Annotated in this window: 52 protein-coding genes, 1 tRNA gene and 1 pseudogene (1 of these 54 running past the window's edge); 7 read left to right on the top strand and 47 right to left on the bottom strand. The window is 64.6% G+C overall.

What is annotated here, in order from left to right:
• From fliN to uvrB, 28 genes and pseudogenes are all read right to left on the bottom strand, one after another.
• Nucleotides 1-178 carry the 5' end (the start) of a flagellar motor switch protein FliN gene (gene fliN / locus QZ471_RS01885; RefSeq protein ID WP_295460628.1) on the bottom strand. It extends 287 nt beyond the left edge of the window, so the window shows 178 of its 465 coding nt (coding positions 1-178); its start codon is at nt 176-178; its stop codon lies beyond the left edge, outside the window.
• A gap of 56 nt (nt 179-234) precedes the next feature.
• On the bottom strand, nt 235-1,206 hold the full coding sequence (fliM, locus tag QZ471_RS01880; protein WP_295460627.1) for a flagellar motor switch protein FliM: 972 nt from the start codon (nt 1,204-1,206) through the stop codon (nt 235-237).
• Nucleotides 1,207-1,214: 8 nt separating this feature from the next.
• Nucleotides 1,215-1,736: a flagellar basal body-associated protein FliL gene (gene fliL / locus QZ471_RS01875; protein ID WP_295460626.1), complete on the bottom strand. Its 522-nt coding sequence runs from the start codon at nt 1,734-1,736 to the stop codon at nt 1,215-1,217.
• A gap of 121 nt (nt 1,737-1,857) precedes the next feature.
• Nucleotides 1,858-3,267 (bottom strand): flagellar hook-length control protein FliK, encoded by a 1,410-nt coding sequence (locus QZ471_RS01870; protein ID WP_295460625.1) that lies wholly within the window; start codon nt 3,265-3,267, stop codon nt 1,858-1,860.
• A gap of 77 nt (nt 3,268-3,344) precedes the next feature.
• Nucleotides 3,345-3,701 carry an Hpt domain-containing protein gene (locus QZ471_RS01865; protein WP_295460624.1) on the bottom strand — a complete coding sequence of 119 codons (357 nt, stop codon included), beginning with the start codon at nt 3,699-3,701 and terminating at the stop codon, nt 3,345-3,347.
• 44 nt (nt 3,702-3,745) lie between these two features.
• Nucleotides 3,746-4,189 carry a flagellar export protein FliJ gene (fliJ, locus tag QZ471_RS01860; protein WP_295460623.1) on the bottom strand — a complete coding sequence of 148 codons (444 nt, stop codon included), beginning with the start codon at nt 4,187-4,189 and terminating at the stop codon, nt 3,746-3,748.
• A 6-nt stretch (nt 4,190-4,195) separates the two neighbouring features.
• Nucleotides 4,196-5,542, bottom strand: coding sequence for a flagellar protein export ATPase FliI (gene fliI / locus QZ471_RS01855; protein ID WP_295460622.1), 1,347 nt, complete (start codon nt 5,540-5,542; stop codon nt 4,196-4,198).
• Nucleotides 5,532-6,308, bottom strand: a complete 777-nt coding sequence (gene fliH / locus QZ471_RS01850; protein WP_295460621.1) for a flagellar assembly protein FliH — start codon at nt 6,306-6,308, stop codon at nt 5,532-5,534. The genes fliI and fliH overlap by 11 nt, the downstream gene beginning before the upstream one ends.
• 67 nt (nt 6,309-6,375) lie before the next feature.
• Nucleotides 6,376-7,386, bottom strand: coding sequence for a flagellar motor switch protein FliG (fliG, locus tag QZ471_RS01845; RefSeq protein WP_295460620.1), 1,011 nt, complete (start codon nt 7,384-7,386; stop codon nt 6,376-6,378).
• The gene (fliF, locus tag QZ471_RS01840) at nt 7,373-9,181 is read right to left on the bottom strand and encodes a flagellar basal-body MS-ring/collar protein FliF (RefSeq protein ID WP_295460619.1); all 1,809 of its coding nucleotides are present in this window, start codon (nt 9,179-9,181) and stop codon (nt 7,373-7,375) included. Before fliF ends, fliG begins: the two co-directional genes overlap by 14 nt.
• 14 nt (nt 9,182-9,195) lie before the next feature.
• Nucleotides 9,196-9,534, bottom strand: coding sequence for a flagellar hook-basal body complex protein FliE (gene fliE / locus QZ471_RS01835; protein WP_295460618.1), 339 nt, complete (start codon nt 9,532-9,534; stop codon nt 9,196-9,198).
• A 143-nt stretch (nt 9,535-9,677) separates the two neighbouring features.
• Nucleotides 9,678-9,980 carry a ComEA family DNA-binding protein gene (locus QZ471_RS01830; RefSeq protein ID WP_295460617.1) on the bottom strand — a complete coding sequence of 101 codons (303 nt, stop codon included), beginning with the start codon at nt 9,978-9,980 and terminating at the stop codon, nt 9,678-9,680.
• A gap of 59 nt (nt 9,981-10,039) precedes the next feature.
• Nucleotides 10,040-10,954, bottom strand: a complete 915-nt coding sequence (gene rfbD / locus QZ471_RS01825; protein WP_295460616.1) for a dTDP-4-dehydrorhamnose reductase — start codon at nt 10,952-10,954, stop codon at nt 10,040-10,042.
• Nucleotides 10,951-11,487 carry a dTDP-4-dehydrorhamnose 3,5-epimerase gene (gene rfbC, locus QZ471_RS01820; RefSeq protein WP_295460615.1) on the bottom strand — a complete coding sequence of 179 codons (537 nt, stop codon included), beginning with the start codon at nt 11,485-11,487 and terminating at the stop codon, nt 10,951-10,953. Before rfbC ends, rfbD begins: the two co-directional genes overlap by 4 nt.
• Nucleotides 11,487-12,368 (bottom strand): glucose-1-phosphate thymidylyltransferase RfbA, encoded by an 882-nt coding sequence (gene rfbA, locus QZ471_RS01815; RefSeq protein ID WP_295460614.1) that lies wholly within the window; start codon nt 12,366-12,368, stop codon nt 11,487-11,489. The genes rfbC and rfbA overlap by 1 nt, the downstream gene beginning before the upstream one ends.
• Nucleotides 12,369-12,440: 72 nt before the next feature.
• Nucleotides 12,441-13,505, bottom strand: coding sequence for a dTDP-glucose 4,6-dehydratase (gene rfbB / locus QZ471_RS01810; RefSeq protein ID WP_295460613.1), 1,065 nt, complete (start codon nt 13,503-13,505; stop codon nt 12,441-12,443).
• 218 nt (nt 13,506-13,723) lie between these two features.
• Entirely contained in the window at nt 13,724-15,706 is a 1,983-nt protein-coding gene (locus QZ471_RS01805) for a nucleoside-diphosphate sugar epimerase/dehydratase (protein ID WP_295460611.1), read from the bottom strand.
• A gap of 10 nt (nt 15,707-15,716) precedes the next feature.
• Complete coding sequence (locus QZ471_RS01800; RefSeq protein ID WP_295460610.1) at nt 15,717-16,766, bottom strand: glycosyltransferase family 4 protein; 1,050 nt, start codon at nt 16,764-16,766, stop codon at nt 15,717-15,719.
• Entirely contained in the window at nt 16,760-17,731 is a 972-nt protein-coding gene (locus QZ471_RS01795; RefSeq protein WP_295460677.1) for an NAD-dependent epimerase/dehydratase family protein, read from the bottom strand. The genes QZ471_RS01800 and QZ471_RS01795 overlap by 7 nt, the downstream gene beginning before the upstream one ends.
• A gap of 138 nt (nt 17,732-17,869) precedes the next feature.
• Nucleotides 17,870-18,091 (bottom strand): hypothetical protein, encoded by a 222-nt coding sequence (locus QZ471_RS01790; RefSeq protein WP_295460609.1) that lies wholly within the window; start codon nt 18,089-18,091, stop codon nt 17,870-17,872.
• A 244-nt stretch (nt 18,092-18,335) separates the two neighbouring features.
• Complete coding sequence (ihfB, locus tag QZ471_RS01785; RefSeq protein WP_059226840.1) at nt 18,336-18,623, bottom strand: integration host factor subunit beta; 288 nt, start codon at nt 18,621-18,623, stop codon at nt 18,336-18,338.
• Between the two features lie 186 nt (nt 18,624-18,809).
• Nucleotides 18,810-20,489, bottom strand: coding sequence for a 30S ribosomal protein S1 (rpsA, locus tag QZ471_RS01780; protein ID WP_059227970.1), 1,680 nt, complete (start codon nt 20,487-20,489; stop codon nt 18,810-18,812).
• A gap of 140 nt (nt 20,490-20,629) precedes the next feature.
• Nucleotides 20,630-21,316 carry a (d)CMP kinase gene (cmk, locus tag QZ471_RS01775; RefSeq protein WP_295460607.1) on the bottom strand — a complete coding sequence of 229 codons (687 nt, stop codon included), beginning with the start codon at nt 21,314-21,316 and terminating at the stop codon, nt 20,630-20,632.
• A gap of 53 nt (nt 21,317-21,369) precedes the next feature.
• A pseudogene (locus QZ471_RS01770) lies at nt 21,370-22,239 on the bottom strand (prephenate dehydrogenase/arogenate dehydrogenase family protein); the annotation flags it as partial.
• A 13-nt stretch (nt 22,240-22,252) separates the two neighbouring features.
• Nucleotides 22,253-23,365 carry a histidinol-phosphate transaminase gene (hisC, locus tag QZ471_RS01765; RefSeq protein WP_295460606.1) on the bottom strand — a complete coding sequence of 371 codons (1,113 nt, stop codon included), beginning with the start codon at nt 23,363-23,365 and terminating at the stop codon, nt 22,253-22,255.
• A 114-nt stretch (nt 23,366-23,479) separates the two neighbouring features.
• Nucleotides 23,480-24,091, bottom strand: a complete 612-nt coding sequence (locus QZ471_RS01760; protein WP_295460605.1) for a YitT family protein — start codon at nt 24,089-24,091, stop codon at nt 23,480-23,482.
• 59 nt (nt 24,092-24,150) lie between these two features.
• Nucleotides 24,151-25,632: a glutamate--tRNA ligase gene (gene gltX / locus QZ471_RS01755; protein ID WP_295460604.1), complete on the bottom strand. Its 1,482-nt coding sequence runs from the start codon at nt 25,630-25,632 to the stop codon at nt 24,151-24,153.
• 78 nt (nt 25,633-25,710) lie between these two features.
• On the bottom strand, nt 25,711-27,720 hold the full coding sequence (gene uvrB / locus QZ471_RS01750) for an excinuclease ABC subunit UvrB (protein WP_295460603.1): 2,010 nt from the start codon (nt 27,718-27,720) through the stop codon (nt 25,711-25,713).
• A gap of 247 nt (nt 27,721-27,967) precedes the next feature.
• Between uvrB and QZ471_RS01745 the strand changes: the two genes are divergently transcribed.
• Both QZ471_RS01745 and QZ471_RS01740 read left to right on the top strand, forming a co-directional pair.
• Nucleotides 27,968-29,170, top strand: a complete 1,203-nt coding sequence (locus QZ471_RS01745) for an amino acid aminotransferase (RefSeq protein WP_295460601.1) — start codon at nt 27,968-27,970, stop codon at nt 29,168-29,170.
• 83 nt (nt 29,171-29,253) lie between these two features.
• Nucleotides 29,254-29,329, top strand: a tRNA-Asn gene (locus tag QZ471_RS01740).
• An 89-nt stretch (nt 29,330-29,418) separates the two neighbouring features.
• Here the strand turns inward: QZ471_RS01740 and QZ471_RS01735 are convergent.
• Nucleotides 29,419-29,793: a response regulator gene (locus QZ471_RS01735; protein WP_295460600.1), complete on the bottom strand. Its 375-nt coding sequence runs from the start codon at nt 29,791-29,793 to the stop codon at nt 29,419-29,421.
• Nucleotides 29,794-30,090: 297 nt separating this feature from the next.
• On the opposite strand from QZ471_RS01735, the gene QZ471_RS01730 reads away from it, so the two are divergent.
• From QZ471_RS01730 to QZ471_RS01720, 3 genes are all read left to right on the top strand, one after another.
• Entirely contained in the window at nt 30,091-31,068 is a 978-nt protein-coding gene (locus tag QZ471_RS01730; protein WP_295460599.1) for a DUF4118 domain-containing protein, read from the top strand.
• A 76-nt stretch (nt 31,069-31,144) separates the two neighbouring features.
• The gene (locus QZ471_RS01725; RefSeq protein ID WP_295460598.1) at nt 31,145-31,483 is read left to right on the top strand and encodes a zinc ribbon domain-containing protein YjdM; all 339 of its coding nucleotides are present in this window, start codon (nt 31,145-31,147) and stop codon (nt 31,481-31,483) included.
• Nucleotides 31,484-31,557: 74 nt separating this feature from the next.
• Nucleotides 31,558-32,100, top strand: a complete 543-nt coding sequence (locus tag QZ471_RS01720) for an invasion associated locus B family protein (protein WP_059226830.1) — start codon at nt 31,558-31,560, stop codon at nt 32,098-32,100.
• A gap of 6 nt (nt 32,101-32,106) precedes the next feature.
• On the opposite strand, the gene QZ471_RS01715 is transcribed toward QZ471_RS01720, so the two are convergent.
• The 4 genes from QZ471_RS01715 to QZ471_RS01700 all read right to left on the bottom strand — a co-directional run bounded on the left by QZ471_RS01715 (nt 32,107) and on the right by QZ471_RS01700 (nt 36,948).
• A complete protein-coding gene (locus QZ471_RS01715; protein ID WP_295460597.1) occupies nt 32,107-33,165 on the bottom strand; it encodes a Gfo/Idh/MocA family oxidoreductase in 1,059 nt (352 codons plus the stop codon).
• Nucleotides 33,166-33,227: 62 nt separating this feature from the next.
• Nucleotides 33,228-33,962: a hypothetical protein gene (locus tag QZ471_RS01710; RefSeq protein WP_295460595.1), complete on the bottom strand. Its 735-nt coding sequence runs from the start codon at nt 33,960-33,962 to the stop codon at nt 33,228-33,230.
• Between the two features lie 90 nt (nt 33,963-34,052).
• Nucleotides 34,053-35,546: a CoA-acylating methylmalonate-semialdehyde dehydrogenase gene (locus tag QZ471_RS01705; RefSeq protein WP_295460594.1), complete on the bottom strand. Its 1,494-nt coding sequence runs from the start codon at nt 35,544-35,546 to the stop codon at nt 34,053-34,055.
• 55 nt (nt 35,547-35,601) lie between these two features.
• On the bottom strand, nt 35,602-36,948 hold the full coding sequence (locus QZ471_RS01700; protein ID WP_295460593.1) for an aspartate aminotransferase family protein: 1,347 nt from the start codon (nt 36,946-36,948) through the stop codon (nt 35,602-35,604).
• Nucleotides 36,949-37,049: 101 nt separating this feature from the next.
• Here QZ471_RS01700 and QZ471_RS01695 point away from each other — a divergent pair, with 101 nt between their 5' ends.
• Nucleotides 37,050-37,964: a LysR family transcriptional regulator gene (locus tag QZ471_RS01695; protein ID WP_295460592.1), complete on the top strand. Its 915-nt coding sequence runs from the start codon at nt 37,050-37,052 to the stop codon at nt 37,962-37,964.
• Here the strand turns inward: QZ471_RS01695 and QZ471_RS01690 are convergent.
• Entirely contained in the window at nt 37,961-38,689 is a 729-nt protein-coding gene (locus QZ471_RS01690; RefSeq protein ID WP_295460591.1) for an SDR family oxidoreductase, read from the bottom strand. The genes QZ471_RS01695 and QZ471_RS01690 overlap by 4 nt on opposite strands.
• Before the next feature lie 146 nt (nt 38,690-38,835).
• Between QZ471_RS01690 and QZ471_RS01685 the strand changes: the two genes are divergently transcribed.
• Entirely contained in the window at nt 38,836-39,738 is a 903-nt protein-coding gene (locus QZ471_RS01685; protein ID WP_295460590.1) for a LysR family transcriptional regulator, read from the top strand.
• 146 nt (nt 39,739-39,884) lie between these two features.
• Here the strand turns inward: QZ471_RS01685 and QZ471_RS01680 are convergent, their stop codons facing one another.
• The 13 genes from QZ471_RS01680 to QZ471_RS01620 form a co-directional block, all read right to left on the bottom strand.
• Complete coding sequence (locus tag QZ471_RS01680) at nt 39,885-40,703, bottom strand: HAD family hydrolase (RefSeq protein WP_295460589.1); 819 nt, start codon at nt 40,701-40,703, stop codon at nt 39,885-39,887.
• Nucleotides 40,685-42,241, bottom strand: a complete 1,557-nt coding sequence (gene zwf, locus QZ471_RS01675; RefSeq protein ID WP_295460587.1) for a glucose-6-phosphate dehydrogenase — start codon at nt 42,239-42,241, stop codon at nt 40,685-40,687. Before zwf ends, QZ471_RS01680 begins: the two co-directional genes overlap by 19 nt.
• 83 nt (nt 42,242-42,324) lie before the next feature.
• A complete protein-coding gene (gnd, locus tag QZ471_RS01670; RefSeq protein ID WP_295460586.1) occupies nt 42,325-43,302 on the bottom strand; it encodes a phosphogluconate dehydrogenase (NAD(+)-dependent, decarboxylating) in 978 nt (325 codons plus the stop codon).
• An 18-nt stretch (nt 43,303-43,320) separates the two neighbouring features.
• On the bottom strand, nt 43,321-46,140 hold the full coding sequence (locus QZ471_RS01665; protein WP_295460585.1) for a bifunctional transaldolase/phosoglucose isomerase: 2,820 nt from the start codon (nt 46,138-46,140) through the stop codon (nt 43,321-43,323).
• Complete coding sequence (gene tkt / locus QZ471_RS01660) at nt 46,137-48,221, bottom strand: transketolase (protein ID WP_295460584.1); 2,085 nt, start codon at nt 48,219-48,221, stop codon at nt 46,137-46,139. Before tkt ends, QZ471_RS01665 begins: the two co-directional genes overlap by 4 nt.
• 244 nt (nt 48,222-48,465) lie before the next feature.
• Nucleotides 48,466-49,851, bottom strand: a complete 1,386-nt coding sequence (locus QZ471_RS01655; RefSeq protein WP_295460583.1) for a sigma-54 dependent transcriptional regulator — start codon at nt 49,849-49,851, stop codon at nt 48,466-48,468.
• Nucleotides 49,848-51,002 carry an ATP-binding protein gene (locus tag QZ471_RS01650; RefSeq protein ID WP_295460582.1) on the bottom strand — a complete coding sequence of 385 codons (1,155 nt, stop codon included), beginning with the start codon at nt 51,000-51,002 and terminating at the stop codon, nt 49,848-49,850. The genes QZ471_RS01655 and QZ471_RS01650 overlap by 4 nt, the downstream gene beginning before the upstream one ends.
• A gap of 233 nt (nt 51,003-51,235) precedes the next feature.
• The gene (locus QZ471_RS01645; protein WP_295460581.1) at nt 51,236-52,714 is read right to left on the bottom strand and encodes a sigma-54 dependent transcriptional regulator; all 1,479 of its coding nucleotides are present in this window, start codon (nt 52,712-52,714) and stop codon (nt 51,236-51,238) included.
• A gap of 163 nt (nt 52,715-52,877) precedes the next feature.
• Nucleotides 52,878-53,189, bottom strand: a complete 312-nt coding sequence (locus QZ471_RS01640; protein WP_295460579.1) for a flagellar protein FliT — start codon at nt 53,187-53,189, stop codon at nt 52,878-52,880.
• A gap of 14 nt (nt 53,190-53,203) precedes the next feature.
• Nucleotides 53,204-53,584: a flagellar export chaperone FliS gene (fliS, locus tag QZ471_RS01635; protein ID WP_059226813.1), complete on the bottom strand. Its 381-nt coding sequence runs from the start codon at nt 53,582-53,584 to the stop codon at nt 53,204-53,206.
• A gap of 94 nt (nt 53,585-53,678) precedes the next feature.
• Nucleotides 53,679-55,151, bottom strand: coding sequence for a flagellar filament capping protein FliD (gene fliD / locus QZ471_RS01630; protein WP_295460578.1), 1,473 nt, complete (start codon nt 55,149-55,151; stop codon nt 53,679-53,681).
• Nucleotides 55,152-55,221: 70 nt separating this feature from the next.
• Entirely contained in the window at nt 55,222-55,593 is a 372-nt protein-coding gene (locus tag QZ471_RS01625; protein WP_295460577.1) for a flagellar protein FlaG, read from the bottom strand.
• Nucleotides 55,594-55,665: 72 nt separating this feature from the next.
• Nucleotides 55,666-55,955 (bottom strand): flagellin (locus tag QZ471_RS01620; RefSeq protein ID WP_295460576.1); only part of this gene is annotated, 290 nt, incomplete at its 5' end.

The following is a 55,955-nucleotide window of genomic DNA, read 5'->3' as shown; positions in this document are numbered from 1 at the left end:
CGCTGCTCTGGCCGAATTCCTCGACCGGCGCCTTGGGTGGCTTGGGCGCCTCGGGCGCGGCCGGTGAGGTGCCCTGGGCCATCAGGGCATCGATATCGTCCTGGCTCGCATCGCCGGCTTCGGCCAGCGCCGCGGCCCACTCGTCCGCCAGGGCTTGTTCTTCGGGGTTGTCTGCCATCGTTCGTGTCTCGTGCAACGCCGGGCCGCGGCCCGGACGGGAAAAACGGGTATCGCTCAGCGGCTACGGCTGACCGGTTCGAGAATCTGCAGGGCCAGGTTGCCCTTGCGCGCGCCCATCTTGACCTTGAAGGTGGGCATGCCGTTGGCTCTCATGAGCATCTCTTCGGGCATCTCCACCGGGATCACGTCGCCGGGCTGCATATTGAGAATATCGCGGAGTTTGAGTTGGCGCCGGACAACCGTCGCCTCCAGCGGCACGCGCACGTCCAGCAGGTCCTCGCGTAGCGCCTTGACCCAGCGCTCGTCCTGGTCGTCCACGTCGGACTGGAAACCAGCGTCGAGCATCTCGCGGATCGGCTCGATCATCGAATAGGGCATGGTCACGTGCAACTCGCCGCCGCCGCCATCCAGCTCGATGTTGAAGGTGCTCACCACCACCACTTCGCTGGGGCTGACGATGTTGGCCAGCGCCGGGTTGACCTCCGAGTTCATGTACTCGAACTGGCAGTCGAGCATGGCACCCCAGGCTTCCTTGAGATCGACGAAGCACTGGTCCAGTACCATGCGCACCACCCGCAGCTCGGTGGGGGTGAATTCGCGGCCTTCGATCTTGGCATGGCGGCCGTCGCCACCAAAGAAGTTGTCCACCAGCTTGAACACCAGCCGGGCGTCGAGGATGAACAGCGCGGTACCACGCAGCGGCTTCATCTTGACCATGTTCAGGCTGGTCGGCACGTACAGCGAATGGATGTACTCGCCGAACTTGGTGACCTGCACGCCGCCCACGGAGACGTCCGCGGAGCGGCGCAGCAGGTTGAACATGCTGACCCGGGTATAACGGGCGAAGCGCTCGTTGATCATCTCCAGGGTCGGCATGCGACCACGGACGATGCGATCCTGGCTGGTGAGGTCGTACCCCTTGATCGCCCCCGGCTCGACGTCGGTCTCGGTCTCGACGATGCCATCGTCGACCCCGTGCAGCAGGGCATCGATTTCATCCTGGGAGAGCAGATCTTGCACGGCCATGGCGTTACCTATTGCAGGACGAGATTGGTGAACAGTACCTGTTCGATAACGGTCTGGCCGGTCAGTTTCTTCGCCAGCTCCTGAACCTTGCTGGTCGCCTGCTGGCGCAACATCTCCTTGCCCACCGGCGTGACCAGACTAGCGAAGTCCTGGCCGGAAAACAGCATGACCAGTTGGTTGCGCACCTGCGGCAGTTGCGCCTTGAGCGCATCCATCTGCGCCTGGTCGCGTCCCATCAGGGTCACCGTCACCTGCATGTAGCGCTGTCGCCCCTCGGCGTTGTAGTTGACCACGAAGGCCGGCAGCAACGGCTGGTAGATCGCCGTCAGGTGCACTGGCGCCGCCGGTGCGGCCGCCGCGGCGTGCTCGGGTTCGGCGCTCTTCTTGCCGAGCAGGAACCAGGTCGCCCCCACCGAGGCGCCGATCACCAGCAGCAGGGCCACGACGATGATGATGATGAGTTTGAGTTTGCCCTTGCCCTTACCTTCCGCGGCTGCACCCTCTGCCGCAGGCGCCTGCTTCTTCGCCATATACGCTCGACCGACCCTTGTCTGGAGCACCACCCTTGTCGGGCAGCGCGGCTAACTTATTGATGCGAAGGGGATATAGCAGGTGCAGCCGAGACTGTCACCTGCCGGCCGGTGGCCGCCATCACGCGTAGTAATCGACCAGACTGCGCGCAGCCAGGGTCGCGGAGCCACGGGTTTCGCCGACGCTCGCCAGCGGCTCCTCCTCGCTACCGCTCGCAGCGCCGCCGCGGCCACGGCGGGAACCATCGCTCTGGCCACCCTGTTGCGACTGCTGCCAGGCCTGCCCGGAGGATTGGTCGGAGACGTTCACGTTTGCCAGGTTCATGCCCTGCTGGGCGAAGAGTTCGCGCAGCCGCTGGCTGCCGTTGTCCAGGGCTTCGCGCACGTCCGCATGGGGACTGGCGAAGGTCACCTGGGTCTGGTCCTGGGTCATGTCGATGCGCACCTCCAGCTTACCCAATTGCGCCGGCTCCATCTGGATGTCGGCGGTCTTGAGATTCTGGCTGGACATCCACATGACCTTGTCGACCACGGCCTCGCTGAAATTGCCGGCCTGGGGATTGAGCGCCTGGCCGGGAACGGTGGCGCTGACGGGACGAGCGGTCTGCGCCGGCGTGCTCAGCGATTGCGACAGCGCGGTGAGCTTGTCGGCAAAGGCATCGGCCTTGGTCGGGACCGACGCATCCTTGGCATCCCCCTGTTCCAGCGTCGCGGCCAGGGCCGCCGTGGCTGCCTGGTCCGCACCCGGGAGCGGAGCGGACGGGTCCGGTACCAGGGTGTTGAGTTGCGCCGCCAGGTTGTTGGCGGTGGTTGCCGCCTTGTTGGCGTCCCCCTGCCCCTGCTGCGGAACCTGGCCAAGCAGCTGCGCCAGGCCGTCGTCCTGGGACGCGGTGTCGCCGGGCTTGGCGGCGCCAGGCAGCGTCGCGTTCGCCAGGCCCGCGGTAGGTGTCTGGGCTCCCTGGGCCGTCGCCGCGCCGAGAATGGCCGCCGGATCGAGCCCTTGGGCCGAGGGCGTCGTGGTCGGCGCAGTTGCCGTCGGGGTCGACGTTGCCACCGGAGTCGTCGGGACAGGGGGCGCAACCGGAGTCGGGAATTGACCGGTCATGCCGAGCAGGAACAGCGGGTCCAACTGCGTGGTGCCTGGCTCCTGGCTGTCCTGCTCCTGGGCGACCGGCAAGGTCTTGCCGTCGCCGTCGGCAGCGGTTGCCGGCTGGTCGTCGGTCTTTGCCGCCGGGTCCGTCGGCTTGGCATCGGCGGCGCGGTCATCGTCGGCAGAGCGCTTCGCCCGGTCATCCCCGTCGCGTGCGCGCGCCGGCTCGTTCTTGCGCGTCTGGCTGGTGGACTTGGTGTCGCCGGTATCGCGCGGTTTCTCGCTGCGAGCCGCTTCGCGCGGCTGTTCCTGGGCAAAGACGTCGGCGAAGCGCTCTGGCGCTACGGAGCGATCCTGGACGGTGGGAGTCTTGACCGCGGGCCTGCCAGGGGTGGCGGAGGAAGTCGCGGTATTCAGTAGGAAATCGGGCACGACGGCCATGGAATGCTCCGAATGACGGGTTTTCCGATACGTAGCAAGTTACGCGCCAGCTGGAAACGCCAGCGCTTTGACGAGGCTCAGATCGCGTAGCGCTGACGTTCGACCTTGAAGAGGATGCGGACAATGGCGAACTCGCGCTCGATCGCCGCCAATCCCATGGCCAGCTCGGCGGTCGAGGCACGGCGGCGCGCGCCCTCCTCCACGTCCTTGCAGAGTTGCGCCAGAGGCCCTGCACCCATGTTGCCAGAGCTGCCCTTGAAGCTGTGGGCCAGTTGGCGGACCTGCTCGGCGTCGCCACCGATCACGCTGCGCTTGAGCGCCGCGATACGCTCGTCGCAGTCGACGAGGAAGGTGTCGATGAGTCCGACGTACTCCTCCTCCATGCAGTCGCGCAGGGTGGCGAGCGTGTCCGGATCAAGATGAGTGGAAAGCATCAGGGTCTCACTGAGCGGAGGGCGAGGAGCGCGGGCGGCCCCTGCTATAGATAGGCCGAGCGCGCGCGTTGAGCGTACTCGTCCATCTGTTTCTGTTCGCGCTTGTCTTCCACCAGCCGCTGTTCCTGCCGATAGCGCTCGACCAGCTTGCGCAGGCCCTCCAGACGCGCATAGCGCTCTTGCCACTGGGTGCGGGCCTTGGCCACCACGTCGCGATGCCACTGGGCATTGCGCTCCTGCTGGCCGATGGCTTCTTCCAGCTGGCTGAGAAAGCGTTGATAGCCGATCAGCCACTGACCGGTGACGCCGCGGCTGCCGTTGACCACCAGGCGCTGCTGGTAGTCCTCGCGGTAACGCTGCAACTCACCCAGCTTGAATTCGGCCTGGGCCAGCTGCTGCTGGCACTGCCCCAGGCGCTGGGCCGCGTCGCGCTCCTCACGCTCGCTCATGTCCACCACGGGTGCCAGGCGTTCGGCTCTGCCTTTCATGATCTATCAGCCTCCCAACACAACTTGAAGATTGGCGGCGCTCTGTTCCAGCGATTCGCTTTCGCGCAACCCCTGGCGCAGGAACTGCTGCATGGGGGCGTAGCGCGCGATCGCCAGGTCGGTTTCGGCATTACCTCCGGGCACGTAGGCACCGACGCTGAGCAGGTCCTTGGTCTGCTGGTAGAGCGACCAGAGCTGCTTGACGCGCTGGGCGTTGCGCAGATGCTCGGGACTGACCACCTGGGGCATTACCCGACTGATGGACGCCTCGATGTCGATGGCCGGATAGTGGCCCTCTTCGGCCAGCCGCCGCGACAGCACGAAGTGACCATCCAACACGCCCCGCGCCGAGTCGGCGATGGGGTCCTGCTGGTCGTCGCCTTCCGACAATACAGTATAGAACGCCGTGATCGAACCCCCACCCTTTTCGGCGTTGCCGGCCCGCTCCACCAATCGCGGCAGCTTGGCGAACACCGACGGCGGATAACCCTTGGTGGCCGGCGGCTCGCCGATGGCCAGGGCGATCTCCCGCTGGGCCTGGGCATAGCGGGTCAGGGAATCCATCAGCAGCAGGACGTTCTTGCCCTTGTCGCGAAAGTATTCGGCGATCCGGGTGCAGTACATGGCCGCCCGCAGACGCAGCAGGGGCGCATCGTCCGCCGGCGAGGCCACGACCACCGCGCGCTTGATGCCCTCCTCACCGAGGATGTGCTCGATGAATTCCTTCACCTCGCGGCCCCGTTCGCCGATCAGCCCGACCACGATGATCTCGGCCTTGGTCAGGCGGGTCATCATGCCGAGCAACACGCTCTTGCCGACGCCGGTACCGGCGAACAGACCGAGGCGCTGGCCGCGACCCACCGTCAACAAACCGTTGATGCTGCGAATGCCCACATCGAGGGGCTCGCTGATAGGTTCGCGCTTGAGCGGGTTGATGGTGGGCCCATCCATCGGCACCCAATCCTCGGCGCGCATGCGCCCCTTGCCGTCCAGCGCATTGCCCAGGCCATCCAGCACCCGGCCGAGCATGGACATGCCCATCGGCAGGCGCCCGGTGTCCGGCACGGGTACCACCCGGGCGCCCGGGGCGATGCCCGCCAGGCTGCCCACCGGCATGAGAAAGGTCTTGTCGCCATTGAAGCCCATCACCTCGGCCTCGACCTCCACCGGCTGGTAGCCGCCGCCATTGATCAGGCGGCAGCGACTGCCGACGGCGGCGCGCAAGCCTTCGGCCTCCAGGGTCAGGCCAACCATGCGCAACAGACGGCCTTCGATCACCGGCTGCGGCTCGACCCGGATGGCTTCTTCGTAGCCTCCCAGGCGCCGTTCGAAACTCAAGCGATCAAGACGCATGGGGCGGCTCCTGGATATCTATATGCAGGTCAGGGTCCTGGGGCTGGGTGGCCTGCTGGCGCTGCTGTTCGGCCAGTTGCGTCAGTGCCTGGGTCAGGCGCGTCTCGATACTGGCATCGATGACACTGCTCTCGGTCTCGATCCGGCAGCCACCGGGCATGAGTGCCTCGTCTTCAAGGATGCGCCATTTTTCCTCGTGCCGATCCCGCAGCGCCTTCATCAGGTCGAAATCCTGGGGGCTGACGTGGATGCGGATGTTCTCGGCGCCCATCGGCAGGAGTTTGAGCGAGGTCCGCACCACCTGCGCGAGCTGGCTGGAATCGAGCTTGAGTTCCCGCTGGACGACTTCGCGGACGATGTGACGCACCAGCTGGACCATCCCCGCTTCCAGGGCCTGATCCTGCTCGCCGATGGGATCGAGCAGGTGCGTCATCAGGGTCTCCAGACTGGCCAGCCGGGTCCCCAGGGCGGCCTCGGCTTCCTGACGGGCCTTGAGCTGACCGGCGTGATAGCCATCGCGCTCGCCGGTCACGAAGCCCTCGTTGTAGGCCTCCTGACGGATCGCCTCCAGTTCTTCGAGGGTGATCGGCTGGACCTCCTCGACCGGCACCTCTTCGATCAGGGCCTCCGGTTGCGGTTCGGGCTCAGGTGCGGGAGCAGGCGCCTGCGCAGGCTCGTCGAAGCTATCGAAAGCCGGCAGTCGCCAGACATCGAAGGCTTCCAGGTCCCGCGCCCTGATCAGTTCGCTCGCCGATTCTTTGCTCATCACCTATCCGTCAGAAAACCGCTACTGACAGGGCATTAGCAAAGCACAGGCCAACCCTCGCGAAGGGTCAGACCATTTCCTCGCCACCCTTGCCACCCAGCACGATCTCGCCAGCATCGGCCATGCGCCGGGCGACCGCCAGGACTTCTTTCTGCGCCCCTTCCACCTCGGACAGCCGGACCGGACCCTTGGCTTCCAGATCGTCGCGCAGCAACTCGGCGGCGCGCTTGGACATATTGCGGAAGAACTTTTCCTTGATGCCCTCGTCGGCGCCCTTCAACGCCAGCACCAGCACATCGGAGGACACCTCGCGCAACAAGGCCTGGATACCGCGGTCGTCCACGTCCGAGAGGTTGTCGAAGACGAACATCAGGTCCTCGATCTGCCCCGACAGGTCCTGGTCCGCATCGCGGATAGCATCCATGAGCGGCCCTTCGACCGAGCTATCCAGGTAGTTCATGATGTCAGCCGCGCGCTTGACGCCGCCGAGGGCCGTACGGGTGGTACTGGCGCTGCCGGAGAACTGCTTCTCCAGGATCAGGTTCAGCTCCTTCAGAGCTGCCGGCTGTACGGTGTTCAGCGACGAGACGCGCAGCACGATGTCGAGACGCACCTTGTGGTCGAAGTGGCTGAGCACCTCGGCCGCCTGGTCGGGATCGAGGTAGGCCACCACGATGGCCTGGATCTGCGGGTGCTCGTAGCGGATCACGTCCGCCACCGCCCGCGGCTCCATCCACTTCAGGCTGTCCAGACCGCTGGTATTGCCGCCCAGCAGGATACGGTCGATCAGGCCACTGGCCTTGTCCTCGCCCAGGGCCTGGGTGAGCATCTTGCGGATGTAGCCATCGGCGCCGACGCCCAGGCTGGTCTGGTCGCCAACCACCTCGATGAAGTCGCCCAGCACCCGCTCGACCTGCTCACGGTTAACGTTGCGCATCTGCGCCATCGCCGTGCCGACCTTCTGCACCTCCTTGGGCCCCATGTGCCGGAGGATTTGCGCGGCATCGGCTTCACCCAGCGACAGGAGGAAGATGGCGGCCTTCTCGACCTTGGAAAGTTGCGCGTCATTCGTCGCCATTGATCCAATCCTTCACTACCTGGGCTACACGGCCCGGATCATCGTTGACCAGTTGCTTGATGGCCGTCAGCTGGGCGTCGTAACCCTCGCTCGGGCTCGGCAGCAGCAGCGGAGCCGGGCCACCCAGGCTCACCTTGTCGTCAGCCAAGTCGTCTCCCAGGCCGTCCAGACCACCGGCACCCAGGGCGCCGGCACCACCGGCAGCAGCCAGGGCAGCATCCTTGGCATTGCCACCAGACAGGTTCTTCAGCACCGGCCGCAGTACCCCAAAGACTAGCACCAGGATGAACAGCACACCCAGCGCCTGCTTCACCACACCCCAGAACCAGGGCTGCTGGTAGAAGGGAATGCTCTCAATCTCTTCCGGCTGCACCGGCGCGAAGGGCGCGTTGATCACGCTCACGCTGTCACCGCGGCTGGCGTCGAAGCCTACGGCGTCCTGCACCAGGCGGGTGAAGCGGGCCAGATCCTCGGTGGACCAGGGCGTATGGGTCAGCTTGCCGGCCGCATCGACCTTGACCTGGTCATCCAGCACCACCGCGACGGAAAGCCGACGCAGGCGGCCCTGCTGCTGACGGGTGTAGCTGATGCTGCGGTCCAGCTCGTAGTTGCGGGTGTTCTGCTCGCGCTTGTCGGTCGGGTACGGCAGGGTGGCCGGCAGATTGGTCTTGCTATCGTAGATGTACTGGTCGTTGGCATCCCGCAACGGCTGGCCGGGCGCTATGTAGTTGGCACCGCCTGCACCCTGGGCACTGGCTTTCTCCGGGGTGGAGGACGGTCCGGGCGGCTGGTTCGACAGGGCACCGGGGACCCCCTGGGCGCCGCCGCCGGACGTCTGGCGTTGCTCGCTGTTCTGCTGCTCGCTACGCAGCGCCGGCTGGTCAGGGTTGAACTGCTCGGAGGTCGACTCGACCGCGTTGAAGTCGACGTCGGCCGCCACTTCCGCCTTGAAGCGACCGCTGCCTACCACCGGCTGCATGATGTTCTGCACGCGCTGGGTCAGGGAGCCTTCCATCTTACGGGTGTAGTCCAGCTGCTTGCCGGCGATGGACAGCTCGGACATGTTCTGCTGGTCGGACAGCAACTGGCCTTTCTGGTCGACGATGGTGACCTGAGATTTATCCAGTTCCGGTACGCTGGTGGCGACCAGATTGATGATGGCCATGACCTGGCCGGCGTCCAGGGTACGGCCGGGGTACATTTCCACCAGCACGGACGCGCTCGGCTTGCGCTCGTCGCGGACGAATACCGAACTCTTCGGAATCGCCAGGTGTACCCGGGCAGCCTTGATGCCGTTGAGGCTGGAAATGGTACGAGCCAGTTCGCCTTCGAGGCTGCGCCGATAGTTCGCCGCTTCCATGAACTGGCTGGTGCCCAGCGGCTGTTCCTTGTCCAGCAACTCGAAGCCCACGTTGCCGTCCGAGGGGGTGATACCGGCGGCAGCCATCTTCATGCGGGCACGACCGAGGTCGTCAGCCTTGACCAACAAGGCGCCGGAATTCGGATCGACCTTGTAGCCGATGTCGGCAGCGCCCAGGGCCTGCAGCACCTGGTTGGCGTCCAGACCGGCCATGCTGGTGTACAGCGGCCGATAGTCCGGTTGCTGGGTCCAGAGCACCACGGCGAAACCCAGGGCGACACTGGCGGCCAAGCCGATGAGCAGACCCAGCTGGCGCAGCAGCGGCATCTCGGACAGGTTGTCGAGGAAGCTCAGACCCAGCAGAGGCTTCTTGGGTTTGTCCTCGGCCTCGGGTTTGGCGGTGGGGACGGGGGCGTTGGTAAGAGCGTCAGCCATGGTCTAGACCGTCCTCAAATCGACATTTGCATGATGTCTTGGTACGCCTGCACGAACTTGTTGCGTACCTGGGTCAAGGCCTGCACGGAAACGCTGGCCTTCTGCGAAGCGATCATGACTTGAGTGAGGTCGACCCCGCCCTGCCCCAGTTCGAAGGCCTTGGCCATCTCGCTGGCGGTTTGCTGGGTCTCGGCGACGGAGCCCACGGCCTTGCTGAGCATGTCGGCGAAGCTCGGGCCCTGGACCTGTTCGGTGCTGGTGGGCGCGGCCACGGCTTTCGACCGGGCCATGGCCTCGGTCTGCATGGAACGCATTTCCAGCATCAACCGATTGAACTCGACACCTTGAACCATTGCTCTGCTCCTCCGGTACGGGAAATTGACGCCGTACCCACTCGTGCCAGAGATAGAGCAATGCCTGTGCCAGAACTTAAAATTCCAGCCAAAACAAGGAGTTGAATATTTTCCGAGTAACGTCGATTAAAGTTCGACAGGAATCAGTCGACGGTCAGCAATGCACGATTGCGCTGCAGGAGGCCCTTGCCGATCCCCTTCACCTCGAGCAGCTCGTCCACCGACGCGAAAGCACCGTGGGCCTGACGATAATCGACAATGGCCCGAGCCTTGACCGCCCCGATGCCACTCAAGCGCTGCAGCTCGCCGACATCGGCGACATTGATGTTCAGGGGTGCCGGAAAGGCACTGATGGACGACTTGGCCTGGGTGCCCACAGCAGGCTCGCAGGCATAGACCCAGGACTGCAGTGCGATGAGAAAGACGAAGATCCAGACGCATCTCATAGGGGAACCTCCTTGTTCCACCGTGAAATGCGCAAAGCTTATCGCGCGCCGTCAGGCTGTCAACTGACCAGCGATCCAGCGCGCTCGCGCTCGGTCTTGAGCGCGGCCAGGGTCTGCCGCACGCCCTGACGCCAGTCGCTGGGCGCGACGCCGAACGCGCTCTGCAGCGCGCTCGAATCCAGCATCGAATAGGCGGGCCGCTTGGCCAGGGTGGGAAACTCGGAAGTGGCGATCCCGGTGATGAGGGGCGCACGCTGCAGCATGCCGAGTTCCTGACCGGCATCGATGATGTACCGCGCGAAGTCGCACCAGCTCAGGCCGCTGTCGCCGGCGTAGTGGTAGAGCCCGTAAGCCGCCTGTGTGGGAACGGCCTGGACCTGGCCAGCGATCTCCAGCAGCGCATCGGCGATGTGGCCGGCATAGGTCGGGCAGCCGACTTGGTCGCTCACCACGCGCAGTTCGTCGCGGTCGGCAGCCAGCCGCAGCATGGTCTTGAGGAAATTATTGCAGTGCTCGCTGAAGACCCAGGCCGTGCGCAGGATCACGGCCCGAGGGCAGGCCGAGAGGATGCGATTCTCGCCCTCCAGCTTGGTCATCCCATAGACCCCGGCGGGACTGACCGGGTCGCTCACCTGGTACGGCTGGGTGGCCGTCCCGTCGAACACGTAGTCGGTGGACAGGTGCAGCAGGGCGATACCGGCCGCACCACAGGCCTGTGCCAGGACCGCAGGACCTTCGATGTTGCCGCGCGCGGCGATCTCCGGCTCCTGCTCGGCCTTGTCCACCGCCGTATAGGCCGCCGCATTGATCACGACGTCCGGGTTGAACCGCTCAAGATGGCTGGTCACCGAGCCTTCGTCAGCGATATCCAGAGTGGCACGTCCATGGGCCTCCCATGCCAGTTCTGAACGCTGAAGGCGGTCGGTCAGACAACGTCCGACCTGCCCGTTCGCTCCGGTAACCAGTATCTTCATCTATACAGCTCCGCCAATCGAAGTCCTTGTGCATCTTTGGCGGACAGGATGGGATCCGAGACCCGCCAGTCGATATTTAGATCCGGATCATTCCAGATCAAAGACCCTTCATCAGAGGGATCGTAATAATCTGTGCACTTGTATTCAAAATCGGCGGTTTCAGACAGCACCACGAAGCCGTGGGCGAGACCCGGCGGTATCCAGAGCTGGCGCTTGTTCTCCTCCGAAAGGATCTCGCTCACCACGTTGCCGAAGGTGGGCGAGCCCCGACGGATGTCGACGGCCACGTCCAGTACCTCGCCGCGCACGACACGCACCAGCTTGCCTTGCGGCTTGCTGCGCTGGAAATGCAGGCCACGCAGCACGTTACGCGCCGAACGCGAGTGGTTGTCCTGAACGAACGCCAGCGTGATTCCCGCCTGCTGGGCATAACGCTCGGCCTGGAAGGATTCCAGGAAGAAGCCGCGGTCGTCACCGAAGACCTTGGGCTCGATCAGCTTGACGTCCGGGATCGCGGTGTCGAAGACCTGCATCAGTCCTGCTCCTTGCACAGACGCGCCAGGTACTGGCCATAGCCAGTCTTGCTCAGGGCTTCGGCCTGCAATGCCATCTGCTCGCAGGTGATCCAGCCTTTCTGGAAGGCGATCTCTTCGAGGCAGGCGACCTTCAGACCCTGACGCTTCTCGATGGTCTGGACGAAGTGGCCGGCTTCCAGCAGGGCATCGTGGGTACCGGTATCCAGCCAGGCGAAACCACGACCCAGCAGGGACACGTTCAGCGAGCCGCGGCGCAGGTACTCGTTGTTGACGTCGGTGATTTCCAGTTCGCCACGGGGCGATGGCTTGATGTTGGCGGCGATGTCCAGCACGTCGTTGTCGTAGAAATACAGACCGGTGACGGCATAGTTGGATTTCGGCTTCTTGGGCTTCTCTTCGATGCTCAGGGCCTTGCCCTGGTCATCGAACTCGACCACACCGAAACGCTCGGGATCGGCGACGTAGTAGCCGAAGACGGTGGCGCCCTTCTCCACGCTCGCGGCCTTCAACAGCGTCTCGCTGAAGCGCTGGCCATAGAAGATGTTGTCGCCGAGGACCAGGCAGACGTTGTCATTGCCGACGAATTCACGGCCGATGATGAAGGCCTGGGCCAGACCATCGGGGCTCGGCTGCTCGGCATAGCTCAGTTGCATGCCGAAGTGGCTGCCGTCGCCCAGCATGCGCTGGAAACCGGGCAGGTCGGCTGGCGTCGAGATGATCAGCACTTCCTGAATACCGGCCAGCATCAGCACGGACAGCGGATAGTAGATCATGGGTTTGTCGTAGATCGGCAGCGACTGCTTGGACACGCCCAGGGTAATGGGGTGCAAACGGGTACCGGAGCCACCGGCCAGCAGAATTCCCTTGTATTTGCTCATGGCAATCGTCCTCTGAAAATTGACTGTTGCTGTCGGTCGGACACGCCATGGTGCGTGTCCGAGAACGGATCGTTAAACGGCTTCGCCAAGACGCTCGAGGCGATAGGCACCGGACAGTACCCGCTGCCACCACTCACGATTGTTCAGGTACCAGGTGACGGTCTTGCGCATGCCGGTCTCGAAGGTCTCTTCCGGCGTCCAGCCCAGCTCGCGGCCGATCTTGCTGGCATCGATGGCGTATCTCATGTCGTGACCGGGACGGTCCTTGACGAAGGTGATGAGGTCGCGATAACGCTCCACCCCCGCCGGCTTCTCGGGTGCCAGCTCTTCGAGCAGGTCGCAGATGGTCTCGACGACCTGCAGATTGCGCTTCTCGTTGTGGCCACCGATGTTGTACGTCTCGCCGACCTCACCCTGGGTCACCACGGTATAGAGGGCGCGCGCATGGTCTTCGACGAACAGCCAGTCACGCACCTGGGAACCGTCACCATAGACCGGCAGCGGTTTGCCGTGGATGGCATTGAGGATGACGTGGGGGATCAGCTTCTCGGGGAAGTGATAGGGACCGTAGTTGTTCGAACAGTTGGTCACCAGCACCGGCAGGCCATAGGTCCGGCCCCAGGCGCGCACCAGGTGGTCGCTGCCGGCCTTGCTGGCGGAATAGGGCGAGCTCGGCGCATAGGGCGTGGTCTCGGTAAAGAGGTCGTCCGTGCCGTGCAGATCGCCGTAGACTTCATCGGTGGAGATGTGGTGGAAACGGAAGGCCGCCTTGGCCTCGGGTTCCAGGCCGTTCCAGTAGGCCCGCGTGACTTCCAGCATCACGCCGGTACCGACGACGTTGGTCTGGATGAAGTCGGCAGGCCCCTCGATGGAGCGATCCACATGCGATTCGGCAGCCAGGTGCATCACCACATCGGGCTGGAAGGCGGCGAACACCTTCTGCAGGGCGCCGAAGTCGCAGATATCCACCTGGTGAAACTCATAGCGGTCGGACGCGGAGACCTCTGCTAGCGAATCCACGTTACCGGCGTAGGTCAGCTTGTCGACGTTGGCGACCTTGCACGGGGTTTCGTTGATAAGAAAACGTACTACGGCGGAACCAATGAAACCCGCGCCACCCGTTACCAGTACCTTCATCCTGAATCCTGCCTATATCGATTTGCACATCATCCTGCCCGAACCGGCGCGCAGGACATCGGAGGACGGCGCAGCCATCCCTGGCTCGGGCCGCGACCAACGCCGCACGCCCAAAGACCTGAGTTAAACAGTGGCAGAAAAGGAAAGTTCAGCTCGGCGACGAGAGGGTGCCGCTTCTGTGCTCGGCTTCAAATACGGGATTTGAGACAGCGCCCAGGTCAATCGATGGACCAGTTGGTATGCAACCAGTCGACGATATCGCCTTCCGGTGTGTAACCGGCAACGGTATCGCGCAGCAGTTGGCGCACCCGGACGTAATCGCCGGCGTCGACCGAGCGACTCAACTCGACGAGGGCAGCCCTAAAGGCGTCCCAAGCAAGGAAGTCTTCGCTGGCCCGCATGATCTTGGGATGCGAAGTGGGACTGACGTCGTCGCCGATGAGCAATTCTTCGTAGAGTTTCTCGCCAGGCCGCAGGCCGGTGAATTCGATGGCCACGTCGCCATGGGGATTGGCAGGAGAACGCACGCTGAGGCCCGAGAGCTTGATCATCTGCTCGGCCAGCTCGACGATGCGCACCGGCTCGCCCATGTCCAGAACGAAGACATCGCCCCCCTCGCCCATGGCCCCGGCCTGGATCACCAGTTGCGCCGCTTCGGTGATGGTCATGAAGAAGCGGGTGATCTTGGGGTGGGTCACGGTGACCGGCCCACCCTTGCGGATTTGCGTACGGAACAGCGGAATGACCGAGCCGGACGAGCCCAGGACGTTGCCGAACCTGACCATGGTGAAGCGGGTGCGATTGACCTGGTGAATGCCGTCGGCCTGGCCATGGAGTATGGGCGCCGCTTCACGGCTGAGCGCCTGCAGGACCATCTCGGCCAGGCGCTTGGTACTGCCCATGATGTTGGTCGGCCGCACCGCCTTGTCGGTGGAGATCAGCACGAAGCTGGTCACCCCTGCCTGGATCGCCGCCTGGGCAGCGTTCAGCGTACCCAGCACATTGTTGCCGAATCCCTCGGCAATGTTGTGCTCGACCATGGGCACGTGCTTGTAGGCTGCCGCATGGTACAGGGTCGCCACCTTCCAGTGGCGCATCACCTGCAGCAACAGCGCAGCGTTACGGATGGACCCCAGGACGGGCACCAGGGTGATCGGCAGAGCTTCACGCTGGATATGGGCGTCCAGCTCCCGATGGATGCTGTAAAGATTGAATTCGGCATGATCGAGCAGGATCAGCACCCGCGGCCGCTGCCCGATGATCTGCCGGCACAGCTCGGAACCGATGGAGCCACCCGCCCCCGTCACCATCACCACCTGCTGGCTGATGCAGCGACTGAACAGTTCAGGCCGCGGCGCTACCGGATCACGCCCCAGGAGGTCAGCGATATCCACTTCCTGCAGATCGTCCACCTGCACCTTGCCACAGGCGAGATCGCTGATCCGCGGGACGGTACGGACATGCAAGGGATAGGGCTCGAGCAGACTAAGGACCTCCCGGCGCCGGGCACGGGTGGCGGACGGGATGGCCAGGAGGATTTCCTCGGCACCGGTCTCTTCGATCATCTGCTGGATGTGCTTGGGGGTGTAGACCTTGAGGCCGGCGATGATGCGATTGGCGATGCTCTTGTCATCGTCGATGAAGGCCACCGGCCGCATCGCCCGCCCCATGCGCAGCGCTGCGATCAGCTGATTGCCCGCCGACCCGGCGCCATAGATGGCGACACGGGGCAATTCGTCCGGCTGCTTGATGAAGGGTACGGTGATGGCGCGATACCAGTCACCCAGGAAGTACTGGCGCAGCGCCAGACGCAGACCGCCGATGAGGATCAGGCTGACGATCCAATAGTTGAAGATCATCGAACGCGGCACGATCTCCGGTAGATCGCGATACCAGTAGATGACCACGGACAGCAGCAAGGTCGAAAGCGTCACGGCCTTGGCGATGGCGATCAGCGCATCGTTGCCCAGATAACGCATCACCGCCCGGTACATGCCGATGCGGATGAACAGGGGAATGGCGATGGCAGGCGCGGTGAGAAACAACCAGGCGTGGCCACTGAAGGGCTCGATCATCTGCGCGGAGCCCAGCCGCAGATAGAAGGCGAGCCACAGTGAGATCCAGATCAATAGCAGATCGACCGCGACCTGGATGACTCTCTTGGTACGCCGGTTCAGCTTGACCAGACGGTCACGCAACATAGCAGTGTTCCTACTCCCTGAACCCGGTGGACGGCACAGCCGAAGCTGTCTCATCGGTCCCAGCATTGTATCCAAGGGCCAGACCCAACAGAGGTCCATAGGCAAGCAACAGCCCCAGTATGGCACCTAAATGCCCAGTGCCCACCAGCAAAGCGATGGGCAGCAGCCAGAACAGGTTGATGCCGAGCACCGCCAGGGTCACCGCCCTGTGGCTGCGATGGCGCCGCGAAGCCCATTGGTAGGCGTGGGTGCGGTGGGCCTCGTAGGGTTTCTTGCCACGTATCATACGGCGCAGCAAGGTCCAGGTGGCGTCGACGATGAAGACGCCCAGCAGGATCACCCAAGCCCAAAACAGTGAAAGCTCGACCAGGGCCGCCTGCAGCGACAGCATGCCCAGGACGAGACCGAGAAAGCCGCTGCCAACGTCGCCCATGAAGATCCTCGCGGGCGGGAAATTCCACAACAGGAACCCCGTGACCGCTGCCGCCAGCAGCAAGGGGGCTCCCAGCAACTGCGAATATCCCGCGAGACCATAGAGCAGCGCCATGCCCAGACAGGCGCTCAAGGCCTCCACCGCGGCGATACCGTCGATGCCGTCCATGAAATTATAGAGATTCAATAGCCAGACCAGATAGAAGGCGCCAAGGGCCAGGATCACTGCAATCGGCAAATCCAGGGCCTGCGCCAGGCTTCCGGGCAGTACCCCATACCCACCGAGCCACAGCAAGGCCAGGAAGGCCGCGAGGAAATGCCCGAGTAACCGCCAACCGGCGCCGACATGTCGATGATCATCGACGAACCCCAGTACCGCCACCAGCAGCCCCGCTCCGACCAGAACGCTGCCGGTTGCCGTATCGAGCCATCCCAGCACCCGCAAGGCGAAGCAACCGATCACGAACACCGCCACGAAGGCCAACCCACCGCCCCGGGGTGTCGCCACCTGATGCGAGCTACGCGCATTGGGTTCGTCGAGCAGACCACCGGACAGGGCATAGCGGCGCAACGCTGCCGTCCCCAGCCAACTGCCACCCAGAGCTGCGATCAGCAGCAGAATCAGCATACTGCCCGCTCCGCGCGTTGCGCACCCAACGCCCGCAGGGCGCTGCGGGCCGAGTGGGGTGGCTGCCAAGCCAACAGCGTCTTGGTGGGCTGGATGTCAACCTGAAGCGAACCACAGAGTCGTTGTGCCAGTTCGCCACGCCCCAGCAGCCGGGCGACTATTTCGAGCCAGGCGCTGGGAATGGGGATCAATCTGGCCTTCCTGCCCAAGCCCTCGCTCAGCACCTCGAGCAAGTCGACGGTAGATAGATCCTCATCGTCGCTGACCAGCAAGGTGGCTCCTACTGCCCGGGGCGCCGAGATGCATAGCGTCAGCAGGTCGACCAGATTTTCCACGGCGACCAGACTGCGCCGGTTGTGCCTTACCCCGCCCAGGGGCAGCGGCACGCCGCGAGCCAGCACATCCAGCAAACGGGCGACATTGGCTTTCACGCCAGGGCCATAAACCAGCGGTGGACGGATAATGACCACCTCCAGACCGGTCTCCGCCATGAGCGCTAGTAGCTGCTGCTCGGCGGCAGCCTTGGAGCGGGCGTAGGCATCGGTGGGGCCGGGCGGATCATCGGCACGGAAGGGGCGTCCCGGCAATGTCCAGTCGCCATTGACCTTGATGCTGCTGACGAAGATGAAGCGACGGACACCGGCAAGGACGGCGTCCCGCGCCAGCTTCAAGGTAGCGGCCCGATTCACCTGGTCATATTGCCCATCACTGAGCGCACCGGGTTGCTCACCCAACTGATGGACGCGTGCGGCAAGATGGATGATGGTATCGACCCCCGCCAGCGCTGCCGACCAGTCGGTATCGGCGGTGAGTTCACGACTCACGAAGGCAAGGCCAGGTAGCGGGGTGGAAGTTGGCGCCTGACGTAGCGCAGCGACTACGGGATAACCCTCGTCAAGCAGATGCCGGACCAGGGAAGTACCCACGAATCCTCCCGCTCCCGTCACCAGAATACTGCGTTCCATCGATGCCAAGCGCCCTTCCAGCAGCCAAATCGGCGCCCATGGTAAGACATTGCTCGACGAGCACCTAGCGCTGCAAAAACACCGGCCATAAAAAAGCCCACCAGGCCAGGCCTGGTGGGCCATGAAAACGAATTGGCTTTAGAGCGTCTTGGCCGCGACGGCTACGTCGACAGCTTGCATGCGCACGGCCGGCTGGGCGACGTAATGACGCGAGAAGGTCTCGACACGCTGAGCAGGCTGCAGGAGAAGAGCAACCAACCAGCTACCAGCCAGGGCGGCTACGGCCAGGAAGGGATGTCCGAGTTGCATGCTGGTGAAGCAGGCGGCGATACCGATCCAGATGAAAAGATAGTGGCGCATGACAACTTCCTCACTCGGAGTGGACTACGAGGTCAACCAGGACCTTATGTGAGCGAAGTCTCATACAAAAAACGGAACCCGTCTACAAAAATATCAAAAAGACTTGACTTTTTTTGTAAACGTCAAAATACCGATATCAATTACAACAACAACGCTTTTTTGACGAGCCAGCCGTGCGAAAAAAACGCTATTCAATCAACAGGTTGCAAGGCATCAAAGGGAGGGGCTGAGTTGAGCGCCGACTTTATGGCTCCAGCTCATTCACCCGATCTCGTAGTTCCTTGCCTGGCTTGAAGTGCGGCACGAACTTGCCATCCAGCAGGACCGATTCCCCGGTCTTGGGATTGCGTCCGGTACGAGGCGCCCGATAATGCAAGGAGAAGCTGCCGAATCCCCGGATCTCGATACGATCACCGGTGGAAAGGGCCTGGGCCATCTGTTCCAGCATGGTCTTGATCGCCAGCTCGACGTCCTTGGACGACAGCTGCCCCTGGTAGGCAACGATACGCTCGATCAACTCCGACTTGGTCATGGATTTTTCCTTCGTTATCAAGCGGCTAGATCACCTCCGAGCACTTTTAGCACGCTGGCCGATTTTTGCAAAGTCAAGCGACCGGCTTTGCCGCTCTCACCTTTTTGCTTGCCGTTACCGCCCTCCTCTTTTTCGCCAGGCAAGAAAAAGGCGACCCGGAGGTCGCCTTTTCACTCAAGCGAGAACTTAGTTCTGGCTTTCCATCTGGGCCTTGATCAGGTCACCGATGGTGGTGGGGCCGGCAGCAGGCTCTTGCTTGCTACGCAGGGAGCTCATGGCTTCCTTCTCGTCGTCGACGTCCTTGGACTTGACGGAGAGGCTGATCACGCGGCTCTTGCGATCGATGCTGATGATCTTGGCTTCGACTTCGTCGCCTTCCTTCAGCACGTTGCGAGCGTCTTCGACGCGATCACGGCTGATTTCGGACGCCTTCAGAACGCCTTCGATCTCGTTGGCCAGGGTGATGACAGCGCCCTTGGCATCGACTTCCTTGACGGTACCGCGCACGATGGTGCCTTTCTCGTTCAGGGAGGCGTAGTTGGAGAACGGATCGTCTTCCAGCTGCTTGATACCCAGGGAGATGCGCTCGCGCTCGGGATCAACGGACAGGATCACGGTGTCCAGCTCGTCACCCTTCTTGAAGCGACGCACGGCTTCTTCGCCGGTTTCGTTCCAGGAGATGTCGGACAGGTGTACCAGGCCGTCGATGCCGCCTTCCAGACCAATGAAGATACCGAAATCGGTGATCGACTTGATGGTGCCGGAGATGCGGTCGCCCTTGTTGAACTGACCCGAGAACTCTTCCCACGGGTTGGCACGGCACTGCTTGATGCCCAGGGAGATACGACGACGCTCTTCGTCGATATCCAGGACCATGACTTCCACTTCGTCGCCGACCTGAACGACCTTGGACGGGTGGATGTTCTTGTTGGTCCAATCCATTTCGGACACGTGCACCAGGCCTTCCACGCCCTCTTCCAGCTCGGCGAAGCAGCCGTAGTCAGTGAGGTTGGTGACGCGCGCCTGAACGCGGGTGCCTTCCGGGTAACGGGCCTTGATGGCGACCCACGGATCTTCGCCCAGCTGCTTCAGACCCAGGGAGACGCGGTTGCGCTCGCGGTCGAACTTCAGCACCTTGACGTCGATCTCGTCGCCGACGTTGACGATTTCCGACGGATGCTTGATGCGCTTCCAGGCCATGTCGGTGATGTGCAGCAGGCCATCGACGCCGCCCAGGTCGACGAACGCACCGTAGTCGGTGAGGTTCTTGACGATACCCTTGACTTGCTGGCCTTCCTGCAGGGATTCCAGCAGGGCTTCGCGCTCGGCGCTGTTCTCGGCTTCCAGGACGCTACGACGGGAAACGACAACGTTGTTGCGCTTCTGGTCCAGCTTGATGACCTTGAACTCGAGTTCCTTGCCTTCCAGGTGGGTGGTGTCACGCACCGGACGGACATCGACCAGGGAGCCCGGCAGGAACGCGCGGATGCCGCTGACGTCGACGGTGAAGCCGCCCTTGACCTTGCCGTTGATGACACCCTTGACCACTTCGTCGGCGCTGAACGCGGCTTCCAGGACCAGCCAGGACTCGGCGCGCTTGGCCTTTTCGCGAGACACTTTGGTTTCGCCGAAACCGTCTTCGACGGCATCCAGGGCTACGTGGACTTCGTCACCCACGTTGATGGTCAGCTCGCCTTGTTCGTTGTAGAACTGCTCGAGCGGAACCAGGCCTTCGGATTTCAGGCCGGTATCGACCACAACCCAGTCGCCATCGATCGACACCACGGTACCGGTGATGATGGCACCCGGCTGCATGTCGAGGGATTTCAGACTTTCTTCAAAGAGTTCTGCGAAGCTTTCGCTCATGTTCATACCTGTTGTATGGATACCCGATGTATCCGGCTACCGCATGACCAGCCCATGCGGGGTGAGTGGTTACCATCCGGCTGCCGGGATGCGACTGGTTCCCGGCAGCTTTCACCGACGACTCGGATGAGTCTCGGCCTTCATCCCGCCAGGTCGCGCTCGGCGGCCAGGGTCAGGATGCGTTCCAATACCTGTTGTATGGAGAGATGCGTGGAGTCCAGCTCGACGGCATCGTCGGCGGGCTTGAGCGGAGCAACGCTACGCTGACTGTCGCGGGCGTCCCGCTCACGGATCTCTTCCAGGAGGGCAGGCAAGCTAACATTTTCGCCCTTCTGCTTCAACTGAAGATAACGCCTCTGTGCCCTTTCCTCGGCACCGGCGGTCAGAAAGATCTTCAGTTCGGCGTCCGGAAAGACCACGGTGCCCATGTCGCGACCATCGGCGACCAGACCAGGGGCCTCACGGAAGGCCTGCTGGCGCTGCAGCAGCGCATCGCGCACGGCTGGCAGGGTGGCGACCTGGGAGGCGCCGGCACCGACTTCCTCGGTGCGGATGACGTCGGTGACATCCTCGCCTTCGAGGATGATGCGCTGACCGTGCTCATGGCCGGCCAGGAACTGCACGTCCAGGTGGGCCGCCAGCAGCTTGAGCGATTCCTCGTTGGTGTAGTCGACGCCGTGGTTGCGAGCGGCGAAGGCCAGCAGGCGATAGAGCGCACCGGAGTCCAGCAGATTCCAGCCGAGCTGACGGGCGACCAGCGCCGCGATGGTGCCCTTCCCCGAACCGCCGGGGCCGTCGAGGGTGATGACGGGTGCGGTACTGCTCATGAGTGCCCCTCCGTGATGGGATGATTGGCGACGACCTGGGCGCCGGCCTGGGTACGGCTGGCAAGGATGCGACCGAAATGCTCGCGCGCGCCGCGCGCATGGGTCAGCACCTCCATGAGGAACTGACCATCGCCGGCCTGGATGGCGCCACGCAGCTCGTCGAGATCGGCGCGGTAGGTGTCCAGCGCCTGCAGCACGGCTTCGCGATTGGCGATGAAGATGTCATGCCACATGGTCGGGTCGCTGCCGGCGATGCGGGTGAAGTCGCGGAAGCCACCCGCGGCGTAATGGAAGATCTCGCGGTTCTCGCTGCGCTTGGCCAGGGAGTCCACCAGGTTGAAGGCCAGCAGGTGCGGCAGATGGCTGGTGGCAGCCAGGACCTGGTCGTGATGCTCGACGGTCATGTGCTCGACATCGGCACCGATGGCGCGCCAGAGGCGGTCGACCTTGTCCAGGTCTGCCGGCAAGGTCTCTTCCAGCGGCGTGAGGATGACCTTGTGCCGATTGAACAAGGCCGCGTTGGCCGCCGTGACGCCGCTGCGCTCGGAACCGGCGATGGGATGACCCGGCACGAAACGCAGCGACTGGCCGGCGAAGGCCTGGCGCGCGGCACGCACCACGTTGCCCTTGGCGCTGCCGACATCGGTGAGGATGGCCGTGCCGAGGGGCAGCACCGCCAACTCGGCGAGCACTCGCTCCATGGCCAGGATGGGCACGGCCAACTGGATGACGTCGGCGCCCGGACAGGCGTCGGCCAGTTCGGCAACGCAGCGGTCAACCACGCCCAGCTCGACCGCCAGGCGGCGGGTCTCGGGGTCGCGATCGACCCCCACCACTTCACGACAGAGGCCGCTGGCGCGGGCACCCTTGGCGAAGGAGCCGCCGATCAGCCCCAGGCCGACGACGACGAGACGCTCGATCAGCGGGGCGGCCACCTCAGCCACGACCCAGGACCTTGGTCAGGGCCGCCAGGAAGCGGGCGTTCTCCGCCTCGGTGCCGATGGAGACGCGCAGGAAGGTCGGCATGCCATAGCCGGCGACGGGACGCACGATGACGCCCTCTTGCAGCAGACCCAGGTTGATCGGCGCGGCATCGCGGCCCAGATCGACGGCGATGAAGTTACCGCGCGAGGGAATCCACTGCAGGTCCAGTTTGCGGAAACCGGCTTCCAGTTGGGCCATGCCAGCGTCGTTCAAGGCGCGGCTGCGGGCCAGGTAGTCGCTGTCGGCCAGCGCGGCGCAGGCAGCGGCCTGGGCCAGGCTGTTGACGTTGAACGGCTGGCGCACCCGGTTGAGCACATCGGCCACGGTCGGCGAGGAGAAGGCGTAGCCCACCCGCAGGGCGGCCAGGCCGTAGGCCTTGGAGAAGGTCCGCGAGACGATCAGGTTCGGGTACTGCGCGAGGAAGGCCAGGCCGTCCGGCAGTTCATCGCCCTCGGCGTATTCGATGTAGGCCTCGTCCAGCACCACCAGGACGTGTTCAGGGACGCGGGCAAGGAAGCGCGCCAGGGCGTCGCTGTCGAACCAGGTGCCGGTAGGGTTGTTGGGGTTGGCGACGAAGACCACCCGAGTATTGGCATCGATGGCGGCGAGCATGGCGTCGAGGTCATGGCCATAGGCCTTGGCCGGGACGCTACGGCCCTCGGCCCCGATGGCCAGGGTCACCAGCGGGTAGACGGCGAAGGCATGCTCGCTGAACACGGCATTGTAGCCCGGCGCCAGGTAGGCACGGGCGACCAGTTCGAGGATGTCGTTGGAGCCGTTGCCCAGGGTGATGCCGCTGGGCGCCACGCCGAATCTCTGGCTCAGGGCCTGCTTGAGATCGAAGGCGTTGCCATCGGGATAGCGGGTCAGTTCGGCCAGCTCGGCGCGGATGGCCTCGAGCGCCTTGGCGCTCGGGCCGAGGGGGTTCTCGTTGCTGGCGAGCTTGACGATGCTCGCCGGTGCGATACCCAGTTCGCGGGCCAGTTCATCGACGGGCTTGCCGGGCACGTAGGGCGAGAGTTTCTGTACGCCGGGAAGGGCTTGTGCCAGGAAATCGCAGCTCATGGAAACCTCTTCAACTTGCGATGACGACAGCCGTGGCCGTCGAAAATGGGCGCCATCTTAAAGCCAAGGCGGGTCGCGGACCAATCGAAGTTGCGCTGGCGCGACGGAAAGCCCCTAGCTGATAGCGCTGTAGCGACCGGGGCGATGGTTGATCGCCAGGGTCAGATTGAGGATGACGGCACCGAGGATGGAGGTGAGGATGGCGCCCGGCGCGACGACGAACAGCGCCAGCAGGACGATCAGGCAATCGATGCCCATCTGCACCTTGCCCGCGCGCCAGCCATAGCGATGCTGCAGATAGAGCACGGCGATGTTGATACCGCCGAGACTGGCCTTATGCCGGAACAGGATCAACAGCCCTACCCCCATGAGCACACCGCCGAGGATTGCCGCATAGAGTGGCTGCAGGATCGTGAAGCCGATGAAGCGCGGCGTCAGCTCGGTAAGCACCGATACCAGACTCACCGCCGCCAGGGTGCGTAGGGTGAAGGCCCAGCCCATCCGCCGCACGGCCAGCCAGTAGAACGGCAGGTTGATGAGGAAGAACGCCTGGCCGAAGGACAGCCGCGTGCCGTATTGGGCGAGAAAGGCCAGCCCGGCGGTACCGCCGGTGAGCAGCCCGGCATGCCGATAGAGATTGACCGCCAGGGCGATCATCAGGGTCGCACTGAGCAAGGCCAGCACGTCTTCGAGCAGATTGTGCCGCTGGAGAGTCACGGAGGTCATGGGGCCATCCTGGCGTGAGAGAGAAGCCGACCCCGACGTCGGGGTCGGCCGAGAGGCGATCAGCCGAGTTCGGCCAACAGCTTCTCCCACTCCTTGGTTTCCTTCTTGGAAGGCGCGCCCAGCAGTTCGACCGCCTGACGCAGACGGAAGCGGGTGAGATCCGGACCGAGGATCTCCATGGCGTCCAGCACCGAGACCGAGCTGGCCTGGCCGGTGATGGCGGCGAACAGCAGCGGCATGACATCACGCAGCTTGAGTTGCTGATGCTCGGCAACGGTCTGGATCACCGCGGTGATGCGTTCCTTGTCCCACGTCCGCAGGGCTTCTAGCTTCCACAGCAGCAATTGCATGACCAGCCGCACCTGGTCGGCGGACAGCTTCTTGTGCTGGAACAGGGCCGGGTCCAGATTCAGGGCGCCGCTGAAGAAGAAACCGGCCAGCGGGGCGATCTGGCTGAAGGTCTCGACCCGCTGCTGCACCAGCGGGGCGATCTTGAGCAGGTACTCGGGATTGAGCGCCCACTGCTGCACCTCGGCGGCGAAGCGCTCGGGGCTCAGCTCGCGCAGCCACTGGCCGTTGAGCCAGGACAGTTTCTCGACGTCGAATATAGGGCCGCCCAGGGACACGCGCTGCAGGTCGAAATGCTCGACCATCTCGTCCAAGGTGAATTTCTCGCGCTCGTCGGGCATGGACCAGCCCATGCGGCCGAGGTAGTTGAGCATGGCCTCGGGCAGGTAGCCCATGCGCTGATAGAAGGTCACCGAGGTGGGATTCTTGCGCTTGGAGAGCTTGCTCTTGTCCGGGTTGCGCAGCAGCGGCATGTAGCAGAGCTGCGGCTGCTCCCAGCCGAAGTATTCGTAAAGCTTGATCAGCTTGGGCGCCGAGGGCAGCCACTCTTCGCCACGCAGGACATGGGTGATGCCCATCAGGTGGTCGTCGACCACGTTGGCGAGGAAGTAGGTGGGCAGGCCGTCAGCCTTCATCAGCACCTGCATGTCCATGCGATCCCAGGGGATCTCGACATCGCCGCGCAGCAGGTCGGGGACAACGCAGACGCCCTCCTCCGGCACCTTCATGCGGATGACATAGGGCTGGCCGGCGTCCAGGCGCTGCTGCACCTCTTCCTTCGACAGGCGCAGGCCACGACCGTCGTAGCGCGGGGTCTCGCCGCGCGCCTGCTGTTCGGCACGCATCTGGTCGAGCTCTTCCGGGGTGGCGAAGCAGTAGAAGGCATGGCCCTTCTCCACCAGCTCGCGGGCGTACTTCCAATAGATCTCGCCGCGTTCGCTCTGCCGATAGGGACCATGGGGGCCACCGACGTCTGGACCCTCGTCCCATTCGATGCCCAGCCAACGCAGGGCGTCATAGATCTGCTGTTCGGATTCGCGAGTCGAGCGGACCTGGTCGGTATCCTCGATGCGCAGGATGAACTGACCGCCGTGCTGGCGGGCGAAGCAGAGATTGAACAGGGCGATATAGGCGGTACCGACATGCGGGTCGCCGGTGGGCGACGGCGCGATGCGCGTGCGAACGGTGGTCATCGGCTTTCTCGAAAAACGCGAAGGGACAAAGGCGGAATGGTAGCAGCGCCAGCCCTGGCGCTGCCAGTTGGAGCGGATTTAGACCTGAACCAGACGCTCGCGCAAGGCCTGGATCTCGTCACGCAGCTGGGCGGCGGACTCGAACTGCAGGTCGCGCGCCAGTTGCAGCATCTTCTCCTCGAGCTGACGGATACGCTTGCCGATTTCGCTGGGCGAGCGCAGCTCGGCGGCATATTCGCCCTGGTCCTCGGCGACCTTGGCCACTCGGCGCTTGCCCTTGGCACCCGGTGCCGCGGCGCCTTCCATGATGTCGCGGATGTCCTTCTTGATGCCCTGGGGCACGATGCCGTGCTCTGCGTTAAAGGCCAGCTGCTTGTTGCGCCGGCGCTCGGTCTCGTCGATGGCGCGCTGCATGGAGCCGGTGATGCTGTCGGCGTAGAGGATGGCCTTGCCGTTGAGGTTACGCGCCGCCCGGCCGATGGTCTGGATCAGCGAGCGTTCGGAGCGCAGGAAGCCTTCCTTGTCGGCGTCGAGCACCGCCACCAGGGACACCTCGGGCATGTCCAGGCCCTCACGCAAGAGGTTGATGCCCACCAGGACGTCGAAGGTGCCCAGGCGCAGGTCGCGGATGATCTCCACCCGCTCCACGGTATCGATGTCCGAGTGCAAATAGCGCACCCGCACGTCGTGGTCGGCCAGGTAGTCGGTGAGGTCCTCGGCCATGCGCTTGGTCAGGGTGGTGCAGAGTACCCGCTCCTCCTGGGCCACGCGCAGGCGGATTTCGGAAAGCAGGTCGTCCACCTGGGTGGTGGCCGGACGGATCTCGATGATCGGGTCGACCAGGCCGGTGGGACGCACCACCTGTTCGATGACGCGCCCGGCGTGTTCTTCCTCGTAGGGTCCCGGAGTGGCCGAGACGAAGATGGTCTGGGGCGCCCCGGCTTCCCACTCCTCGAACTTCAGCGGCCGGTTGTCCAACGCCGAGGGCAGGCGGAAGCCGTACTCCACCAAGGTTTCCTTGCGCGAACGGTCGCCCTTGAACATAGCGCCAATCTGCGGAACGGTGACGTGGGATTCGTCGATCACCAACAGGGCGTTGCTCGGCAGGTAGTCGTAGAGGGTCGGCGGCGGCTCGCCCGGACCACGCCCGGACAGGTAGCGGCTGTAGTTCTCGATGCCGTTGCAGTAGCCCAGTTCGAGGATCATCTCCAGGTCGAAGCGGGTGCGCTGCTCCAGGCGCTGGGCTTCCAGCAGACGATTCTGGCTGCGCAACCATTCAAGGCGATCGGCCAGCTCCAGCTTGATGTTCTCGATGGCGCCCAGCAGGGTCTCGCGCGGCGTGGCGTAGTGGGTCTTGGGATAGAAGGTGAAGCGCGGCAGCTTGCGGATCACCTCACCGGTGAGGGGATCGAAGGCCGACAGGCTTTCCACCTCATCGTCGAACAATTCGACGCGCACGGCTTCCAGATCCGATTCCGCCGGGAAGATGTCGATGACGTCGCCGCGTACCCGGAAGGTAGCGCGGGCGAATTCCATGTCGTTGCGGCTGTATTGCAGCTCGGCCAGCCGGCGCAGGATGGTGCGCTGGTCGATGCGATCACCGCGATCCAGGTGCAGCACCATCTTCAGGTAGGCCTCGGGACTGCCCAGGCCATAGATGGAGGACACCGAGGCGACGATGATGGCGTCCTTGCGCTCCAGCAGCGCCTTGGTGGCGGACAGGCGCATCTGCTCGATGTGGTCGTTGATGGACGAATCCTTCTCGATGAAGGTGTCCGACGAGGGCACATAGGCTTCCGGCTGGTAGTAGTCGTAGTAGGAAACGAAGTACTCCACCGAGTTGTTCGGGAAGAAGGCCTTGAATTCGCCGTAGAGTTGGGCGGCCAGGGTCTTGTTCGGCGCCAGCACCATGGTCGGGCGCTGCACCTTGGCGATGACGTTGGCGATGCTGAAGGTCTTGCCCGAGCCGGTCACGCCGAGCAGGGTCTGGTGCGACAGGCCCGCCTCCAGGCCTTCCACCATCTGGCGAATGGCTTCGGGCTGGTCGCCGGCCGGGGTATAGCGGGTGGAGAGCTGGAATGCGGACATGGCTGCCTCAGTAGCACAGGAATGCAGGAACGTCATCGCCGCGACGGGGGCGTCGAGGCAAAGCGAGCGAGGGAAATGCTGGAACGCCCTAGATGAGGCCGCAAGCCTCTCTTTGCAATCTTCCGCTACCGCCACACGTCAGGAAATCCTCGACTGAGGTTGGGTCGCGATGGCGGTTGCAGGGGGCTATACTGCTGGCTCCAGGCGTTCCGCCCTTCCCTTCACCCCTCATTCGAGCCCCTGCCCCATGAGTTTGTTCTCCGCCGTCGAAATGGCACCCCGCGACCCCATCCTTGGCCTGAACGAGGCCTACAACGCCGATGCCCGTCCGCACAAGGTCAATCTGGGCGTGGGGGTCTACTACGACGAGCAGGGCCGCATCCCGCTGTTGCGCGCCGTGGCCGAGGCCGAGAAGCAGCGCGTGGCCGCCCAGGCGCCGCGTGGCTACCTGCCCATCGAGGGTATCGCTGCCTATGACCAGGCCGTGCAGCACCTGCTGTTCGGTGCCGAATCGAGTCTGGTCCGCGACGGTCGCGCTATTACCGTCCAGGCCGTCGGTGGCACCGGTGCCCTGAAGATCGGTGCCGACTTCCTCAAGCGCCTGCTGCCCGATGCCGTGGTCGCCATCAGCGATCCGAGCTGGGAAAACCACCGCGCCCTGTTCGAAGGCGCCGGCTTCCCGGTACAGACCTACCGCTACTACGACGCCGCCAGCAACGGCCTGAATCGCGAAGGCTTCCTGGCCGACCTCAAGGCGCTGCCGGAGCGTTCGGTGGTGGTACTGCATGCCTGCTGCCACAACCCCACCGGGGTGGACCTGCAGCCAACCGATTGGCAGGCGGTGCTGGAGGTGGTCAAGGCGCGTAACCTGGTGCCTTTCCTCGACATCGCCTACCAGGGCTTCGGCGACGGCATAGAGGAAGACGCCCAGGCCGTGCGCCTGTTCGCCGATTCCGGCCTGACCTTCCTGGTCTCCAGCTCCTTCTCCAAATCCTTCTCGCTGTATGGCGAGCGGGTCGGTGCCCTGACCCTGGTCAGCGAGAGCCGCGAGGAAAGTGCGCGGGTGCTGTCGCAGGTGAAGCGGGTGATCCGCACCAACTATTCCAACCCGCCGACCCATGGCGCCACCATCGTCGCCACCGTGCTGAGCAACCCCGAGCTGCGCGCCCTCTGGGAAGCCGAACTGGGCGAGATGCGCCAGCGCATCCGCACCATGCGCAACGCCCTGGTGGAAGGCCTGGCCGCTGCTGGCGCCACCCGCGACTTCGCCTTCGTCAACGCCCAGCGTGGCATGTTCTCCTACTCCGGCCTCACCGCCGAGCAGGTGGAGCGGCTGAAGACCGATTTCGGCATCTACGCCGTGAGTACCGGCCGTATCTGCGTGGCGGCCCTGAACGGCCACAATCTGCAGCCGACCATTCAGGCCATCGCTGCGGTCCTCAAGGGCTGATGGCGCCCTCCTCGGCGGTGCCTTTTTCCGGTGCCGTCGAGGCTTGACTTCCTGTTAGTTATCAGTAAGATGCGCTCCGTTGTTCCGCGATAGCTCAGTCGGTAGAGCAAATGACTGTTAATCATTGGGTCCCTGGTTCGAGTCCAGGTCGCGGAGCCAAAATCTGAAAAAGCCCGTAGCGGGTTACCCGCTACGGGCTTTTTGCTTTGGGTCGCCGAAGGTTTCCTTGTCCGCAGTGTGGCCCGCACTCAGGCGTAGCGTCGCTGTCCGACCGGCACAGGACAACGCTCTAGCAGCGTCTGCAGATCCCAAGGTTTGGGCAGGAACACGGCCTGAACGGCGCAGGCTGGTTGCTCGTCGTAATAGCCAGAGGTGATGACAATGGGCAGGTCCGCCTGCCAACGGCGCGCCTGCAGTGCCAAGTCGATGCCACTGAGCACGCCGGGCATCCTGACGTCGGTGAAGAGCAGGTCCAGTTGCGGGCGGGCGTCGCGCATGAAGCTGCAGGCTGCATCGGCGCTTTGGAAGGCGTACACCTCGCAGCCCCAATCCTCGAACAACTCCTGCAGCAGCCCCAGCAGAACAGGCTCGTCTTCGGCGACCAGCACACGCGGGCGATTCATGGGGCAGGTCCTGTCTCGGTGAAGGCAAGAGGTTCGACCGTACCGCCGCCGCGCCCTCCCACCCTGTACGACGAAGCGTACCCTTTGTACAAGAAATGCCCGAATCAGAGCGGTCGTTGGTGGCGCTCAGCCAATTGAGTCCAATAGTTGTACAGTTCGTCGCCGTCGGCTCCGATAAAGATGCCATTGGCTCTCCGACCAGCGCCAGCGGAACGGCTTTGCGTTAGACTCCGGCGGCCTTCCATCTTGCAGGTTAGAGCCTTGAAGCCGTCGCCTAGCCGTGCCTGGATCAGCGATTTGAGCAGTGCGATCAGAGCCCGGCAGAAGCTCGCCTACGGACTGGCCATCCTGGCGTTCGCGCTGGCACTGGCGGCGCGGTTCGCCCTGGTGGATATCCTGGCGCAAGGCTTTCCCTATCTGACCTTCTTTCCCGCCGTCATTCTCACCGCCTTCTTCTGCGGTACCGGCCCCGGCATTCTTTGCGCCCTGCTGTCCGGGCTGGCCGCCTGGTACTTCTTCATCCCGCTCCAATGGTCCTTCACGATCAATGGTCAGGGGGCGCTGGCGCTGGCCTTCTACGTGGTCATCGTCAGCGTGGACATCGCCCTGATCCACTACATGCACACGGCGAGCGCCCGGCTGCGTGCCGAACAGCAGGTGATCCACGGTCTCTACAGCCAGCAGAACACCATGTTCCAGGAGCTGCAGCACCGGGTCGCCAACAACATCCAGTTCATCGCATCGCTATTGATGCTGCAGCAACTCAAGCTGCCCGATGACAGCGAGGCCTCCCGAGCGCTGGAAGAGGCCCGCTCTCGGCTGGAAAGCATCTCGCGCATCCATCGGCGCCTGCACGATCCAGCCGACGCCGACCAGCCGGTGGCCCATCACCTGCATCTGCTGACCAGCGACCTGCTGGAGGCCACGGGGCTCAGCCAGGTGTCCTGCACCATCAGCGCCGAACCGCTGAACTTCGATCTGTCGCGCCTGACGACCCTGTCGATGCTGGTCGCCGAGGTGGTGACCAATTCGCTCAAGCACGCCTTCGAGGGCGAGCAGCGCGGCTTGATCAGCATCAGCCTGCAGCGTCTCGACGCCCAGCGGCTGTTGCTGCGCATCGCCGACAACGGCAAGGGCATGCCGCGGCATTTCAATCCGCGAACCAGTCAGCGCCTGGGGTTCAGGATCATCAATGGCCTGGCCGAGCAGCTCGGCGGCGAGGCGCTCTACAGCAACGACAATGGCACGGTGATCGAGGTGGAATTCGCCGCCTAGGGCAGTGCTGGCAAGGCTCACCCGAACGAGCTAAAACCCTATACAATGCGCGGCTTTTCCACCCAGGTGCCTCGCCATGACCGCTCTTCCCCCCTGCCCCCAATGCGCTTCCGAATACACCTATGCGGACGGCAGCCAGCTGATCTGTCCGGAATGCGCCCATGAATGGACGCCGGGTGAAGCGAGCGCCGCCGACGAGGCGAAGGTGATCCGCGATGCCGTCGGCAACACCCTGCAGGATGGCGACACGGTCAGCGTGATCAAGGACCTCAAGGTCAAGGGCTCGTCCCTGGTGGTCAAGGTAGGTACCAAGGTGAAGAACATCCGCCTGGTCGACGGCGACCACGACATCGATTGCAAGATCGATGGCATAGGTGCGATGAAGCTCAAATCCGAGTTCGTCAAGAAGGTCTGATCGTCGTGGCGGGGTGTTCCCTCGCGGAGCGATGGCCTACCCTTGGCGTCTTTCCCTCCTGCCAAGGACTTTCCATGTCTCATCGGTTCCTCCGCCCGGCCCTGTTCCTCGCGCCCCTGCTGCTCGCCGGCCAGGCCTTCGCCCAGTCGGCGCCGCCCGCGCAGCAGGAGCCGCAGCCCTCGGTCACGGAAAAGTACGGCGACTGGCAGGTGATCTGCCGCATCGCCCGTAACGGAGAGCGCTCGGCGCAGCTGTGCTCCATCACCCAGCAGAAGGACAGCGCCAAGGGCCAGCGGATGCTGGTCACCGAGCTGCGGCCCAATCGCGAAGGCGTGGACGGTATCCTGGTGCTGCCCTTCGGCGTGGCGGTGACCAAGCCGATCTCGCTGCAAGTCGACAAGCGCAGCCTGGAGAGTCGTCCTTTCCACACCTGCATTCCTCAAGGCTGCGTGGTGCCGGTGGAGTTCGTCGGTGACGCCTTCAAGCAGATGCAGCGCGGCAGCCGCCTGACCGTGACCACTCCGGTGGCCAACGGCGAGACCGCCAGCGAGAGCCTGTCGCTCAAGGGTTTTTCCAAGGCCTACGACAGAGCCAAGGAACTGACCAAGCCGCTGTAGGGGCCGCTAGCCGGGCAAGTGGGCTTCCGGCCGCTGCGCCGTGCCGCTTTCCGCGGCACGCTCGACGGCGGCGACCAGCGCCAGGGTACGGGCCGCATCCTCGGCACTGACCAAGGGGCCCTGCTCTCCCCGTGCGACGCATACGAAATGCTCCAGTTGCAGCCGCAGGGCCTCGTCCCTGGCCGGCGCCTGGACCTGGGCGTCGAGGGGCTGATGCCAGCCAGCGCCGCGTTTGGCATAGCGCCAGAGGCGGAGCTGCGGCACGCTCAGGGCACCCTCGGTACCGGCGAACAGGTAGCACGGCTGGTCGGGCTGGTGCGGATAGACCGGATTCTCGCCGCTGGTGAGCTCCCAGCTCCAGGGCGCCGCCACGCCGTCGCTGGCGGTCAGGCTGCCCAGGGCGCCACTCTCGAATTGCAGATTGATCGCCGCGCTGTCGGCATTAGCGTAGCCACGCAGGGTATTGTCGGTGAAGGCCTGGACCTTTCGCACCTCGCCGCAGAGATGGCGGAGCAGGTCGAGGTCATGGATCAGGTTGGTGAGCAGCATCCCCGCCCCGGCTTCCCGGCGCCAGGCACTCTCGAAGTAGCTCTCCGGCTTCTGCAGTTGCCACAGCGCGGTGACGGTGACCAGGCGGCCGATGGCGCCCTGGCGCAGCAGCTCGCGGACCCGCGCGATCAGCGGATTGTGGCGACGATGGTGACCTACCAGCAAGGGTACCTGCAGGTTACGCTGGGCTTGCAGCAGCTGAGCCACCTCTGCCGGCGTGGTCCCCATGGGCTTTTCCAGCAGCACCGGGATGCCGAGGGCCAGGCAATCGAGCGCGGTCGCGACGTGCAGGGCATTGGGATTGGCGACGATCACCGCGTCGGGGCGCACGCTTTGGAGCAGTTGGCGATGATCGCTGAAATGCGGCACAGCCCATTGCGCGGCCAATTCGGCCGTTGACGGATCGGGATCGGCCAGGGCGCACAGCTGGGCGCTGGAAAGGTGCTGCAGATGGTGCAGGTGCTGGCGCCCCATGTTGCCGGCACCGATGAGGGCGATGCGCAAGGCAGCGACCATGGAAGAACCCCTTGTTGTGGTTATCGAGGTTCCTCGACTCTAAGGCGCCTCCCGCGAAGGCGCTACTGCACCGGCAGGAAATTGATGAACAGCAGGCTCTGGGCGTAGTTGACGCCGATGCGCCGGTAGCGCTCGTCCAGCAATTGGGCAAGCAGGTCCAGGCGGGCGACGATCTTGCCGAATTCGGTGGCGAAGCTGAGGTTGCTGCCCTCCTCCGAGATCTCGTTGGCGAACAGCAGCGGCTCGCCGGCGGCGTTCTTGCGCTGGTTGAGCAGCCAGGTGGCCTTTTCGATGTTGCGCGCCGCATTGTTGACGAAACGCGCATCGACTACGTCGGTGATGTAGAACTCGGTGCGATTGCCGTGGGCGGCGATGATCATGCTGCCGATGGCGTAGATGAAGGCGCCGACCCGATCACCGTGATAGTCGTCGCCGAGCACGAAGCTCAGGGCCGCCACGTCCTTGCGGCCGCCCAGGGCCGGTAGGCTGCGGCGCTGTTGGATGGCCGTGCGGATTTCACGTTCGGCACTGGCGGCATCCGACAGGCCGGTCTTCTTCCACTCGGCCGGATTGCGCAGGTAGAGTTTGTTCATCAGCAGATAGAGGCTCTGCAAATTGGCCTGCATGGCGAGGGTGGCCAGGCGGTCGGAGCTGGTCTGCAGGAATTCGCTGGGCTTGGTCTTGCCGAATTGCTGGGCGATGTCCTGGGCAGTCTGGCTGGAGCAACCAGTCAGGCTCGCGAGGAGGCCAATCACACACCCAATACGGGCGACGGCTGTGAAGGTAGAGGCAGGCATGAGGGCTTCGGCAACTGAGGGCAGCCGAAGCGTAAGGCCTTCCTTGGCCGGCCTGCTGTGCGGCAGGCCAAGGAATGGGCTTTTCGACGATCAGCCGTTGCTGGGGAAGGCAAACTGCGAGGCTTCTTGAGCTTCGCGCTGCGGCCAGCGCTGGGTGATGGTCTTGCGGCGGGTGTAGAAGCGCACGCCGTCCGGGCCGTAGGCGTGGAGGTCGCCGAACAGCGAGCGTTTCCAGCCGCCGAAGCTGTGGTAGGCCACCGGTACTGGCAGGGGTACGTTGATGCCGACCATGCCCACTTCGATCTGGTCGGCGAACAGCCGTGCCGCTTCGCCGTCGCGGGTGAAGATGCAGGTGCCGTTGCCGTATTCGTGAGCGTTGATCAGCGCGATGCCCTCCTCCAGAATCTTGACCCGCACCACGCAGAGCACCGGGCCGAAGATCTCTTCCTTATAGATGCGCATATCCGGGGTGACCTGGTCGAACAGGCAGCCACCGAGGAAGAAGCCTTCTGCGTGATCGGCCACCTTGAGGTTGCGACCGTCCACCACCAGTTTGGCACCGGCAGCGACGCCATCGGCGACGTAACCGGTGACCTTGTCCAGGTGTGCGCCGGTGACCAGCGGGCCCATGTCCAGGCCGCACTGGGTGCCAGGACCAACTTTCAGTTTTTCGATCTCCGGCACCAGTCGGGCGATCAGGGCATCGGCGACCTGATCACCGACGCAGACCGCCACCGAGATGGCCATGCAGCGCTCGCCGCAGGAACCGTAGGCGGCGCCCATCAGCGCGTTGACGGTGTTGCCGAGGTCGGCATCCGGCATGACCACCGCATGGTTCTTGGCGCCGCCCAGGGCCTGGACGCGCTTGCCCTTGGCGGTGCCGCGGGCATAGATGTATTCGGCGATGGGGGTGGAGCCGACGAAGCTCAGCGCCTTGACCTCGGGGGCGTCGAGCAGGCCGTCCACGGCTTCCTTGTCGCCATGCACCACGTTGAGCACGCCCTTGGGCAAGCCGGCTTCCTCGAACAGCTGGGCGATGGCCAGGGTGGAGCTGGGATCGCGCTCGCTGGGCTTCAAGATGAAGGTATTGCCGCAGGCGATGGCCAGCGGGTACATCCACAGCGGCACCATGGCCGGGAAGTTGAAGGGAGTGATGCCGGCGACCACGCCCAGGGGCTGGAAGTCGGACCAGGTGTCGATGCTCGGGCCGGCATTGCGGTTGTATTCGCCCTTGAGCAGCTCGGGCGCGGCGGTGGCGTATTCGACGTTTTCGATGCCACGGCGCAGTTCGCCGGCGGCGTCTTCCAGGGTCTTGCCGTGCTCTTCGCTGATCAGTTGCACCAGGCGCTCTTCATTGCTTTCCAGCAGTTGCTTGAAGCGGAACAGCACCTGGGCGCGCTTGGCCGGTGGGGTGTTGCGCCAGGCCGGAAAGGCGGCCTGGGCGGCGTCGAGGGCCTGCTGCAGGGTGGCGGCATCGGCCAGGGGCACTTCGCGGATCACCGCGCCGGTGGAGGGGTTGTAGACCGGCGCGCGGCGGCTGCCACCGTCGACCAGTTGGCCGCCGATGAGATGCTTGAGGCTCATGAAGGGACTCCTTGTACGAGAGACGGGCGCTCCGCCAGGAAGCGCCGAAAGGGGATCAGTCGAGGCGATTGAGGACGTCGCCGACGGCAGCGAAGACGCGGTCCAGATCCTCGATCTTGGCGTTGAAGGTGGGCCCGAATTGCAGGGTGTCGCCGCCGAAGCGGACATAGAAACCGGCCTTCCACAGGGCGATGCCGGCCTCGAAGGGACGGATCACCGCATCGCCGTCGCGCGGGGCGAGCTGTATAGCGCCGGCCAGGCCGCAGTTGCGGATGTCCACCACGTGCTTGGCGCCCTTGAGGCCATGCAGCGAGGCTTCGAACTTCGGCGCCAACTCGGCCGCCTGTTGCACCAGGTTTTCCCGCTCCAGCAGTTCCAGCGCCGCCAGGCCCGCGGCGCAGGCGACCGGGTGGGCCGAGTAGGTGTAGCCGTGGGGGAACTCCACCATATGCTCGGGCGTGGCCTGGTTCATGAAGGTGTCGTAGATGGCGCTGCTGGCGATCACCGCGCCGAGGGGCACGGCGCCGTTGGTGACCTGCTTGGCCACGTTCATGATGTCCGGCGTCACGCCGAAGAATTCGGCGCCGGTGTGGCGGCCCATGCGACCGAAGGCGGTTATGACCTCGTCGAAGATCAGCAGGATGTCGTGCTGGGTGCAGATCTCGCGCAGGCGCTGCAGATAGCCCACCGGCGGCACTATCACCCCGGCCGAACCGGACATGGGCTCGACGATGACCGCGGCGATGTTGGAGGCATCGTGCAGCTCGATCAGCTTGAGCAGCTCGTTGGCGAGCTCGACGCCACCGGTCTCGGCCATGCCCTTGGTGAAGGCCAGGCCGGGCTGCAGGGTGTGCGGCAGGTGGTCGACGTCCATGAAGGAGCCGTACAGCTTCCGGTTGCCGCCGATGCCGCCCAGGCTGGTGCCGGCGATGTTGACGCCGTGGTAACCGCGGGCCCGGCCGATCAGCTTGGTCTTGGCCGGCTGGCCCTTGATGCGCCAGTAGGCGCGGGCCAGCTTGACCGAGGTATCAGCGCTCTCGGAACCCGAACCGGTGAAGAACACATGGTCGAGACCAGCCGGGGTCAGCTCGGCCATCTTCTCGGCCAGTTGGAAGGACAGCGGATGGCCGTACTGGAAGCCCGGCGAATAGTCGAGGGTGCCCAACTGGCGCGCCACCGCCTCCTGGATCTCCTTGCGCGAATGGCCGGCACCGCAGGTCCAGAGCCCGGAGAGGCTGTCATAGATGCGCCGACCCTGATCGTCCGTCAGCCAGCTGCCCTCGGCGGCCACCACGATGCGCGGGTCCTTCTGGAAGGCGCGATTGGCGGTGAAGGGCATCCAGTGAGCGCGCAGATTGAGCTGCTGCGCGGTGGGCGGGAATACGGTCAAAGGCTGGTTCATGGCGGTCCATCCGAGGAGTCGACGAGACTCGCAGGATGCGACCGGACTCGGATGAGTTAAAGTACGATCTTCTTGCGCTCAGGTATGGAAAGACTCACGCAATGGCTCGTCACCCTGCCCTCGCCCAGGTCGGCGATTTCGAGATCCGCCTGCTGCGGCTATTCAAGACCGTGGTGGAGTGCGGCAGCTTCAGCGCCGCCGAGGGTCGGCTGGGTATCACCCGCTCGGCCATCAGCCTGCACATGAACGATTTGGAAAAGCGCCTGGGCATGCGCCTCTGCCAGCGTGGCCGCGCCGGCTTTTCCCTGACCGACGAAGGTCGTGAGGTGCTCAAGGCCAGTCAGTCGCTATTCGCCGCCCTAGAAGGCTTTCGCAGCGAGGTCAACCAGCTGCACCAGCACCTGCGCGGCGAGCTGAACCTGGGCATCATCAACAACCTGGTGACCCAGCCGCGCATGCGCATCACCCATGCCCTGGCCGCGCTCAAGCGCGCCGCGCCCGGGGTGGTGGTGAACATCGGCATGACCCTGCCCGGCGAGATCGAGACCGGCGTGCTGGACGGCCATCTGCACCTGGGCGTGCTGCCGCTGATCAACGCCCTGGCCGGCCTCGAGTACCTGCCGCTCTACGAAGAGCGCGCCCTGCTCTATTGCAGCCGCACCCATCCGCTGTTCGAGAGGGCCGATGCCGAGCTGGACGAAAGCCTCCTGGCCGCTCAGGACGCCGTCGGCCCCAACCATCTGCTCAACCAGGATGGCCATGAGCGCCATGCCGCGCTGAACTGCACGGCGCGGGCGTCGGATCGCGAGGGTGTGGCCTTTCTCATCCTCACCGGCTGCTATATCGGCTATCTGCCCGACCACGTCGCCCAACCCTGGGTGGTGCAGGGCCAGTTGCGCGCCCTGAATCCCGAACGCTTCCATTTCGACACCACGCTGGCCGCCGTCACCCGCAAGGGCCGGCGACCGAACCTGGTGCTGGAACGCTTTCTCGAAGCCCTGGCCGAAACCGTCTAGTTGGCGCTGCGGGTCGGGCGGATGACGATCTCGTTGACGTCCACGTCGTCCGGCTGCTCGATGGCATAGCGCACCGCCCGGGCGATGGCGTCGGGCTGCAGGGCGATGGCGCGGTAGCTGTCCATCATCGCCCGCGCCGCGGGATCGGTGATGGTACCGGCCAATTCGCTTTCCACCACGCCCGGATGGATACAGGTGACCCTTAGGTCGTTCCGCTCCTGGCGCAGCCCTTCCGAGATCGCCCGCACCGCATGCTTGGTAGCGCAATAGACCGCCGCCGTGGGCACCACCGACAGGGCGCCAATGGAGCCCAGGTTGATGACGTGGCCGGCGCCGCGCGCGGTGAATTCCGGCAGCACCGCGGCGATACCGTTGAGCACGCCCTTGATGTTGACGTCGACCATCTGCATCCACTCCTCGGTCTTGAGCGAGGCCAGGGGCGACAGCGGCATGATGCCGGCATTGTTGACGATGACGTCCACCCGCCCCCAGCGTTCGCGCGCCGCTGCGGCGAAGGCGGCTACGTCGGCGGTGTCGGTGACGTCCAGCCGGCGGCAGGCGGCCTCGCCACCCGCGGCGTTGATCTCGGCCGCCAGGGCCTCTAGTCGTTCGCGGCGGCGCGCGCCAAGCAGCAGCTTGCAACCGGCCGCGCCCAGTTCGCGGGCGATACCCGCGCCTATACCGCTGGAGGCGCCGGTGATGAGTACGACTTTGTCGATAGCCATGGAGTGTTCCTCTCGAAATGGGGTGGATTGCCTGGACCGTCTGCTGGTCGGCTGCGTGCCCTTCCAGGCTTGCCACCACCTTAGCGAGCGCTCATTGTCGTGATAACTCCCCTATTACTGACCAACGTGGTTAGCCGGACTTATCAATGGCGACGGATCTGAATCTGCTCAAGGTCTTCGTGGTGGTCGCCACGGCGGCAAACTTTCGCGTGGCGGCCGATCGCCTGGGCGTCAGCCGCTCCGCGGTGAGCCAGGCCATGCGCCGCCTGGAAGACGAGCTGGGCACTTCGCTGGTCCAACGCACCACGCGCAGTGTGCGCCTTACCGAGGCCGGCGAGCGCCTGCACCGCCAGGTCGCCGGGCCCCTGGGCGGTCTGCTCGGGGCGCTGGAAGACGCCAGTTCCGCCGGACCGCCCCGAGGTCTCTTGCGGGTCGCGGTCACCTCCATCGCCGAACGCTTTCTCGATGGCCCGCTGCTGGCGCGCTTCGTCGAGGCCTATCCCGAGGTGACCCTGGACATCACCGTCACCGACGAGGAATTCGATATCGTCGAGCGCGGCTTCGATGCCGGGGTACGGCTCGGCGAGGTGATCGAGCAGGACATGGTGGCCATCCCGGTGACCGGTCCGCAGCGCGAGGTGGCGGTGGCGACCCCGGCCTATTTCACCCGTCATGGCCGCCCGACCCACCCGCGCGAGCTGGCCGAGCACCGCTGCATCGGTTGGCGCCCGGCACCGGAGGTAGCACCCTGGCGCTGGGAATTCAGCGAGGCAGGCCGGGCCTTCGACGTGGCGGTATCACCGCGGATCACCACCAACGACATGTTGCTGATGATCCGCACGGCCCTGGCTGGCGGCGGCATCACCTTCGGCATGGAGGACACCTTCCGGCCCTACCTGGAACGCGGTGAGCTGGAGCAGGTGCTGGAGGACTATCTACCGCCCTTCCCGGGGTTCTATCTCTATTATCCGAGCCGGCACAACCTGGCGCCCAAGCTGCGGGCGTTGGTGGAGCTGGTACGGGGGTATCGGGAGGAGATCGAGGGGTAGATACGAGGTTGGGTTGCCCTCACCCCGGCCCTCTCCCGGAGGGAGAGGGGGCGTACGGTCGAGCTTCGGAGATGGAGCTGCTTCAACCCGACCTACCGAATCGCGTAGGTTAGGTTGAGCGCAGCGAAGCCCGGAAGGCGGGCACCTCAGCTCCCCAGAATCCACCTATCGATGGCCACGGCCACGCCGTCCTCCTGGTTGCTGGCAGTCACCCGGTCGGCCGCCTCCCGCACCGCTGCCCCAGCCTGGCCCATAGCGATGGCCAGGCCGGCCTGGCGGAACATGGGGACGTCGTTGCTGCCGTCACCGATGGCCGCCGTGCGCGCCACAGGGACGCCCGCGGCCTGGGCCAGTTCGATCAGGGCGTCACCCTTGTTGGCCTTGGGGTGGGTGATGTCGAGGTAGTAGAGCTGGGAGCGCAACACCGTGGCGCCCTCCCCCAGTCGCTCGGCCAGCTCGCCTTCCAGGGCTTCGAGGCCGGCGTGATCGCTGCCGGCCGCGACGATCTTGTCGACCCGGTCCAGATAGGGCTCGAAGGAGTCGACCACCGTCGGCCCATAGCCCAGGGCGCGGGTTTCCCGAGGCACATAGGGACCCTCGGGATCGCGCGTCAGCCAGAGGTCGTCGGCGAACACCCAGACCTCGAAGGCCTCCTGTTCCAAGCGCTCCAGTACCTGGCGCGTCACCTGCTCGGCCAGGCGATGGGCGCGGATCAGCTTCCCATCCGCCTCCACCAGGTTGCCACCGTTGAAGCCGGCGACCGGCTGGCGGATGCCGAGTCGCTGCACCAACGGCAGCAGTGCCCGCGGCGGACGACTGCTTACCAGGGTGATGGCTTTGCCGGCGGTCTGTAGCCGCTGGACGGCCGCGATCACCGCCTCGCTCAGGCTCTTGTCGTCACGCACCAGGGTGCCGTCGATATCCGACACCAGCAGGTCGATGGGGATCAGGTCAGCGGATGCCATGAGCGGCCGTCCTTCTTCAACAGTTCATCGGCACCGGTGGGACCGGCACTGCCCGCAGCATAGTTTTCCACCTCGCCACCCTGTTTCCAGGCGTCGAGGAAGGGTTGCACGGCGCGCCAGCCGTTCTCGATGTTGTCGGCGCGCTGGAACAGGGTCTGGTCACCGATCAGGGAGTCGTAGATCAGCGTTTCGTAGCCGGTGGAGGGCTGCATCTCGAAGAAGTCGCTATAGGCGAAGCCCATGCGGATGTTCTCCAGTTCGACCAAAGGCCCCGGACGCTTGGCGTGGAAATCGAACCACATGCCTTCGTCGGGCTGGATCTGGATGATCAGATAGTTGGGTCGCATCCGGTCGATCTTGGTATCGCGGAACTGGGCATAGGGCGCGTGCTTGAAGCAGATGGCGATCTCGGTGTCCCGAGCGGTCAGGCGCTTGCCGGTGCGCAGGTAGAAGGGCACGCCGGCCCAGCGCCAGTTGTCGACGAACAGCTTGAGCGCCACATAGGTCTCGGTCTGGCTCTCGGGATCGACCCGTTCTTCCTCGCGATAGCCTTTGACGGGCTTGTCGTTCATCGTCCCGGCGGCATATTGGCCGCGTACCGAGTTGGCCAGGGCTTCTTCGGTGGTCTGGGGGCGGATGGCACCGACCACCTTGGCCTTTTCGTCGCGCACCGAGGTGGCATTGAAGGAGGCCGGTGGCTCCATGGCGACCATGGCTAGCAGCTGAAACAGGTGGTTGGGCACCATGTCCCTCAGGGTGCCGGTCTTCTCGTAGAAATCGCCGCGCGACTCCACGCCCACGGTTTCGGCCGCGGTGATCTGTACGTGGTCGATGTAGTGGTTGTTCCAGAACGACTCGAACAGGGCGTTGGAGAACCGGCTGACCAGGATGTTCTGTACCGTCTCCTTGCCCAGGTAGTGGTCGATCCGATAGATCTGCTTCTCCTCCATATTGGCCAGCAGGCGCTGGTTGAGTGCCTGGGCGCTGGCCAGGTCGGCGCCGAAGGGCTTTTCCACCACCAGCCGGCGGTAGGCGTCTTCACGCTCTTCCAGCAGCCCGGCCTTGCCCAGGTGCTCGGCGACGTCGCCAAAGAAGCGCGCGGCGGTGGCCAGGTAGAAGACGGCGTTGTCGGTCTCGGCCTGGGCGATGCGCTCGCCCACCGCCTGGTAGGTGGCGTCTTCGAGGAAGTCGCCCTGCAGATAGCGGATGCGCCCGCGCAGCTGGCCCCAGAGATCGGCATCCAGGGCCTCGTCGCGGGACTTGCCCTTGGCTTCGGCCTGGTCGCGGATGAAGGCCTCCAGCCGATCGGCGAAGCCTTCGTCGGTGTTGGGGTTGTGATCGACGCCGATGATCTGGGTGCGGTCGTCGAGCAGACCGTCACGCAGGAGGTTGTACAGCGAGGGGATCAGCAGCCGCTTCACCAGATCGCCATTGGCCCCGAACAGGAAGAGCGTGGCCGGCGGTGCGGTGGGGGCTTTGGTGCAGGAACGTCGCTCTTGGGGAGCGGTACTGGGGGTGACGGCAGGAGACTCGGTCATGACAGGGCCTTAGCCACGAGGGCGGCTGGTGCCGTCCCCCGCGACGCGGCCCGTGGCCGCTCCACAGGGGAACGGCCAGGGGTTTATTGCGGGATTTCGACGTGACCGCCGAAGCCGAATCTCATGGCCGACAGCAGTTTGTCGGCATAGGTGGCTTGCTGGCGGGAACGGAAGCGCGCATAGAGGGCGGCGGACAGGACATTGACCGGCACCGCTTCCTCGATGGCCGCTTCGATGGTCCAGCGACCTTCGCCGCTGTCGGCGACGGAGCCGGAGAATTTCTCCAGGGCGACGTCACCGGCCAGCGCCTGGGCGGTCAGGTCCAGCAGCCAGGACGACACTACGCTGCCACGGCGCCAGACTTCGGCGATGTCGGCCAGGTCCAGGTCGAAGCGCTCGTCTTCCGGCAGCTTGTCGCTGTTCTTCATCTTGAGGATGTCGAAGCCTTCGGCGTAGGCCTGCATCAGGCCGTATTCGATGCCGTTGTGCACCATCTTGACGAAGTGGCCGGAGCCGGCCGGACCGGTGAAGATGTAGCCACGCTCGGCACGCTCGTCAGGGGCGTTGCGACCCTTGGTACGCTCGATGCTGCCATAGCCGGGGGCCAGGGCTTCGAAGATGGGTTCCAGGCGCTCGACGGCTTCCGACTTGCCGCCGATCATCATGCAGTAGCCGCGTTCCAGACCCCAGACGCCACCGGAGGTGCCGACGTCGACATAGTCGATGCCCTTCTCAGCCAGGGTCTTGGCGCGCCGGATATCGTCCTTGTAGTAGGTGTTACCGCCATCGATGATGACGTCGCCCGGAGCCAGGCGGTCGGCCAGCTCGGCGATGGTCTGCTCGGTCGGCTCGCCAGCGGGCAGCATGACCCAAATGGCACGGGGCTGCGCCAGGGCGGCGATGACGCCATCCAGGCCGTCGGCGGTGATGGCGCCTTCCTTGCCGAGGCCGGCCACGGTTTCGGCACTGCGGTCGTAGACCGCGACTTCATGCCCATGCTTCATCAAACGCCGTGCGATGTTGCCGCCCATGCGGCCCAGTCCGATGATTCCCAATTGCATGCTGATGACTCCTTGAGGTCAGGCGACCGCCGCCTCGACCAGTTCGACGATTTGTTGCAGGCCGGCGTCGATGTCGCCGCCCTTGATATGCACGCGCAGGTAGCGCCGTCCCCGTTCGGCCAGCACCTCGAGGTCGCCTTTGGCCTGGGCGGCCTCGACGACACCAAAGCTCAGGCTCCGCCCTGGAATCTCCAGGTCGTTCTGGGCATCGGCGGTAATCTGGATGAACACCCCCGAGTTGGGGCCGCCCTTGTAGGCCTGCCCGGTGGAGTGCAGAAAGCGGGGGCCGAAGCCGCCGACGGTCGCTACGCGCTTGCTGTCGCGAATGCTATCACGCATGGCGCCCAAGGCCTCCTCGTGCGCGGCATTGCGCTCGAGATAGGCCAGCACCGCCAGGTAGTCGCCAGGCTGTAGGCGCGCCAGGTGCGCCTTGATCGCCGCGCGGGCGGTGTCCTGCCCCTGCAGGTCGGCATCGCCGAACAGCGCCAAGTCGCCCTCCTCCAGCAAGGGCTCATCCCCGGCCAGCCGGCCTTCGCGTTCGTAGCCATCGGTAAGGGCGCGGGTCTTGACCTTGCTGGCCTCCACGTCGGGTTGGTCGAAGGGATTGATGCCGATGACGGCACCGGCTACTTCGGTCGCCACCTCCCAGCGGAAGAACTCCTGGCCGATCAGTTCGGCGCGTGCCAGACGGATGTCCACCACCGGATGCCCAGCCGCAGCCAGGGCCTGCAGGCGACTGTCGCGTTCGGCGTCGTCTTCACTCGCCAGCGCCAAGCTGACGAATACTCGATCGGTGCCATAGACAGTGGGCTCGCCAAGCGGCTCCAGGTCTACCGGAATGATGCCCTTACCCTGCTTGCCGGTGCTTTCGGCGAGCAGCTGCTCCAGCCAGGCCCCTAGGCTGGCGACCCCGGGCGAGGCGATCAGGGTCACCTTGTCGCGTCCGGCGCGAACGGCCTCGCCCAGCACCACGCCGAGGCGGATACCGGGGTTGATGGCCGGGGGCGCACTCGGGCTGCAGGCCAGCACCATGGGCTGGGTCAGCCGGAAGAAATCGGCTACCGAATGACCGAGCAGGGCCAGGGGCACCACGCCGAACACCGACAGTACCGAGTAACGGCCGCCGATATGGGGATCGCCCTGGAAGATGGCGCGGTAGCCCTCGGCCGTGGCACTGGCTTCCAGCTTGGAGCCGGGATCCGTGATGGCGACGAAGCGCCGCTGCACCTCGTCCGCGCCCAATGCCCGCTCGACGGCCTGGTGGAAATAGGCACGCAGAATTTCCGGCTCCAGGGTGGAGCCGGATTTGCTGGAGACCAGGAACAGCGTCTTGGCGAGATCCAGCTGCTCTTCGAGGGCAGCGATTTGCGCCGGATCGGTGGAGTCGAGCACCTTGAGGCTAAGCCCGCCTACGGCGGTCCCCAGGGTCTTGGCCAGTACTTCCGGCCCCAGGCTCGAACCGCCCATGCCCAGCAGTACCACGGTGTCCAGGCCTTCCTGGCGAACGGCTTCGGCCAGGGCATTGAGCGCGGCGGGATCGGCCTGTCGACCCTGGGCCGCGGCCAGCCAGCCGACCCACTGGTCCTCGTCGCGACCGGTCCACAGCGAAGCATCGCCCTGCCAAAGGCGACGCGACCAGCCTTCACGACGGGCTTCATCGAGACGTTTCTCTACCGCCTCGTTCAATGCCGCGGGCAAGCGATAGTCTGCACTATTCAGGCGCTCACCCAGGAAGTCGAGACGCTTCTGGCCGACAGCGCCGAGCAGGGCATCGGCGGCGTCCTCGAACTGGCGGGCACCGTCCTTGACCAACCGCTTGGCCACGCCATCCAGGTCCAGCCCGAGGCGTGCCGCGGTACCGATGACGCGCTGCGCGGCTTCGAGGTCGGTACTGAGCATGGGGGCTGCCGTGCCGTGGTCGCGGAAAGCATCCAGGGTCTTGGGCGGCATGGTGTTGACGGTATCCGGCCCGATTAGCTGATCGACATAGAGGGTATCGGGATAGGCCGGATCCTTGGAGCCGGTGGAGGCCCACAGCAGTCGCTGCGGCCGTGCGCCCTTGGCTTCCAACACCTTCCAGCGCGGCGACTGGATCAGCCGCTGGTAGTCCTGATAGGCCAGCTTGGCATTGGCGATGGCGATCTTGCCGCGTAGCTCGCCCAGTTCAGCCTCGCTGCCTTTGCGCTCGTCGATGAGCTTGTCCAGCACGCCATCGACCCGGCTGATGAAAAAGCTGGCCACGCTGGCGAGACGGGAGATGTCTTCACCGCGATGCAACCGGGCTTCCAGACCTGCTATATAGGCTTCCGCCACGGCCATGTAGGCATTGCGATCGAACAGTAGGGTCACGTTGACGTTGATCCCTTCTTCGATCAGCTTGCGGATCGCCACCGCCCCTTCCGGGGTGCCCGGCACCTTGACCATCAGGTTGGGCCGATCCACCGCCTGCCAGAGGCGCCGCGCCTCTTCCAGGGTGGCGCGGGTATCCAGGGCCAGGTAGGGCGAGACCTCCAGGCTCACGTAGCCGTCGCGACCCTTGAGGCGGTCATGGACCGGGCGCAGGATGTCGGCGGCCTGCTGGATGTCTTCGATGGCCAGGTGTTCGTAGACGTCCACCGGCTCCGCATCGGCCTTTTCCAGGAAGGCCTGGAGGCTGGCATCGTAGTCGCTGCCGTGGCCCATGGCCTTCTCGAAGATCGAGGGATTGGAGGTGACGCCGGTCAGACCGTCCCGCTCGATCAGCGTCTGTAATTCGCCCTTGGCGAGGAATTCACGGCTGACGAAGTCGAGCCAGACCGCCTGGCCCTGTTCCGTCAGCTGTTTGAGTGGATTGCTCATGCGGCGCTCCCGGAGCGTTGCGCCTGTTCCTTGGCCAGTTTGACCACGTTTTCCACGGTGTAGCCGTATTTGGCCTGCAGCTTGCCGATGGGCGCCGAGGCCCCGAAGGTGCTCATGGTCACCGAGGCGCCCTTACGCCCGATGTAGCGTTCCCAACCCAGCGGGCCGGCCTGCTCGATGGCAACGCGGCCCAGCACCTCGTCGGGCAACACGGACTGCTTGTAGGCCTCGTCCTGCTCCTCGAACAACTCCCAGCAGGGCATGGAGACGACCCGCGCCTTCACCCCTTCGCCCTTGAGCTGCTCGTAAGCCTGCATCGCCAGGCCCAGCTCGCTGCCGGTAGCCATGAGGATCACCTGGGGCTTGCCGCCCTCGGCATCGGCCACCACATAAGCTCCTTTGGCGACCCCTTCGGCACTGGCGTACTTCTCGCGATCCAGGGTCGGCAACGGCTGCCGCGACAGCACCATGCAGGAGGGTCTATTGGTCTGCTGCAAGGCGATCTTCCAGGCCTGCACCGCTTCGTTGGCATCGCCTGGCCGTAGGGTGAGCAGACCCGGCGTGGCGCGCAGTTGCGCCAGGTGCTCAATGGGCTGGTGAGTCGGGCCGTCTTCGCCGACGCCAATGGAGTCGTGGGTGAAGACGAAGACCACCGGCAACTCCATGATCGACGCCAGGCGAATCGGCGGCTTCATGTAGTCGCTGAACACCAGGAAGGTGGCGGTGAAGCTGCGCAGGTAACAGAGCGCCATGCCGTTGGCGATGGAACCCATGGCGTGCTCGCGGATGCCGAAGTGCAGGTTGCGACCGGCCGGCTCACGCGCGGAGAAACTGCCGGCGCCGTCGAACTTGAGGTTGGTCTTGGTGGACGGCGCCAGGTCAGCCGCGCCACCGACCAACCAGGGAATCTGCTCGGCGAAGGCATTGAGCGCCTTGCCGCCGGATTCGCGGGAGGCCACGCCCTTGGCATCGGGCTCGAAGCTGGGCAGCTTAGCGTCCCAACCGTCGGGCATCTCGCCGGCACGCATGCGCTGGAGTTCGTCGGCGCGGGTCGGATCATCCTTGCGCAGGCGCTCGAAGGCGCGGTTCCAGTCGTCGTAAAGGGCGCTGGCGCGCTCCAGCAGGGCATGGCGCAGGTGGTGACGGGCTGCGTCCGGTACCAGGAAGTCGGCATCCTCGGGCCAGCCATAGGCTTTCTTCGCCAGCTTGATCTCGTCCGCGCCCAGCGGCTCGCCATGGGCGGCGGCGGTGTTCTGCTTGTTGGGCGCGCCGTAGCCGATGAGGCTGTCGACCACGATCAGGGTCGGTTTGCCGGTATTACCCTTGAAGCGATGCAGGGCCGCGGCCAGGGCCTCGGCATCGTTGGCATCCTTGACGTGCAGGGTGTGCCAGCCGTAGCCGCGAAAGCGCTCGGCCACGTCTTCGCTGAAAGCCAGGTCGGTGTGGCCTTCGATGCTGATGGTGTTGTTGTCGTAGATCCAGCAGAGGTTGTCCAGGCCCAGGTGACCGGCCACGGACGCCGCCTCGCCGGACACGCCTTCCATCATGTCGCCGTCGCCGCAGAGCACATAGACGTCATAGTCGAACAGGGTCGCGTCGGGCCGATTGAAGCGCGCCGCCAACCACTTCTGTGCCAGCGCCATGCCCACGCTGTTGGCGCAGCCCTGCCCCAGGGGGCCGGTGGTGGTCTCGACACCGGTGGTCATGCGGTACTCGGGGTGACCGGGAGTCTTGGAATCCAGCTGGCGGAATTGCTTGATGTCGTCGAGGCTGACCGCCTCCTTGCCGGTGGCGTTGCCGTGCTCGTCGATTTCCTTCACGCCGGCCAGGTGCAGCAACGAATAGAGCAGCATGGAGGCATGACCGACCGAGAGCACGAAGCGGTCGCGGTTGGGCCAGTCCGGGTGCTCAGGGTGATAGCGCAGGAATCGGCTCCACAGCGTATGGCCGACCGGAGCCAGGGCCATCGGGGTGCCGGGGTGGCCCGAATTGGCCTTCTGCACCGCGTCCATGGACAGGGTACGGATGGTATCTATGGTCAGTTGATCGGCATTGGAGCTGGAAGGTGCGGTGGAACCCATGGCAAGCATCCTCGTGCTGGCAGGAGCGCCACCCGCGACGAAAACGGAATGCACCGTCCATGAAACCGTTTTCAGCTGAGGCAACGCCCAAGAGAAGAAGGCAAAGCGGCCGGACCAGGTCCGGGGCGGCGGGGGCGAGCGTCCTCTGCGACCCCACGCCGCAGTCGCGATCCTTTCTCTAGAACAGCGCCTTAGACGGTTGGTTCCCTCTGGGTAGATAGCCGGCTATCGACTTGCGCGCTCATCAACCGGCGAGCAATTCCTGCTCTACGTCCAGCCCGGCATCACGCATCTGCGCCAGCTTGTATCTCAGGGTACGGGCGCTGATGCCCAGGCGCTCGGCGGTCTCCTTGCGGCGACCGCGCTCGGCCCTCAGGGTATCGAGGATCACCTGGAACTCCCGGTCACGCAGGTCGGCGTCCAGGGGGCGCGACGCTTCGAGGTTCGCCGGCTGTGCCAGAGGCATTGTCGTAGCAGGTACAGCAGGTGCAAGACCCGTTGCCAGCCATTGCAGGCCGAAATCCTCGGGCTGGACCTCAGACCCCGCCTGCAGGATCAGCGCCCGCTGCACGGCGTTGTCCAACTCCCGTACGTTGCCCGGCCAGGGGTGCTCGGCCAGGGCCTGGCGCGCGGCGATGCTCAGGGTCGGCACGGGTCGATTCATCCGCGCGGCCTGAACCGCCAGCAGGCGCTCGGCGAGGGGCGCGATATCAGCCGGCCGCTCACGCAGCGGGAGCCAGGCCAGGGGAAACACCGACAGCCGATAGAAGAGATCTTCGCGGAAACGCCCGGCAGCCACCTCCTCCGCCAGCTTACGGTTGCTGGTGGCCACCACGCGGATATCCAAGGCCAGCGGCTTGCGCGCGCCGACCCGCTCCACCTCGCGCTCCTGCAATACCCGCAGCAGCTTGGCCTGCAGGCCCAGCGGCATCTCGGAGATCTCGTCCAGCAACAGGGTGCCGCCCTGGGCCAGCTCGAACTTGCCGGGCTGGGCGGCGATGGCGCCAGTGAAGGCGCCCTTCTCGTGACCGAAGAGGATGGCTTCGAGCAGATGGTCGGGAATGGCCGCGCAATTGACCGCCACGAAGGGGCCGTCCGCTCGCGCCGATTCGTCGTGGATGAAGCGCGCCAGTACCTCCTTGCCGGTACCGGACTCGCCGGTGATCAGCACCGTGGCCTCGCTCTGGGCTACGCGGCGAGCCAGCTCCAGCAGCTGGCGGCTCTGGGGATCGACGGCGACCGGCTGGCGGGCATCCGTCTGCCGCCGGCCCTGGGGGGCGAAGCGCGCCAGGGCCTCCAGCAACAGCCGCGGCTCGAAGGGCTTGACCAGGTAGTCCGCCGCGCCGCCCCGCATGGCCGCTACGGCGCGCTCGATGCTGCCAAAGGCGGTCATCAACAATACCGGCAAGCTCGGATCGCGCAGGCGAATGCTGGCCAGCAGTTGATGGCCGTCGATACCCGGCATGTTGACGTCGCTGACCACCAGGGCGAAGGGCTGCTCCGCCAGGGCCAGCAGGGCGGCTTCGCCACTGTCCACGGCGCGATAGGCATAGCCACCGATCTCGAGGGTATCGGCCAGGGCCTCGCGCAGGGCGCGATCGTCTTCCACCAGGAGGATGGGCAGGGTCATACCGGGGTCTCCAGGGACGATAGCAACGGCAGGCTGAAGGTCACCAGCGTGCCGCGCCCCAGCCGGGAGCGCACCGCCAGTCGACCACCATGGGCCTTGGCCATCGCCAGGGCCACGGGCAGCCCGAGGCCGGTACCGGTGGTCTTGGTACTGAGGAAGGGTTCGCCCAGGCGCTGCAGCACGGCCGGGGGGATGCCGGGGCCAGCATCGCTGATGCTCAGGTGCAACTCGGCGCCGCGGCGATAGAGATGCACCTTGAGCCGGCCCGGACGACCACTGCCGGCCAGCGCCTGCAGGGCGTTGTGAATCAGGTTGAGCGCCGCGCCCACCAGCATGTCGCGATTGCAGACGAGCAGACCGGTAGCGGCATCGTCCTGCCAGCGTACCGGGCAACTGCCCAGATGGGGCGTCGCCGCCTCGCGCAAGGCCACGAACAGGGCCGCCGGGGTCAGGCGGTCCTGCAGCGGCAGCTCGCCACGGGCGAACACCAGCATGTCGCGGACCTGGTTCTCCAGCTCGTGCAGCCGCTCCTTCAGCCGACCGGCGAAGCGCTGCTGCTGCTCCGCCGCCAGACCGCCCTCCTCCAGATGACTGGCATAGAGCAAGGCAGCGGTCAGCGGCGTGCGGATCTGATGGGCCAGAGACGCCATGGTGCGCCCCAGCGCCGAGAGCCGCTCGTGGCGTGCCAGCTGGCCTTGCAGCTGGCGCGTCTCAGTCAGGTCGTTGAGCAGTACCAGTTGGCCTGGCTCGCCATCCAGCGAGCGGATGGCGATGGACAGCCGTCGACCATCGCGCAGCGACACCTCGTGGCCGTCGTCATGGCGTGGGGCGAAGGCCCGGGCGATCACCTCGCGCCACAGCTCTCCCACCAGCGGCTCGCCCAGCAGGGCACTGGCCACTGGATTGACATCCCGCACCCGGCCGCCGCCATCCACCACCACGATGCCGGCCGGCATCACATCGAGTAGATTCTGCAGCCGACTGGCCAGGCGTTCCTTTTCCGCCAGCTCCTGCAGCCGCTGGGCGGACACCCACTCCAGCTCGCCCTGCAGCGAATTCATCCGCGCTTCCAGCAACTGGAAGGATTCGCTCAGTTGGCGCGACATCTGCCCCAGGGCCTCGCGGGCCTGCGCCGAGGCGGAGGCGTCCACGGGCGCCTCGGCGGCAACGGAGGGGGCTAGTGCTTGAGCAGGCATAGGCTACGGCTCGCGACGGACAATTGACATTATCCCGGGTGGAGCAAGACCCATGCCGGCCTGGCGCAACAAGGCTGTAGCGGGGAAAACGGCGCGGCCCTTTCCACTTGGCAGCCCCCAAAAAGCAAAGGTGGATGAGGCCATGCCGTCATCCACCCTAGATCGATCCGTTCGACGCTGCAGGCGCCTCAGATCTCTTCGTCGAACTCGTCGTCACGGCGACCCATGCCGTACTTACGCATCTTCTCCACCAGGGTGGTCCGACGAATACGCAGACGCTCCGCAGCCCGCGCGACCACGCCTCCGGCATCGTCCAGCGCCTGCTGGATGAAGCTCTTTTCCAGGTTGGCCAGGTAGTCCTTGAGATCCAGGCCCTCGCTGGGCAGCAGCGCCGAGGACGACACCTCGAGCGTACCTATCCCGGCCATGGCCTCGCGCTCCTGGAGCTCCTCGCGCAGCGACTCGACCATGGGATCGGCCTCGTCCTCCACGTAGCGGAACTTGAGCGGCAACTCGGCCACGCCGATCACGCCATAGGGATGCATGATCGCCATGCGCTCCACCAGGTTGGCCAGTTCGCGGACGTTGCCCGGCCATTCGTGGCGACAGAGCGACATGATGGCCGCCGAGTTGAACCGGATGGAGCCGCGCTTCTCGTGCTCCATCCGCGCGATCAGCTCGTTGATCAGCAGCGGGATGTCCTCGGCACGCTCGCGCAGCGGCGCCATGTCGATGGGGAAGACGTTGAGGCGGTAGTAGAGGTCTTCGCGGAAGGTGCCCGCGGCGATCATCTGCTCCAAATTCTTGTGGGTCGCGGCGATGATGCGCACATCCACCGTCTGAGTCTTGTTGCTGCCCACCCGCTCATAGGTACGCTCCTGCAGCACCCGTAGCAGCTTGACCTGCATGGGCAACGGCATGTCGCCGATCTCGTCGAGGAACAGCGTGCCGGTGTTGGCCAGCTCGAAGCGTCCGGCGCGACTGGTGATGGCGCCGGTGAAGGCGCCCTTCTCATGGCCGAACAGCTCGCTTTCCAGCAGCTCCGCCGGAATGGCGCCGCAGTTGACCGGTACGAAGGGCGCCTCGCGCCGCTTGGAATGGAAGTGCAGGTTGCGCGCTACCACCTCCTTGCCGGTACCGGATTCGCCGAGGATGAGCACCGTGGCTTCGGTATCGGCCACCTGCTGCATCATCTTGCGCACCCCCTGGATGGCCCGACTGGTGCCGACCAGGCTGCGGAACAGCTCCGGCTCGCGCTGGCGGCCGCGGTCGCGGGCCTGGTCGTACATCTCGCGATAGACCTGGGCCCGGTGCAGGGAATCGAGCAGCTTGTTGTAGGCCAGCGGGTATTCGAGGGAGACCAACACACGGCGGCGGACGTCGTCCGGCCAATCCGGCTGGGTCGCCTCGCCCAGCAGCAGCAGGGGCACCATCTCGTCCCAGGCGACTACCTGCTTGAGCAACTCCACGCTGTTGCCACGACTGTCGACGCGGCCGACCAATACGCAAGCGATCTGGCGGCTGGTGTCGAGGACTTCGAGGGAGGACTGCCAATCGGCACTGGCGCAGGCGATATGAGCTTCGCCGAGAAAGTCGAGGATGATGGATACGGCCTGTCGCCGCTCGGCCTCATCGTCGATCAGAAGGATCTTGGTTTCACGCCACATGTCCCTGCCTCATCCGGCTTGTCGTCTCGCTACGCGCAGGTTTTGACCTGCTCCAAGTGCCAACTGGTCGGCATCTTGCGCAAGTTAAGACAATTAGTGAGGCGGGGTCAATTTTATGACGTTGGATTGTCGAAATTTTGCAGGAATGCCAGTGAAACGTTGATCAACTGAACAGTTGGTACACCTTGGCGGCCTGGCTCGACTTGTTGACCTTGCCCAACTCATCACCCACGGCATCGCGCTCGGCCTTGCAGGTTTGCAGCATGGACGCATAGAGCGCCAGCAGTCGTTCCAGGCTGGCGCGCAAGGCCAGGGCTTCGTCACCGGTGGCGTACAGGGCTTCGTCGACGAACAGCCGGCAGTCCAGATCCAATTCAGCGATCCGCGTCCAGTCTCGGGCATGGAGCGCAGCCGCCATCTGCTCATAGACGAGCTCGACGCGCTCCACCGGGGTCTTTTGCATGGCGACGTTCATCGGTCGACTCCAGATCAGGGGGCGATGGCATCCCAGCCGGATTTGATCTCGCGGATCAGGCCGGATACTTCTTCGAGGATAGCAGGATCGTTCTCGCGATTGGCTTCGCTGAGGCGACGGATCATGTAGTCGTACAGTCTATCGAGGTTGACGGCGATGTCGCCGCCCTGCTCGAAATCCAGGACGTCCTTCAGACCCGCGATGATGGACACCGCCTTGCCGATCAGCTCGCCCTTCTCGGACAGCCAACCGCGCTCCAGAGCGCCCTGGGCCTTGGCCAGACGATCCAACGCGCCCTGCATGAGCATCTGGATCAGCTGATGCGGGCTGGCTTCGAATACCTGCGCCTGCAGGCCGACCTGCTGGTATTGGCGCATGGCTGTCATTGCGTTCATGTCACGACCTCTGTGCGTTTCCGATACCTTCTTTATCGGTCGGAGCGCAGAGAACTTGACACCTTTCTCGAGCTAATTAGCCCAAGCCCTACCCTCAGCTCTTGTTGGCGAACGGCATGGCCGCCAGCTGTTCGGAGAGCGAGGACGCGGTGCTCGACAAGGACGAGTACAGCTGGTCCATGGCGTTGTACTGCTTGTAGAGTCGATCCGACAGCGCCGTCATGCGGGTATTGAGCGTGGCGGTCTGGGCGTCCACGCTCTTCAGGGTGTTGCTCAGGGAGGTGGAACGCTGCTCGAGGATGCCATTGGCCATGGTGTAGGGGTCGAGCTTGCCCTTGAGGCGCGCCGCTATCCCCTGGTCACCGGTGAAGAAGCCGGCCAGGTCGCTGAAGTTGGAACTCACCATATTGCCCAGCTTGGTATCGTCGATGGCCAGGGTGCCATCCTTCTGGGTGGTGATGCCCAGGTCGGCCAGGGCCCTGACCGAACCGGTGCCCTGCAGCGTACTCAATTCGTTGCGAATGGTGGAGGTCAGACCCCGCGCCGTGGCATCGCCGACCAGGGCGGCGGCGATGGGTGCGCTATTGTCACCCACCTTCGTCACCGAGGTTTGGGTCGTGATCACGCCCATGAGCTTGTTATAGGCATCGACGAAGCTCTTGATGTTGCTCTTGACGCCAGCTTCGTCCTGGCTGACCCCGACGGTCATGGGGCTGCCTGCCGTGGTGGTGGCCTTCAAGGTGAAGCTCAAGCCCCCCACCGCGTTGCTCACGGTATTCGAATCGCTGGTGACCTTCAGGCCGTCGATGGTCATGGCGGCGCTCTTGGCGCGCGTCAGCATGCGGGCAGCGGCAGGATCGCTGGGAACCGGCGGATCGACCACGCTCGAATCGGTCGGCGCTGCCGACGGGCTGAACGCCAGCTTGGTCAGGCTCAGGCTACCCGAGCCATCGTCGCCACTCACGCCCACGGAGATGTCGTTGCCAGCGCCGGTCTTGGTACTGCTGAGCACCAGGCGTGCGCCGGAGTTGTCGTTGACGATGTTGGCGCTGAGCCCCTGGCTCTGGCCGGCCTTGTTGATGGCGTCGCGGATGCCACTCAGGGTGTTGTTGGTGGCATCGACCTGGATATCCGACAGCTTGGTGTCGCCGATCTTGATGCTCAGCGTGCCCTTGCCGAAGGTGGAGGGAGAGGTGGTGCCGGAGCTGGAGGTAGTGGTAGCTGGCAAGGCCGCCAGGGCCACCTTGCTGCTGCTGGCCAGCTGCGTGACCTCGACTTGGTAGCTACCGATGCTGGCACTGGGGCTGGCAGTAGCCGTGAGATAGTCACTTTTCGACAGCGTGACAGCGCGCGCCTGGAAGCTGGTAGGACTGTTGAGCGTGGTCAGCGCAGTCTGGAAATCGCTGATGGCGCTCTTCAACGAACCCACAGCGGTGAGCTGCGCGGTCGCCTTGCTTTGCGTCGCGGTCAACTGATCCTGCTTGGGCGCCTTCTCCGCCGCCACCATCTTGCTGACGATGGAGTCGATGTCCAGCCCCGAGCCGCCAATCCCACTGATACCTGCCATTTCAGATCTCCTGCGCCAACGTTACGTCGCCGTCCCTACTCCCATTGATCCAATACAAGTTCCGCGCCAACTAGGCTTCGGCCTTGAACATCAAACTGCGCATATCATCCAGCTGCTTGGCCAGCTTGAGCACCTCCTCACTGGGCATCTGCCGGATGAGCTTGCCGGACTCACTGTCCACAACCTTGACCACCACCTCGCCGGTGGAGTCATCGATACTGAAATCCAGGTTGCGGTGATCTTCCTGGAATTTGGTCTTGAGTTTGGAAAGCGCATCGTCAACGTTGCCGTCATCCGCCTTGTCGGTCTTCTCCTGCCCCGCCTCCTGGGCCTTGGGTTTTTCTGGAGAAGCCGAGTCGCGGACGGACGTCGGAGCCGGCGCGCCGGATTGAGCGCCATAGGGGGTTGCAGCTGCGAAACCCGTGATCTTGACGATATCCATGATTATGTCCTCACAACGCGTGAAAGGGAGAAGGGGCGTCCCCCTTCTCCCTGCCTAGACCGACGCCCTGCCTTACTGCAGCAGACTGAGCACCGATTGCGGCAATTGTTTGGCCTGGGCCAGGATCGCGGTACCGGCCTGCTGCAGCACCTGGTTCTTCGACAGGTTCGCGGTTTCCGCGGCGTAGTCGGTGTCCTTGATGCGGCTACGGGCGGAGGTGGCGTTCTCCGAGATGTTGGTCAGGTTGCTGATGGTGTTGTCGAAGCGGTTCTGCACCGCACCGAGGTCGGCACGCTGGCTGTCGATGTTGGCCAGGGCCTGGTCGATCACCGACAGGGCCTTCTGGGCGCCGTCCGCGGTGG

Origin of the sequence: uncultured Pseudomonas sp. (assembly GCF_913774235.1) — a bacterium.
In the GTDB taxonomy this organism is placed as follows: Bacteria; Pseudomonadota; Gammaproteobacteria; order Pseudomonadales; family Pseudomonadaceae; genus Chryseomonas.
The sequence above is the reverse complement of the archived record's forward strand: the minus strand, read 5'-3'. Positions and strand labels throughout refer to the sequence as shown.

Bases quoted from the DNA above. Each gene is read 5' to 3' on its own strand.
- fliM (WP_295460627.1), bottom strand. From the start codon at position 1,206: ATGGCCGTGCAAGATCTGCTCTCCCAGGATGAAATCGATGCCCTGCTG.
- fliL (WP_295460626.1), bottom strand. From the start codon at position 1,736: ATGGCGAAGAAGCAGGCGCCTGCGGCAGAGGGTGCAGCCGCGGAAGGT.
- QZ471_RS01870 (WP_295460625.1), bottom strand. From the start codon at position 3,267: ATGGCCGTCGTGCCCGATTTCCTACTGAATACCGCGACTTCCTCCGCC.
- QZ471_RS01865 (WP_295460624.1), bottom strand. From the start codon at position 3,701: ATGCTTTCCACTCATCTTGATCCGGACACGCTCGCCACCCTGCGCGAC.
- fliJ (WP_295460623.1), bottom strand. From the start codon at position 4,189: ATGAAAGGCAGAGCCGAACGCCTGGCACCCGTGGTGGACATGAGCGAG.
- fliI (WP_295460622.1), bottom strand. From the start codon at position 5,542: ATGCGTCTTGATCGCTTGAGTTTCGAACGGCGCCTGGGAGGCTACGAA.
- fliH (WP_295460621.1), bottom strand. From the start codon at position 6,308: ATGAGCAAAGAATCGGCGAGCGAACTGATCAGGGCGCGGGACCTGGAA.
- fliG (WP_295460620.1), bottom strand. From the start codon at position 7,386: ATGGCGACGAATGACGCGCAACTTTCCAAGGTCGAGAAGGCCGCCATC.
- fliF (WP_295460619.1), bottom strand. From the start codon at position 9,181: ATGGCTGACGCTCTTACCAACGCCCCCGTCCCCACCGCCAAACCCGAG.
- fliE (WP_295460618.1), bottom strand. From the start codon at position 9,534: ATGGTTCAAGGTGTCGAGTTCAATCGGTTGATGCTGGAAATGCGTTCC.
- QZ471_RS01830 (WP_295460617.1), bottom strand. From the start codon at position 9,980: ATGAGATGCGTCTGGATCTTCGTCTTTCTCATCGCACTGCAGTCCTGG.
- rfbD (WP_295460616.1), bottom strand. From the start codon at position 10,954: ATGAAGATACTGGTTACCGGAGCGAACGGGCAGGTCGGACGTTGTCTG.
- rfbC (WP_295460615.1), bottom strand. From the start codon at position 11,487: ATGCAGGTCTTCGACACCGCGATCCCGGACGTCAAGCTGATCGAGCCC.
- rfbA (WP_295460614.1), bottom strand. From the start codon at position 12,368: ATGAGCAAATACAAGGGAATTCTGCTGGCCGGTGGCTCCGGTACCCGT.
- rfbB (WP_295460613.1), bottom strand. From the start codon at position 13,505: ATGAAGGTACTGGTAACGGGTGGCGCGGGTTTCATTGGTTCCGCCGTA.
- QZ471_RS01805 (WP_295460611.1), bottom strand. From the start codon at position 15,706: ATGTTGCGTGACCGTCTGGTCAAGCTGAACCGGCGTACCAAGAGAGTC.
- QZ471_RS01800 (WP_295460610.1), bottom strand. From the start codon at position 16,766: ATGCTGATTCTGCTGCTGATCGCAGCTCTGGGTGGCAGTTGGCTGGGG.
- QZ471_RS01795 (WP_295460677.1), bottom strand. From the start codon at position 17,731: ATGGAACGCAGTATTCTGGTGACGGGAGCGGGAGGATTCGTGGGTACT.
- QZ471_RS01790 (WP_295460609.1), bottom strand. From the start codon at position 18,091: ATGCGCCACTATCTTTTCATCTGGATCGGTATCGCCGCCTGCTTCACC.
- ihfB (WP_059226840.1), bottom strand. From the start codon at position 18,623: ATGACCAAGTCGGAGTTGATCGAGCGTATCGTTGCCTACCAGGGGCAG.
- rpsA (WP_059227970.1), bottom strand. From the start codon at position 20,489: ATGAGCGAAAGCTTCGCAGAACTCTTTGAAGAAAGTCTGAAATCCCTC.
- cmk (WP_295460607.1), bottom strand. From the start codon at position 21,316: ATGAGCAGTACCGCACCCGTCATCACCCTCGACGGCCCCGGCGGTTCG.
- hisC (WP_295460606.1), bottom strand. From the start codon at position 23,365: ATGAGCTGCGATTTCCTGGCACAAGCCCTTCCCGGCGTACAGAAACTC.
- QZ471_RS01760 (WP_295460605.1), bottom strand. From the start codon at position 24,091: ATGACCTCCGTGACTCTCCAGCGGCACAATCTGCTCGAAGACGTGCTG.
- gltX (WP_295460604.1), bottom strand. From the start codon at position 25,632: ATGACCACCGTTCGCACGCGCATCGCGCCGTCGCCCACCGGCGACCCG.
- uvrB (WP_295460603.1), bottom strand. From the start codon at position 27,720: ATGTCCGCATTCCAGCTCTCCACCCGCTATACCCCGGCCGGCGACCAG.
- QZ471_RS01745 (WP_295460601.1), top strand. From the start codon at position 27,968: ATGAGTTTGTTCTCCGCCGTCGAAATGGCACCCCGCGACCCCATCCTT.
- QZ471_RS01735 (WP_295460600.1), bottom strand. From the start codon at position 29,793: ATGAATCGCCCGCGTGTGCTGGTCGCCGAAGACGAGCCTGTTCTGCTG.
- QZ471_RS01725 (WP_295460598.1), top strand. From the start codon at position 31,145: ATGACCGCTCTTCCCCCCTGCCCCCAATGCGCTTCCGAATACACCTAT.
- QZ471_RS01720 (WP_059226830.1), top strand. From the start codon at position 31,558: ATGTCTCATCGGTTCCTCCGCCCGGCCCTGTTCCTCGCGCCCCTGCTG.
- QZ471_RS01715 (WP_295460597.1), bottom strand. From the start codon at position 33,165: ATGGTCGCTGCCTTGCGCATCGCCCTCATCGGTGCCGGCAACATGGGG.
- QZ471_RS01710 (WP_295460595.1), bottom strand. From the start codon at position 33,962: ATGCCTGCCTCTACCTTCACAGCCGTCGCCCGTATTGGGTGTGTGATT.
- QZ471_RS01705 (WP_295460594.1), bottom strand. From the start codon at position 35,546: ATGAGCCTCAAGCATCTCATCGGCGGCCAACTGGTCGACGGTGGCAGC.
- QZ471_RS01700 (WP_295460593.1), bottom strand. From the start codon at position 36,948: ATGAACCAGCCTTTGACCGTATTCCCGCCCACCGCGCAGCAGCTCAAT.
- QZ471_RS01695 (WP_295460592.1), top strand. From the start codon at position 37,050: ATGGCTCGTCACCCTGCCCTCGCCCAGGTCGGCGATTTCGAGATCCGC.
- QZ471_RS01690 (WP_295460591.1), bottom strand. From the start codon at position 38,689: ATGGCTATCGACAAAGTCGTACTCATCACCGGCGCCTCCAGCGGTATA.
- QZ471_RS01685 (WP_295460590.1), top strand. From the start codon at position 38,836: ATGGCGACGGATCTGAATCTGCTCAAGGTCTTCGTGGTGGTCGCCACG.
- QZ471_RS01680 (WP_295460589.1), bottom strand. From the start codon at position 40,703: ATGGCATCCGCTGACCTGATCCCCATCGACCTGCTGGTGTCGGATATC.
- zwf (WP_295460587.1), bottom strand. From the start codon at position 42,241: ATGACCGAGTCTCCTGCCGTCACCCCCAGTACCGCTCCCCAAGAGCGA.
- gnd (WP_295460586.1), bottom strand. From the start codon at position 43,302: ATGCAATTGGGAATCATCGGACTGGGCCGCATGGGCGGCAACATCGCA.
- QZ471_RS01665 (WP_295460585.1), bottom strand. From the start codon at position 46,140: ATGAGCAATCCACTCAAACAGCTGACGGAACAGGGCCAGGCGGTCTGG.
- tkt (WP_295460584.1), bottom strand. From the start codon at position 48,221: ATGGGTTCCACCGCACCTTCCAGCTCCAATGCCGATCAACTGACCATA.
- QZ471_RS01655 (WP_295460583.1), bottom strand. From the start codon at position 49,851: ATGACCCTGCCCATCCTCCTGGTGGAAGACGATCGCGCCCTGCGCGAG.
- QZ471_RS01645 (WP_295460581.1), bottom strand. From the start codon at position 52,714: ATGTGGCGTGAAACCAAGATCCTTCTGATCGACGATGAGGCCGAGCGG.
- QZ471_RS01640 (WP_295460579.1), bottom strand. From the start codon at position 53,189: ATGAACGTCGCCATGCAAAAGACCCCGGTGGAGCGCGTCGAGCTCGTC.
- fliS (WP_059226813.1), bottom strand. From the start codon at position 53,584: ATGAACGCAATGACAGCCATGCGCCAATACCAGCAGGTCGGCCTGCAG.
- fliD (WP_295460578.1), bottom strand. From the start codon at position 55,151: ATGGCAGGTATCAGTGGGATTGGCGGCTCGGGGCTGGACATCGACTCC.
- QZ471_RS01625 (WP_295460577.1), bottom strand. From the start codon at position 55,593: ATGGATATCGTCAAGATCACGGGTTTCGCAGCTGCAACCCCCTATGGC.